At 71.5% G+C, this 56,746-nt stretch carries 52 protein-coding genes and 2 pseudogenes (1 of these 54 cut by a window edge); 34 read left to right on the top strand and 20 right to left on the bottom strand.

Annotated features, from left to right (window positions below; all coding sequences use genetic code 11):
• Together KUM32_RS08635 and KUM32_RS08630 are read right to left on the bottom strand one after the other, a co-directional pair.
• Positions 1-536 carry the 5' portion of a hypothetical protein gene (locus KUM32_RS08635; protein WP_217141210.1) on the bottom strand. It extends 301 nt beyond the left edge of the window, so the window shows 536 of its 837 coding nt (coding positions 1-536); the start codon lies at positions 534-536; its stop codon lies off the left edge, out of view.
• Between the two features lie 29 nt (positions 537-565).
• A complete protein-coding gene (locus tag KUM32_RS08630) occupies positions 566-853 on the bottom strand; it encodes a hypothetical protein (protein ID WP_217141209.1) in 288 nt (95 codons plus the stop codon).
• A gap of 335 nt (positions 854-1,188) precedes the next feature.
• Between KUM32_RS08630 and KUM32_RS08625 the strand changes: the two genes are divergently transcribed.
• From KUM32_RS08625 to KUM32_RS08570, 12 genes are all read left to right on the top strand, one after another.
• Positions 1,189-3,459, top strand: coding sequence for an ABC transporter family substrate-binding protein (locus KUM32_RS08625; protein WP_217141208.1), 2,271 nt, complete (start codon positions 1,189-1,191; stop codon positions 3,457-3,459).
• 156 nt (positions 3,460-3,615) lie between these two features.
• Positions 3,616-5,532 carry a translational GTPase TypA gene (gene typA, locus KUM32_RS08620; RefSeq protein WP_217141207.1) on the top strand — a complete coding sequence of 639 codons (1,917 nt, stop codon included), beginning with the start codon at positions 3,616-3,618 and terminating at the stop codon, positions 5,530-5,532.
• A gap of 869 nt (positions 5,533-6,401) precedes the next feature.
• Positions 6,402-7,433, top strand: coding sequence for an ABC transporter permease (locus tag KUM32_RS08615; protein ID WP_217141206.1), 1,032 nt, complete (start codon positions 6,402-6,404; stop codon positions 7,431-7,433).
• Positions 7,434-7,545: 112 nt separating this feature from the next.
• The gene (locus KUM32_RS08610) at positions 7,546-9,342 is read left to right on the top strand and encodes an ABC transporter substrate-binding protein (RefSeq protein WP_217141205.1); all 1,797 of its coding nucleotides are present in this window, start codon (positions 7,546-7,548) and stop codon (positions 9,340-9,342) included.
• 113 nt (positions 9,343-9,455) lie between these two features.
• On the top strand, positions 9,456-10,433 hold the full coding sequence (locus KUM32_RS08605; RefSeq protein WP_217141204.1) for an ABC transporter permease: 978 nt from the start codon (positions 9,456-9,458) through the stop codon (positions 10,431-10,433).
• Positions 10,434-10,443: 10 nt separating this feature from the next.
• Complete coding sequence (locus tag KUM32_RS08600) at positions 10,444-11,505, top strand: ABC transporter ATP-binding protein (RefSeq protein WP_217141203.1); 1,062 nt, start codon at positions 10,444-10,446, stop codon at positions 11,503-11,505.
• A 26-nt stretch (positions 11,506-11,531) separates the two neighbouring features.
• On the top strand, positions 11,532-12,677 hold the full coding sequence (locus tag KUM32_RS08595; protein WP_217141202.1) for an ABC transporter ATP-binding protein: 1,146 nt from the start codon (positions 11,532-11,534) through the stop codon (positions 12,675-12,677).
• 289 nt (positions 12,678-12,966) lie between these two features.
• A complete protein-coding gene (locus tag KUM32_RS08590; protein WP_217141201.1) occupies positions 12,967-14,592 on the top strand; it encodes an ABC transporter substrate-binding protein in 1,626 nt (541 codons plus the stop codon).
• 10 nt (positions 14,593-14,602) lie between these two features.
• Positions 14,603-15,526 (top strand): ABC transporter permease, encoded by a 924-nt coding sequence (locus KUM32_RS08585; RefSeq protein WP_217141200.1) that lies wholly within the window; start codon positions 14,603-14,605, stop codon positions 15,524-15,526.
• Entirely contained in the window at positions 15,519-16,529 is a 1,011-nt protein-coding gene (locus KUM32_RS08580) for an ABC transporter permease (RefSeq protein ID WP_217141199.1), read from the top strand. The genes KUM32_RS08585 and KUM32_RS08580 overlap by 8 nt, the downstream gene beginning before the upstream one ends.
• 9 nt (positions 16,530-16,538) lie before the next feature.
• Positions 16,539-17,522 carry an ABC transporter ATP-binding protein gene (locus KUM32_RS08575; RefSeq protein ID WP_217141198.1) on the top strand — a complete coding sequence of 328 codons (984 nt, stop codon included), beginning with the start codon at positions 16,539-16,541 and terminating at the stop codon, positions 17,520-17,522.
• The gene (locus KUM32_RS08570) at positions 17,515-18,633 is read left to right on the top strand and encodes an ABC transporter ATP-binding protein (RefSeq protein WP_217141197.1); all 1,119 of its coding nucleotides are present in this window, start codon (positions 17,515-17,517) and stop codon (positions 18,631-18,633) included. Before KUM32_RS08575 ends, KUM32_RS08570 begins: the two co-directional genes overlap by 8 nt.
• A 99-nt stretch (positions 18,634-18,732) precedes the next feature.
• On the opposite strand, the gene KUM32_RS08565 is transcribed toward KUM32_RS08570, so the two are convergent.
• Entirely contained in the window at positions 18,733-20,883 is a 2,151-nt protein-coding gene (locus KUM32_RS08565) for a S9 family peptidase (RefSeq protein WP_217141196.1), read from the bottom strand.
• A gap of 197 nt (positions 20,884-21,080) precedes the next feature.
• Between KUM32_RS08565 and KUM32_RS08560 the strand changes: the two genes are divergently transcribed.
• A complete protein-coding gene (locus tag KUM32_RS08560; RefSeq protein ID WP_189190144.1) occupies positions 21,081-21,275 on the top strand; it encodes a hypothetical protein in 195 nt (64 codons plus the stop codon).
• A 159-nt stretch (positions 21,276-21,434) separates the two neighbouring features.
• Here KUM32_RS08560 and KUM32_RS08555 read toward each other — a convergent pair whose 3' ends face one another.
• Both KUM32_RS08555 and KUM32_RS08550 read right to left on the bottom strand, forming a co-directional pair.
• Positions 21,435-21,629, bottom strand: a complete 195-nt coding sequence (locus KUM32_RS08555) for a DUF397 domain-containing protein (RefSeq protein ID WP_217141195.1) — start codon at positions 21,627-21,629, stop codon at positions 21,435-21,437.
• Positions 21,626-22,489: pseudogene (locus KUM32_RS08550) on the bottom strand (helix-turn-helix domain-containing protein). The gene KUM32_RS08555 and the pseudogene KUM32_RS08550 overlap by 4 nt, the downstream one beginning before the upstream one ends.
• Before the next feature lie 201 nt (positions 22,490-22,690).
• On the opposite strand from KUM32_RS08550, the gene mshB reads away from it, so the two are divergent.
• The 3 genes from mshB (at position 22,691) to KUM32_RS08535 (ending at position 26,493) form a co-directional block, all read left to right on the top strand.
• Positions 22,691-23,590, top strand: coding sequence for an N-acetyl-1-D-myo-inositol-2-amino-2-deoxy-alpha-D-glucopyranoside deacetylase (mshB, locus tag KUM32_RS08545; RefSeq protein WP_217141194.1), 900 nt, complete (start codon positions 22,691-22,693; stop codon positions 23,588-23,590).
• Entirely contained in the window at positions 23,587-24,006 is a 420-nt protein-coding gene (locus tag KUM32_RS08540; protein ID WP_217141193.1) for a DUF6113 family protein, read from the top strand. Before mshB ends, KUM32_RS08540 begins: the two co-directional genes overlap by 4 nt.
• 156 nt (positions 24,007-24,162) lie before the next feature.
• The gene (locus KUM32_RS08535) at positions 24,163-26,493 is read left to right on the top strand and encodes a hypothetical protein (RefSeq protein ID WP_217141192.1); all 2,331 of its coding nucleotides are present in this window, start codon (positions 24,163-24,165) and stop codon (positions 26,491-26,493) included.
• A 64-nt stretch (positions 26,494-26,557) separates the two neighbouring features.
• Here KUM32_RS08535 and KUM32_RS08530 read toward each other — a convergent pair whose 3' ends face one another.
• Positions 26,558-27,412, bottom strand: coding sequence for a transglutaminase-like domain-containing protein (locus tag KUM32_RS08530; RefSeq protein WP_217141191.1), 855 nt, complete (start codon positions 27,410-27,412; stop codon positions 26,558-26,560).
• Positions 27,413-27,442: 30 nt separating this feature from the next.
• Positions 27,443-28,462: a GNAT family N-acetyltransferase gene (locus KUM32_RS08525; protein WP_217141190.1), complete on the bottom strand. Its 1,020-nt coding sequence runs from the start codon at positions 28,460-28,462 to the stop codon at positions 27,443-27,445.
• A 140-nt stretch (positions 28,463-28,602) separates the two neighbouring features.
• Between KUM32_RS08525 and fdxA the strand changes: the two genes are divergently transcribed.
• Together fdxA and KUM32_RS08515 are read left to right on the top strand one after the other, a co-directional pair.
• On the top strand, positions 28,603-28,923 hold the full coding sequence (gene fdxA, locus KUM32_RS08520) for a ferredoxin (RefSeq protein ID WP_217141189.1): 321 nt from the start codon (positions 28,603-28,605) through the stop codon (positions 28,921-28,923).
• A 123-nt stretch (positions 28,924-29,046) separates the two neighbouring features.
• Positions 29,047-30,144, top strand: a complete 1,098-nt coding sequence (locus KUM32_RS08515; RefSeq protein ID WP_217141188.1) for a bifunctional succinyldiaminopimelate transaminase/glutamate-prephenate aminotransferase — start codon at positions 29,047-29,049, stop codon at positions 30,142-30,144.
• Positions 30,145-30,353: 209 nt separating this feature from the next.
• On the opposite strand, the gene KUM32_RS08510 is transcribed toward KUM32_RS08515, so the two are convergent.
• The gene (locus tag KUM32_RS08510; RefSeq protein WP_217141187.1) at positions 30,354-30,770 is read right to left on the bottom strand and encodes an ATP-binding protein; all 417 of its coding nucleotides are present in this window, start codon (positions 30,768-30,770) and stop codon (positions 30,354-30,356) included.
• Positions 30,771-31,110: 340 nt separating this feature from the next.
• Entirely contained in the window at positions 31,111-32,097 is a 987-nt protein-coding gene (locus tag KUM32_RS08505; protein ID WP_217141186.1) for a heavy metal transporter, read from the bottom strand.
• 96 nt (positions 32,098-32,193) lie between these two features.
• Here KUM32_RS08505 and dapE point away from each other — a divergent pair, with 96 nt between their 5' ends.
• Entirely contained in the window at positions 32,194-33,273 is a 1,080-nt protein-coding gene (dapE, locus tag KUM32_RS08500) for a succinyl-diaminopimelate desuccinylase (protein ID WP_217141185.1), read from the top strand.
• 108 nt (positions 33,274-33,381) lie between these two features.
• Positions 33,382-34,140: a TIGR00730 family Rossman fold protein gene (locus KUM32_RS08495; RefSeq protein WP_217141184.1), complete on the top strand. Its 759-nt coding sequence runs from the start codon at positions 33,382-33,384 to the stop codon at positions 34,138-34,140.
• A 298-nt stretch (positions 34,141-34,438) separates the two neighbouring features.
• Here KUM32_RS08495 and folP read toward each other — a convergent pair whose 3' ends face one another.
• Positions 34,439-35,311, bottom strand: coding sequence for a dihydropteroate synthase (gene folP / locus KUM32_RS08490; RefSeq protein WP_217141342.1), 873 nt, complete (start codon positions 35,309-35,311; stop codon positions 34,439-34,441).
• Positions 35,312-35,628: 317 nt separating this feature from the next.
• On the opposite strand from folP, the gene KUM32_RS08485 reads away from it, so the two are divergent.
• Positions 35,629-35,988, top strand: coding sequence for a DivIVA domain-containing protein (locus KUM32_RS08485; protein WP_217141341.1), 360 nt, complete (start codon positions 35,629-35,631; stop codon positions 35,986-35,988).
• Positions 35,985-36,569 (top strand): DNA-3-methyladenine glycosylase I, encoded by a 585-nt coding sequence (locus KUM32_RS08480; RefSeq protein ID WP_217141183.1) that lies wholly within the window; start codon positions 35,985-35,987, stop codon positions 36,567-36,569. Before KUM32_RS08485 ends, KUM32_RS08480 begins: the two co-directional genes overlap by 4 nt.
• Before the next feature lie 39 nt (positions 36,570-36,608).
• Here the strand turns inward: KUM32_RS08480 and KUM32_RS08475 are convergent, their stop codons facing one another.
• Complete coding sequence (locus KUM32_RS08475; protein ID WP_217141182.1) at positions 36,609-37,412, bottom strand: enoyl-CoA hydratase/isomerase family protein; 804 nt, start codon at positions 37,410-37,412, stop codon at positions 36,609-36,611.
• A gap of 379 nt (positions 37,413-37,791) precedes the next feature.
• On the opposite strand from KUM32_RS08475, the gene KUM32_RS08470 reads away from it, so the two are divergent.
• Positions 37,792-37,959 carry a DUF3117 domain-containing protein gene (locus KUM32_RS08470; protein WP_003966491.1) on the top strand — a complete coding sequence of 56 codons (168 nt, stop codon included), beginning with the start codon at positions 37,792-37,794 and terminating at the stop codon, positions 37,957-37,959.
• A 159-nt stretch (positions 37,960-38,118) separates the two neighbouring features.
• On the opposite strand, the gene KUM32_RS08465 is transcribed toward KUM32_RS08470, so the two are convergent.
• Positions 38,119-38,817 (bottom strand): O-methyltransferase, encoded by a 699-nt coding sequence (locus tag KUM32_RS08465; RefSeq protein ID WP_308408622.1) that lies wholly within the window; start codon positions 38,815-38,817, stop codon positions 38,119-38,121.
• Between the two features lie 287 nt (positions 38,818-39,104).
• Between KUM32_RS08465 and sigE the strand changes: the two genes are divergently transcribed.
• From sigE to KUM32_RS08440, 5 genes are all read left to right on the top strand, one after another.
• Entirely contained in the window at positions 39,105-39,776 is a 672-nt protein-coding gene (sigE, locus tag KUM32_RS08460; RefSeq protein WP_217141181.1) for an RNA polymerase sigma factor SigE, read from the top strand.
• Positions 39,777-39,844: 68 nt separating this feature from the next.
• On the top strand, positions 39,845-40,768 hold the full coding sequence (locus tag KUM32_RS08455) for an anti-sigma factor (RefSeq protein ID WP_374227491.1): 924 nt from the start codon (positions 39,845-39,847) through the stop codon (positions 40,766-40,768).
• A gap of 94 nt (positions 40,769-40,862) precedes the next feature.
• Complete coding sequence (locus KUM32_RS08450; protein WP_217141179.1) at positions 40,863-42,728, top strand: trypsin-like peptidase domain-containing protein; 1,866 nt, start codon at positions 40,863-40,865, stop codon at positions 42,726-42,728.
• A gap of 148 nt (positions 42,729-42,876) precedes the next feature.
• Positions 42,877-43,359, top strand: a complete 483-nt coding sequence (locus KUM32_RS08445; protein WP_217141178.1) for a sec-independent translocase — start codon at positions 42,877-42,879, stop codon at positions 43,357-43,359.
• Positions 43,360-43,631: 272 nt separating this feature from the next.
• Complete coding sequence (locus tag KUM32_RS08440) at positions 43,632-44,300, top strand: hypothetical protein (protein ID WP_217141177.1); 669 nt, start codon at positions 43,632-43,634, stop codon at positions 44,298-44,300.
• Positions 44,301-44,364: 64 nt separating this feature from the next.
• Here KUM32_RS08440 and KUM32_RS08435 read toward each other — a convergent pair whose 3' ends face one another.
• From KUM32_RS08435 to KUM32_RS08425, 3 genes are read right to left on the bottom strand one after another with little or no spacing between them, the layout of a single operon-like run.
• Positions 44,365-45,498 carry an Mrp/NBP35 family ATP-binding protein gene (locus KUM32_RS08435; RefSeq protein WP_217141176.1) on the bottom strand — a complete coding sequence of 378 codons (1,134 nt, stop codon included), beginning with the start codon at positions 45,496-45,498 and terminating at the stop codon, positions 44,365-44,367.
• A gap of 44 nt (positions 45,499-45,542) precedes the next feature.
• Positions 45,543-46,145 (bottom strand): DUF1003 domain-containing protein, encoded by a 603-nt coding sequence (locus KUM32_RS08430; RefSeq protein ID WP_217141175.1) that lies wholly within the window; start codon positions 46,143-46,145, stop codon positions 45,543-45,545.
• A complete protein-coding gene (locus KUM32_RS08425) occupies positions 46,135-47,427 on the bottom strand; it encodes a magnesium transporter MgtE N-terminal domain-containing protein (RefSeq protein WP_217141174.1) in 1,293 nt (430 codons plus the stop codon). The genes KUM32_RS08430 and KUM32_RS08425 overlap by 11 nt, the downstream gene beginning before the upstream one ends.
• Positions 47,428-47,738: 311 nt before the next feature.
• Between KUM32_RS08425 and KUM32_RS08420 the strand changes: the two genes are divergently transcribed.
• Positions 47,739-48,434, top strand: a complete 696-nt coding sequence (locus KUM32_RS08420; protein ID WP_254405222.1) for a hypothetical protein — start codon at positions 47,739-47,741, stop codon at positions 48,432-48,434.
• A gap of 37 nt (positions 48,435-48,471) precedes the next feature.
• Here the strand turns inward: KUM32_RS08420 and KUM32_RS08415 are convergent, their stop codons facing one another.
• Together KUM32_RS08415 and KUM32_RS08410 are read right to left on the bottom strand one after the other, a co-directional pair.
• Positions 48,472-48,984 carry a hypothetical protein gene (locus KUM32_RS08415; RefSeq protein WP_217141172.1) on the bottom strand — a complete coding sequence of 171 codons (513 nt, stop codon included), beginning with the start codon at positions 48,982-48,984 and terminating at the stop codon, positions 48,472-48,474.
• Between the two features lie 33 nt (positions 48,985-49,017).
• Positions 49,018-50,133, bottom strand: coding sequence for a magnesium and cobalt transport protein CorA (locus tag KUM32_RS08410; protein ID WP_217141171.1), 1,116 nt, complete (start codon positions 50,131-50,133; stop codon positions 49,018-49,020).
• Positions 50,134-50,647: 514 nt separating this feature from the next.
• Between KUM32_RS08410 and KUM32_RS08405 the strand changes: the two genes are divergently transcribed.
• From KUM32_RS08405 to KUM32_RS08390, 4 genes are all read left to right on the top strand, one after another.
• Positions 50,648-51,244, top strand: coding sequence for a suppressor of fused domain protein (locus KUM32_RS08405; protein WP_217141170.1), 597 nt, complete (start codon positions 50,648-50,650; stop codon positions 51,242-51,244).
• A gap of 404 nt (positions 51,245-51,648) precedes the next feature.
• Positions 51,649-52,290 (top strand): DUF6758 family protein, encoded by a 642-nt coding sequence (locus KUM32_RS08400; RefSeq protein WP_217141169.1) that lies wholly within the window; start codon positions 51,649-51,651, stop codon positions 52,288-52,290.
• Between the two features lie 147 nt (positions 52,291-52,437).
• Positions 52,438-53,295 (top strand): PHP domain-containing protein, encoded by an 858-nt coding sequence (locus KUM32_RS08395; RefSeq protein WP_217141168.1) that lies wholly within the window; start codon positions 52,438-52,440, stop codon positions 53,293-53,295.
• 55 nt (positions 53,296-53,350) lie between these two features.
• Positions 53,351-53,956 carry a MarC family protein gene (locus KUM32_RS08390; RefSeq protein WP_217141167.1) on the top strand — a complete coding sequence of 202 codons (606 nt, stop codon included), beginning with the start codon at positions 53,351-53,353 and terminating at the stop codon, positions 53,954-53,956.
• 68 nt (positions 53,957-54,024) lie between these two features.
• On the opposite strand, the gene KUM32_RS08385 is transcribed toward KUM32_RS08390, so the two are convergent.
• Complete coding sequence (locus tag KUM32_RS08385; protein ID WP_007444413.1) at positions 54,025-54,177, bottom strand: hypothetical protein; 153 nt, start codon at positions 54,175-54,177, stop codon at positions 54,025-54,027.
• A 273-nt stretch (positions 54,178-54,450) separates the two neighbouring features.
• Here KUM32_RS08385 and KUM32_RS08380 point away from each other — a divergent pair, with 273 nt between their 5' ends.
• A complete protein-coding gene (locus tag KUM32_RS08380) occupies positions 54,451-55,356 on the top strand; it encodes an NYN domain-containing protein (RefSeq protein ID WP_217141339.1) in 906 nt (301 codons plus the stop codon).
• A 17-nt stretch (positions 55,357-55,373) separates the two neighbouring features.
• On the opposite strand, the gene KUM32_RS08375 is transcribed toward KUM32_RS08380, so the two are convergent.
• Together KUM32_RS08375 and KUM32_RS08370 are read right to left on the bottom strand one after the other, a co-directional pair.
• On the bottom strand, positions 55,374-56,261 hold the full coding sequence (locus tag KUM32_RS08375; RefSeq protein WP_217141166.1) for an alpha/beta fold hydrolase: 888 nt from the start codon (positions 56,259-56,261) through the stop codon (positions 55,374-55,376).
• A gap of 107 nt (positions 56,262-56,368) precedes the next feature.
• Positions 56,369-56,746, bottom strand: a pseudogene (locus KUM32_RS08370) (ATP-dependent helicase); the annotation flags it as partial.

Raw genomic sequence — 56,746 nt, 5'->3', positions numbered from 1 at the left:
AGCGCGGTGTCGTAGGTGAGGATGCCCGCGACGGGGAGCGCCGCGTAGAAGAAGTACCGGTGGACGTTCTGCAGGAGGAGCGGGAAGCGGGTCTCGCCGGTGTACTTCCGGTGCGGCTCGGCGACCGCGCAGGCCGGCGGGGACGCCCAGAAACCCCGGTAGTAGGCCTTGCGGTAGTAGTAGCAGGTCAGGCGGAAGCCGAGTGGGAAGATCAGGATGATGATCGCCGGGGAGACGCCCCACCACGTGCCGAACAGATCCCAGTTCGGCCCGCCGCGCATCGGCTCGCAGTTCTCCGCCAGGCAGGGCGAGTAGAACGGCGAGACGTAGGGGGCCGCGTAGTAGTCGGCGTTCGCGAAGGCCCGCCAGGTGGAGTAGACGACGAAGGCGAGCAGTCCCGCGGCGGTGGCGGCCGGGGCGAGCCACCAGCGGTCGGTGCGCAGGTGCGGGGCCCGGATGGCGGCGCGCGTCGGGGAGTGGACGCCGCCGCCCCGGGGCCGGGGTTCGGCGGCTGGAGGCTGCGTTCCAGTGGCCACTGGGCGACTCCGGTCGGTCGGGTCGGGGTTCAGGGGGCGCGGCGGTCGCGGGCGCCGAGGCCCTCGTCGTCCGAGTCCGTCCACAGGGAGCCGTCGTACGGCGTGTCGGGGATCGGGACGAGGTCCGGACGGCTGGGCGCGTCCGGTGCGGCCGCCGCCCGCAGCAGCGCGAGGCTCTCGCGCAGGTGGTCGGCGTCGGTGCGGACCCGCCGGACGTCCAGGGCGCCGCTGCCGAGCCGCCGTTCCAGGCGGCCCACCGACCGGGCCAGGTCGTCGAGGCTGCGCTGGATCGCTGTCAGGTCGTCGTGCACGGACATGACGTGACCTCACTTCCGTCGGACACGGCCCGGGGCCGGCCTTGGATGGCGACGTTCATGCGCCTGAGAGTGTCGCGCGTCACACCGGCCGCTGGGAAGGGACGTGCACCGATTGGCCGGGGCGTGTCGGCGCATCGCGGGTGGCGTTGCGCCGCTCGGGTGGGCTTGCGCACCGTCATCGTCGTGTCTCCCTGCGTCGCCGAACCGTTTCCTCTTCAGTGGCCGCATCCCCGTCCGGATACAAATGATCAATGCTACATAGCGCACATGTCGTTATATACCGCGCATACCGTCATATCGATCACCCCGCTCGCGGCCTTCCGGAGGTAGCAGAGATGTCCCACGTCGGCGTCGGACCGCGCGCGGTCATGCGCGCGGTCGCCTTCCTCTCCGCGGGTGTGCTCATGGTCCCCGCGCTGACCGGCTGCACCTCCGAGGACCCGTCCGGCAAGCCGCTCGCCGGGCCGGACATCGCCGCCGCGGACCGCGCCCGCATCGCGGACGGCGGCACCCTGCGCTGGGCCGTGGACTCCGTGCCGGAGACGCTGAACACCTTCCAGTCGGACGCCGACGCCACCACGGCCCGCGTCGCGCAGGCCGTGCTGCCCTCGATGTACCGGATGGACGAGAGGGGCCGTCCGGTGCGCAACCCCGACTACCTGGAGTCGGCGAAGGTCGTCGAGACCGAGCCCAAACAGGTCGTCGTGTACAGGCTCAACCAGCAGGCCGTCTGGAGCGACGGCCGGGAGATCGGCGCCGCGGACTTCGCCGCCCAGTGGCGCGCCCTGTCCGGCAAGGACAGCGCCTACTGGACCGCGCGCAACGCCGGCTACGACCGCATCGAGAAGATCGAGCGCGGCGCCAACGACCTGGAGGTCAAGGTCACCTTCAGCCGGACCTACGCCGACTGGCAGTCGCTGTTCACACCGCTGTACCCCAAGGGCGTCATGGGCACCCCGGACGCCTTCAACGACGGCGCGCGGCGCACGCTGAAGGCCACCGCCGGCCCCTTCACCGTCAAGAAGGTCGACACCAAGGCCGACGAGGTGCTCCTCACCGGCAATCCCCGCTGGTGGGGGGAGCCGGTCAAGCTGGAGCAGATCGTGCTGCGCGCCGTCCCGCGCGACGAGCGGATCTCCGAGCTGGCCGCCGGCCGGCTCGACCTGGCCGAGATCGGCGCGGACACCGCCGAGCAGGTCACCGTGGCCGCCGGCCCCCGGGACGCCGGGACCGGCACCCCGCTCATGGGCCCGGACCGCACCCCGGCCGCGGAGGGCTCGCCGCTCGCGGGCCCGCAGGGCAGGTCCGCCGCTCAGGCGTTGCGCTCCTGGGCGGTCGCCCACGGCTCCGACGAGGAGGCGGCCGAGGAGGAGGTCCTCGCCCGCGAGAAGCGGCGCGAGGACCTGGCGCGGTTCGAACGCCGGCAGAAGGCCCTGAGCGGCTTCGAGGTCCGCAAGTCGCTGGAGCCCGCCTACACCCAGCTCGCCCTCAACGGCGCCGACGGCCCCCTCGCCGACGAGCGCGTCCGCCGGGCCGTGGCCCGCGCCCTGGACCGCGGGAAGCTGGCCGAGGCGGTGCTCGGGCCGCTGGGCCTGCCCGCCGAGCCGGTCGGCAGCCACGTCGCGCTGTCCGGCCAGGCCGCGTACGCCGACGGCAGCGGCGCACTCGGCGACCAGAACGCCAAGGAGGCCCGGGCCCTCCTCGCGGACGCCGGGTGGGTGCCGGGCGGGCCGGTGAAGGAGACCGGGGACGGCGAGAAGGCGGCCGGCGCCGAGAAGGGCGAGGACGGCAAGGCCGAGCGGAGCTCCGGGGGCGACGACGGGACGTACATCGTCGGCGAGGACAACAAGAACGACGACGGCGACGACGGCGACGAGGGCACGAACGGCACGGACGGCGAGGACGGCAAGGCCGACACCGGCCGGGAGAGCGGCGAGAAGCGCGGCGGCGGCAAGAACACCGCGCAGGGCGGCGCACCGGGCGCCTACGCCCCCAAGGGCACCGCCGCCCCGGCCGGCTCGGCGGCGGCCCCGCTGGCCAAGGACGGCAAGGCGCTCACCCTGCGCTTCGTGCTCCCCTCCGGGCCGGGCTCCGAGGGGCTGCGGACCGTGGCCGACCGCATCGCGGGCATGCTGGAGAAGCTGGGCATCGGCACCGACATCACCAAGGTCCCCGACGAGAGCTACTTCAAGGACCACATCGCCTCCGGCGAGTACGACCTGGCGCTCTACTCCTGGCCCACCACCGCCTTCCCCGCCACCGACGCCCGCCCCATCTACGCCAAGCCCGTCCCGGCCGCCGACGGCTCCCTGAACGTCGCGCAGAACTACACCCGGGTCGGCACCGACCAGGTCGACCAGCTCTTCGACCGGGCCATGGCGACCCTGGACCAGGAGGAGGCCCGGGACCTGCTCCGCAAGGCCGACTCGCGGATCTGGGCGGCGGCCGGCTCCCTCCCCCTCTACCAGCGCCCCCAGCTCGTGGCCGCCCGGAAGAACCTCGGCAACGCGGGGGCCTTCGGTTTCCGCACCCCGGTCTACGAGGACATGGGCTTCCTGAAGAAGGGCGCCCAGGGCGCGCCGCCCCCGGCGGCCACGGCACCGTGACCGGGTGTCCTCACCCCGTGCGCGTCCGCCCCGGCAAGCTGCAGCCCCCGGGGCCCCGTACCATGGGGTGAGGCCGTGGCACGTACCGCCCGGCAGGCCCGCGTGACACGGACGTACGCAAGGGCCGTCCTCACATCTCCGGGAGTACGCCTCAATATGGCTGCGTCTACAACGCGTCACGACATCCGCAATGTCGCCATCGTCGCCCACGTCGACCACGGCAAGACCACCATCGTCGACGGAATGCTCAAGCAGGCCGGTGCCTTCGCCGCGCACCAGCTCGACTCCGTCGACGACCGCATGATGGACTCGAACGACCTGGAGCGTGAGAAGGGCATCACGATCCTCGCCAAGAACACCGCGGTGAAGTACCACCCGAAGGACGGCGGGGACCCGATCACGATCAACATCATCGACACCCCCGGCCACGCCGACTTCGGCGGCGAGGTCGAGCGCGGTCTGTCGATGGTCGACGGCGTCGTCCTCCTCGTGGACGCCTCCGAGGGCCCGCTGCCGCAGACCCGCTTCGTGCTGCGCAAGGCGCTCAACCAGCGGCTGCCGATCATCCTCTGCATCAACAAGACGGACCGCCCGGACGCCCGGATCGACGAGGTCGTCAACGAGACCTACGACCTCTTCCTCGACCTGGACGCCGACGAGGAGCAGATCGAGTTCCCGATCGTCTACGCGTGCGGCCGGGACGGCGTCGCCTCCCTCACCAAGCCGGAGGACGGCACGGTCCCGTCCGACTCCACCAGCCTGGAGCCGTTCTTCTCGACGATCCTGGACTACATCCCGGCCCCGACCTACGACGAGGACGCCCCGCTCCAGGCGCACGTGACCAACCTGGACGCCGACAACTTCCTCGGCCGTATCGCCCTGCTGCGCGTCCACCAGGGCGAGCTGAAGAAGGGCCAGACGGTCGCCTGGATGAAGCGCGACGGGTCCGTGCAGAACGTGCGGATCTCCGAGCTGATGATGACCGAGGCGCTCACCCGCAAGCCCGCCGAGAAGGCCGGCCCCGGTGACATCTGCGCCGTCGCCGGTATCCCGGACATCATGATCGGCGAGACCCTGGCCGACCAGGAGAACCCGGTCCCGCTGCCGCTGATCACGGTCGACGAGCCCGCGATCTCCATGACCATCGGCACCAACACCTCCCCGCTGGTCGGCCGTGGCGCCACCGGCAAGGGCGCGGACAACAAGGCGGTCGTCAAGGACCGCAAGGTCACCGCCCGCCAGGTCAAGGACCGCCTGGACCGCGAGCTGATCGGCAACGTGTCGCTGCGGGTCCTGGACACCGAGCGTCCCGACGCCTGGGAGGTGCAGGGCCGCGGTGAGCTGGCGCTGGCCATCCTGGTCGAGCAGATGCGCCGCGAGGGCTTCGAGCTGACCATCGGCAAGCCCCAGGTCGTCACCAAGGAGGTCGACGGCAAGACGTACGAGCCCGTCGAGCGCATGACGATCGACGTGCCCGAGGAGCACATGGGCGCGGTCACGCAGCTGATGGGCGTGCGCAAGGGCCGGATGGACAACATGTCCAACCACGGCTCCGGCTGGGTCCGCATGGAGTTCGTCGTGCCGTCCCGCGGTCTGATCGGCTTCCGCACGGAGTTCCTGACCCAGACCCGCGGCACCGGCATCGCCCACTCCATCCACGAGGGCCACGAGCCCTGGTTCGGCACCCTGACGACCCGTAACAACGGCTCGCTGGTCGCCGACCGCGCCGGTGCCGTCACCGCGTTCGCGATGACCAACCTGCAGGAGCGCGGCGTGCTCTTCACGGAGCCCGGCACCGAGGTCTACGAGGGCATGATCGTCGGCGAGAACTCCCGCGCCGACGACATGGACGTCAACATCACCAAGGAGAAGAAGCTCACCAACATGCGGTCGTCCTCGGCCGATTCGTTCGAGGCGATCGTCCCGCCGCGCAAGCTCTCGCTGGAGCAGTCGCTGGAGTTCTGCCGCGACGACGAGTGCGTCGAGGTGACCCCGGAGGCCGTCCGCATCCGCAAGGTGAACCTGGACGCCCGCGAGCGCGCCCGCGCCGCGAGCCGCGCCAAGCACGGCTGATCCTCCCCCTCCGCAACGGCACCGGCCGCCACGTCCGACGTGGCGGCCGGTGCCGTTGCGCGTACGGCGGCACGGCGACGTGAGGGACCCGCGCAGGGCGTAGGGAAAACCCTCGATTTCCCGTGATGCGCCGTCGAGTGGACCGAACCGCACTAACCTGCGCGGAAGCGTCGCGCCCGGAGCGCGGACGGGCCGAGACACACCTGCTGGGCACCCTGCACCACGGGTACGTTACGCGCAATCACTTTTCGTCACGCGAGCGTCCGTTATACGGACAGTAGTCACCGCTAGATGTGTAACAAGTCCGTTTCGCTGCGATCTCTCACCCAACCCTTTGTCCGGATTTTGAAAGATCTGGCCCCTATCTGTGATCGAACCGAGACCTCGAGAGTGTGGTTCGTTCCCTGGAGGATGGCAGATAGTTAGGCGCGTAGAGCTCGGATGAACGGGTCATGTGCTGACGGCGCGGACTCGCGAGCGCGGGGGCACCTGACGGCCTCCGGTCACCGTCGAGTGGCCGGGAAGCATCGTGTGCTCCTCTTTGCGGTGAACCAGCGGATTCATGAGGAGGAACCCATGCGAGGTGCCACCAGCGCCATATGGGTCGCATCGTCCCCGACGGCAGATGTAGGTCCCGCGGGTGCGTTCGGTGCCATCACGGTGGTCGCGGTAGCGGCGCGACGTCGCGAACTTCCTTGACGTCGCGTTCCGTCGGTCGGTAGGTGCCGACCGCGAGCCAGGGTTCTCCAGGGGTGGTGACGCCCCTCCGTCGTTGTTCCCCTCGCGCGCTGCGCATGACGTACGCCGTGCGAAGGCCGTCGGGCCGCTGTGCACTCCCGACGACCTCCAACCTGTGAAATGGGCCAATCATGACGAGTCCAATCGAGATTGAGGGTGCTGAGGCCTCTTCCGTCTTGGACAAAGAGAGCGCGCCGCAGGGTGACGCCAAGGAGTCGAAGAAGCTGGAAGGGCGCAGCCCCAAGCAGTTGATGTGGGCGCGCTTCAAGCGTGACCGGACCGGCGTGGTCTCCGCCTGCGTGGTCCTGTTCTTCTTCCTGATCGCCGCGTTGGCGCCGCTGATCGCGAAGGTGTACGGCAAGGACCCGTACACGCTCTACGGTCAGGACAACCCGGACCTCCTGGACATGTTCACGATGCCGGCCAAGCCGTACGGCGGTATGGACGGCGAGTTCTGGTTCGGCATCGAACCGGTCCTGGGCCGCGACGTGTTCACCCAGCTGCTGTACGGCATCCGGACCTCGCTCGCCACGGCGCTGGTCGCGACCCTCATCATGACGGTGGTGGGCGTGCTGATCGGTCTGGCCGGCGGCTACTTCGGCGGGAAGGTCGACTACTGGCTCGGCCGGATCACCGACTTCTTCATGGCCCTGCCCAGCCAGCTGTTCTTCGTCGCCGCGATGCCCGTCATCACCACGGTGTTCGTCGCCCCCGACAAGGAGACGCCCACCTATGTGCGCGCCTCCGCGATCATCATCGTGCTGTCCTTCCTGGGCTGGATGAGCATGTCCCGGATCGTCCGCGGTGCCACGCTGTCCCTGCGCGACCGGGAGTTCATCGAGGCGGCGCGCATCTCCGGCGCCTCCCCCTGGCGCATCATCCGCAAGGAACTGCTGCCCAACATCGTCACTCCGACACTGGTACAGGCGACGCTCACGCTGCCGAGCACCATCCTCAGCATCGCGTTCCTGTCCTACGTGGGCGTCGGGTACGTCGAACCCACGCCGGACTGGGGACGGATGTTCGCCATCGGCGCCGGCACCATCGAGCAGGATCCGTACTACATGCTCTTCCCCGGAGTGGCCATGGTGATCTTCGTCGTGGCCTTCAACCTCCTCGGTGACTCGGTGCGGGACGCCTTCGACCCCAAGACGGGACGCTGAGCCCCCAGGGGAATCCCCCCACACTCTCGCCCGGCCGGTTCGGTGCCGCTCATCCCGGCCCCGGCCACGTACCAGCAGTGCTCACTACTCACAGGCAGGTGGATTCGTCCCTATGCGCATCTTCCGTAACCGCACCGCCACGGCCGCGATAGTCGCGGTCGCAGCCGGCGCTCTCACCCTCACCGCCTGCGGCGGCGACAGCGGCAGCTCGTCCAAGGACGACAGCAAGAAGAAAGAGGATGCCAAGTCGCAGTCGAAGCCGGTGCAGATCGGTGACGCCCAGGCGTCGACCGGTCCGGCCCCCGACGTCCCCGGCGCCAAGCCTGGCGGCACCATGACGGTGTACCAGGAGGACGACTTCTCCCACCTGGACCCGGGCCAGATCTACGTGTCGGACGGCAAGCTGCTCAGCCGCCTCATCTTCCGCGGACTGACCCAGTACGCCGAGGACGACAAGGGCAACCTGACCGTCGTGGGCGACCTCGCCACCGACGCGGGCAAGTCGTCGAACGGCGGCAAGACCTGGACGTACACCCTGAAGGACAACCTGAAGGACGCGAACGGGAACCCGATCAACTCGGCGGACATCCGCAACACGGTCGAGCGCCTGTACTCCTCGTACATCACCGACGGTCCCACGTACCTGCAGCAGTGGCTGTCGGGCGCCGGCACCACCTACCGCGACGCCTACGCGGGTCCGGACAAGGGCAAGCACCTGCCGGACAACGTCCTGGCGACGCCGGACGACAAGACGATCGTCTTCAACTTCAAGGACGCGCAGCCCGACCTGCCGCAGATGCTGACGATGCCGGGTTACAGCGTCGTCCCGGTGGAGACGGACACCAAGGCGAAGTACGACACGGCCCCGGTCGCGGTCGGCCCGTACAAGATCGCGGACTTCAAGCCGGGCAAGTCCATGAAGCTGGTCAAGAACACCCACTGGGACCCGAAGTCCGACTCGGTGCGCCACCAGTACGTGGACGGCTTCGACATCTCGATCAACCACGATGACGAGGACCAGACCAAGACCCTGCTCGCCGACCAGGGCGAGGCCAAGAACGCGATGATGTTCACGGGTCAGGTCGCCACCACGCAGCTGCAGAAGGTCGTGGGCAACGAGGCGGCCATGAAGCGCACGATCCAGGGCTACGCGCCCTACGTGTGGCAGCTCAACTTCAACATGGACCGCGTCAAGGACAAGAAGCTCCGTGACGCCATCACCCTGGCGCTGCCCTCGGCCTCGGTCTTCAAGGCCGACGGCGGGGCCTACGGCGGTGAGGTCGCCAACTCGCTGACCTCGCCCACGACGCCCGGCTACAGCGACAAGTTCGACCCGTTCAACCGCCTCAAGAAGCCCAACGGCGACATCGAGGCCGCCAAGAAGCTGATCAAGGAAGGCGGCTTCGAGGGCAAGAGCCTCGTCTACGCCTACGCCAACACGCCGGTCCGTCAGCAGCAGGCCGTGCTGATCACCACCGCGCTGGAGAAGATCGGTCTCGACATCCAGAAGAAGGAGATCGACAGCGCGACCTGGTACGAGCAGGTCGGCAAGGTCAAGAACGGCCTGGACCTGTACATGACGGGCTGGGGCCAGGACTGGCCGTCCGCGTCCACCGTCATCCCGCCGGTGTACGACGGCACGCAGATCCAGGACGGTGCGTCGAACTACTCGCACATCAACGACGACCACGTCAACTCGGAGATCAAGCGGATCTCGAAGATCACCGACACCGCCGAGGCCACCAAGGCGTGGGCCGCGCTGAGCGAGTACATCTCCAAGGAGGTCAACCCGGCCGCCCCGATGTACTACACCAAGGTCTTCCAGATCTTCGGTTCGAACGTCGGCGGCATCCGCTACAGCTCGGACTCGAGCTACGTGGACGTCACCCGGGTCTTCCTCAAGAAGTAACCGCCAGGTCGGGACTCCGGTGGTGGGCGCGCGGCGGAGCGCCCACCACCGGGGCCCGGACACCTCCCAGACCTCCCCTCCGATTGCCGCCGTCCTGAGAGCAGCTGCCTGCCATGCTTCAATTCCTCATTCGCCGGACGTTCGGCGCGGCGCTGATTCTGCTGTTGATCAGTGCGTTCACGTTCTTCATGTTCTTCGCGATCCCGCAGGACCCGGCCTTGCTGGCCTGTGGCAAGAACTGCACTCCGGACGCGCTGGAGATCATCCACAAGAACCTGGGCCTCGACAAGCCGGTCACCACCCAGTACTGGGACTTCCTGGTCGGCATCTTCGCCGGCCGTGACTTCGCCGTCGGCCACTGCAGCGCCCCCTGCTTCGGTGTCTCCTTCGCCAACGACCAGAACGTCTGGGACACGATCGTCGACCGCTTCCCGCTGACCCTGTCGCTGACCGCGGGCAGCCTGATCGTCTTCCTCGTCGCCGGCCTCGGCGCCGGCCTGCTGGCCGCGAAGTACCGTGGTACCTGGGTGGACAAGACGTTCAGCTCCGGCTCGCTGGTCATCAGCTCCATGCAGATCTACTTCCTCGGTCCGCTGGTCCTCCTCGCCTTCGTCTACAGCACCGGCTGGCTGGACAAGCCGAAGTACGTGCCGTTCTCCGAGGACATCGGCGGCTGGTTCATGGGCCTGCTGATCCCCTGGCTCGTCATGGCGACCATCTTCACCGCCAACTACACCCGCATGAGCCGTTCCTCGATGATCGAACAGCTGCAGGAAGAGCATGTGAAGGCGGCCCGCGCCAAGGGCATGGCGGGCAACTACGTCTTCTTCCGCTACGCCTGGCGCGGCTCCCTCATCCCCATCATCACCATCCTCGGCATCGACCTCTCCGCGCTCCTGTCGGGAGGCATGGTGACCGAGCTGACGTTCGGTCTGGCCGGGCTCGGCCGGCTCGCACTGGACTCCGTCACCAACAAGGACCTGCCGATGCTGATGGGCGTCATGCTGATCAGCGCCGCGCTCATCGTCCTCTTCAACCTGATCGTGGACGCCTTGTACGCCGTCATCGACCCGCGCGTGCGTCTGTCCTAGGAGAACCACCGTGACCACTCAGACCAAGCCCGAAGAGGCCGCTTCCGCCGCCGCGGGAGAAGCCTTTCTCTCGGTGCGCGACCTCAAGGTCCACTTCTCCAGCGAGGACGGCGTCGTCAAGGCGGTGGACGGGCTCTCCTTCGACCTGGAGCGCGGCAAGACCCTCGGTATCGTGGGCGAGTCCGGCTCCGGCAAGTCGGTGACCAACCTGGCCGTCCTCGGCCTGCACAACCGCAAGAAGACCGCCATCGACGGCTCGATCCGGCTGGACGGCCAGGAGCTGACCGACGCCGGCGAGAAGCAGCTGGAGAAGCTGCGCGGCAAGAAGATGGCGATGATCTTCCAGGACGCGCTGACCGCGCTGTCGCCGTACTACACGGTCGGCCGGCAGATCGGCGAGCCGTTCATGAAGCACACCGGCGCCTCCAAGAAGGACGCCCGGGTGCGCGCCATCGACCTGCTGCAGAAGGTCGGCATCCCGCACCCGCAGAAGCGGGTCGACGACTACCCGCACCAGTTCTCCGGCGGCATGCGGCAGCGCGCCATGATCGCGATGGCGCTCGCCTGCGACCCGGACCTGCTCATCGCCGACGAGCCGACCACGGCGCTCGACGTGACGGTGCAGGCGCAGATCCTCGACCTGCTCAAGGACCTGCAGCAGGAGTTCGGCTCCGCGATCATCATGATCACCCACGACCTCGGCGTGGTCGCCAACATGGCCGACGACATCCTGGTGATGTACGCGGGCCGTGCCGTGGAGCGCGGATCCGTGCGTGAGGTGCTCAAGTCGCCCCAGCACCCGTACACCTGGGGCCTGCTGGGCTCGATGCCGAGGCTCTCCTCCGACGTCGACGAGCCGCTGGTGCCGATCCCGGGATCGCCGCCCTCCCTGCTGAACCCGCCCCCGGGATGCGCCTTCCACCCGCGGTGCGGCTTCACCGACAAGGTCGCGGGAGGCCTCTGCCCGGTCGAGCGCCCGACGCTCCCCGAGGGCCGGGCCGCCGCCTGCCACCTGTCGGTGGAGCAGCGGCAGCAGGTGTTCATCGAGACGATTCAGCCCCGGCTGGGCTGAGCGAAACCGGCGACTGGGGCATCACCATGAGCGACAAGAGCAAGACGACCACGGCGGTCGCCGACACGGTCCCGCAGCAGCGGGACGGCGACAGCGCGCCGCTCCTCAAGGTCACTGGACTGAAGAAGCACTTCCCGATCAAGGGCGGCTTCCCGATCAAGCGCACCGTCGGTCACGTCAAGGCCGTCGACGGCGTCGACCTGGAGGTCTTCCCGGGCGAGAGCCTCGGCCTCGTCGGCGAGTCGGGCTGCGGCAAGTCGACGACCGGGCGGCTGCTGACCCGGCTGTACGAGCCCACCGAGGGCACCATCGAGTACCGCGGGCAGGACATCAGCCGCGCCAACCGCAAGCAGCTGGCGCCGGTCAGGTCCGAGATCCAGATGATCTTCCAGGACCCGTACACGGCGCTGAACCCGCGGCAGACGGTGGGCACGATCATCTCGGGCCCGATGGAGATCAACGGGATCAACCCGCCCGGCGGCCGGGAGAAGCGAGTCCGGGAACTCCTGGAGATCGTCGGCCTCAACCCCGAGCACTACAACCGCTTCCCGCACGAGTTCTCCGGCGGTCAGCGCCAGCGCATCGGCGTCGCGCGCGCCATCGCCCTGGAGCCGAAGCTGATCGTCGCCGACGAGCCGGTCTCGGCGCTCGACGTGTCGATCCAGGCCCAGGTGGTGAACCTGCTGCAGGAGGTGCAGCGGGAGATGGGGATCGCGTTCGTCTTCATCGCCCACGACCTGGCCATCGTGCGGCACTTCTCGCAGCGCATCGCCGTCATGTACCTCGGCAAGGTCGTGGAGATCGCGGACCGCGACTCGCTCTACAACCGGCCCCGTCACCCGTACACGCACGCGCTGCTGTCCGCGGTGCCGGACGCCGACATCGACGCGGAGAAGAGGGAGCGGATCCGCCTCCAGGGCGACGTCCCCTCGCCGATCTCCCCGCCGTCCGGCTGCCGGTTCCGTACGCGGTGCTGGAAGGCGCAGGACAAGTGCGCGACCGAGGAGCCGCCGCTGGTCCGCATCGAGGGCAACCGGTCGGGGCACCTGACCGCGTGCCACTTCCCGGAGGAGCCCACCATCGAGGCCAGGGCCGAGGACGTGGTGATGGACCCGGCGCTGAAGGCCCTGGAGAAGGGCGCCGACGGCGGCGCCACGGCTTCCAAGAGCTGACCCGGCGGCACGGCGGGGGCGGGAGGAACACTCCCGCCCCCGCCGTGCGCGTGCCCGGGAGGGAGCCACTCCCGCCCCGCGTGCCCGGGAACGCCCGTGCCACCGAGGACCGGACGGCCGGTCGGCGGTGCCGCGCCGGGGCGGTGAGGTTCCCCCGCCCGGCTCCCGTCCGTACCCGTCCGGCGGACCCCCGCGACCCGTACGGACCGGACGAGTGTGCGCCGACGGACGCACCCCCTGAAGCTGGCCGGTAAGGCATCACACGAGCCAGGGCACAGGGAGGCACTCCATGCGCGCAGCCACGCACGCCAGACGGGCCGCATGCGCGGCGGCGGTAGCCCTCGCGGCGAGTGCCTGCGGGGGCGGGGGCGGCGGTGACGACACCGGCGCCGTGCTCAGCTCCTCCTGGGGTGACCCGCAGAACCCGCTGGAGCCGGCCAACACCAACGAGGTACAGGGCGGCAAGGTCCTCGACATGATCTTCCGGGGGCTGAAGAGGTACGACCCCGAGACCGGCGAGGCGCGGAACATGCTCGCCGAGAAGATCGAGACGTCCGACTCGCGGCACTACACCGTCACCGTCAAGGACGGCTGGACCTTCAGCAATGGTGAGAAGGTGACCGCCCAGTCCTTCGTGGACGCCTGGAACTACGGCGCGAGCCTGAGGAACAACCAGCGCAACGCCTACTTCTTCAGCTACATCGACGGCTACGACACGGTGCACCCGGAGGACGGGAGCAAGCAGAGCGCCGACACGCTGACCGGGCTGAAGGTCACCGGCCCCCGCACCTTCACCGTCACGCTCAGCCAGAAGTTCTCGACGTTCCCCGACACCCTCGGCTACCCGGCCTTCGCACCCCTGCCCAGGGCGTTCTTCGACGACCACGACGCCTGGCTGAAGAAGCCGGTCGGCAACGGCCCGTACCGGGTGGACCACTACACCCGGGGCTCCCAGATGTCGCTGCGCACCTGGGACGGGTACCCCGGCGCGGACAAGGCGCGCAACGGCGGCGTCGACCTGAAGGTCTACACCGACAACAACACGGCCTACACCGACCTGATGGCGGGCAACCTCGACCTCGCCGACGACGTCCCCGCCGCCCAGCTCAAGAACGTCAAGAGCGACCTCGGCGACCGGTACATCAACACCCCGGCCGGCATCCTCCAGACCCTCGCCTTCCCGTACTACGACAAGGACTGGAACAAGCCCGGCGCCGAGAAGGTCCGCAAGGGCCTGTCCATGGCGATCGACCGCGAGCAGATCACCGACACGATCTTCCAGCGGACCCGCACCCCGGCCACCGACTGGACCTCACCCGTCCTCGGCAAGGACGGCGGTTACCGGGCGGGCCTGTGCGGCGAGGCCTGCGAGTACCGGCCCGACGAGGCGAAGAAGCTGGTCAGGGACGGCGGGGGCCTGCCCGGCGGCCAGCTCAGGATCACCTACAACGCGGACACCGGCTCCCACAAACAGTGGGTCGACGCGGTCTGCAACTCCATCAACAACGCCCTGGACAACGACCGCGCCTGCGTCGCCGGCCCGGTCGGCACCTTCGCCGACTTCCGCAACCAGATCACCGGCAGGAAGATGAGCGGCCCCTTCCGCGCCGGCTGGCAGATGGACTACCCCCTCATCCAGAACTTCCTCCAGCCGCTCTACTACACCAACGCCTCCTCCAACGACGGCAAGTGGTCCGACAAGGAGTTCGACGACCTCGTCGACCGGGCCAACGCCGAGACGGACACCGCCAAGGCCATCGGCCTCTTCCAGCAGGCCGAGGAGGTCGTCCGGGACAACATGGCCGCCATCCCGCTCTGGTACCAGAACGGCAGCGCCGGCTACTCCCAGCGGCTGTCCAACGTGAAGCTCAACCCGTTCAGCGTCCCGGTCTACAACGAGATCCAGGTCGGCTGAGGAGGGCGCCATGGGACGGTACGTCGTCCGGCGGCTGCTCCAGATGATCCCGGTCTTCGTCGGGGCCACGCTGCTGATCTTCCTGATGGTCAACGTGATGGGCGACCCCATCGCCGGCCTGTGCGGCGAGCGGGAGTGCGACCCGGCCACCGCCGCCCAGCTGCGGCACGAGTTCGGTCTCGACCAGCCCGTGTGGCAGCAGTACCTCACCTACATGGGCAACGTCTTCGCCGGCGACTTCGGCACCGCCTTCAACGGCCAGCCCGTCACCGAGCTGATGGGCACCGCCTTCCCGGTCACCGTCCGGCTGACCGTCGTCGCCGTCCTCTTCGAGGTCGTCGTCGGCATCGTCCTCGGCGTCGTCACCGGCCTGCGCCGCGGCCGACCCGTCGACACCGGGGTCCTGCTGCTCACCCTCGTCGTCATCTCCGTCCCCACCTTCGTCACGGGCCTGCTGCTCCAGCTCCTGCTCGGCGTCAAGTGGGGCTGGATCGACCCGGCCGTCTCCACCGAGGCCGCCTTCGGCGAGCTGATCGTCCCCGGCCTGGTCCTCGCCTCGGTCTCCCTGGCGTACGTCACCCGGCTGACCCGCACCTCCATCGCGGAGAACCGGCGCTCCGACTACGTCCGCACCGCCATCGCCAAGGGCCTGCCCCGCCACCGGGTCGTCACCCGGCACCTGCTGCGCAACTCCCTGATCCCCGTCGTCACCTTCATCGGCACCGACATCGGCGCCCTGATGGGCGGCGCCATCGTCACCGAGCGGATCTTCAACATCCACGGCGTCGGCTACCAGCTCTACCAGGGCATCCTGCGCCAGAACACCCAGACCGTGGTCGGCTTCGTCACCGTCCTGGTCCTGGTCTTCCTCGTCGCCAACCTCCTCGTCGACCTCCTGTACGCCGTACTCGACCCGAGGATCCGCTATGCCTGACCAGCAGCCCTACGAACCGGAGCGCGCCATCGCCGGCACCGGCATGGGCGGGACGATGGACCTCGGCGCGAGCGAGGCGGTGACGCTGGAGAAGCCCCCGGGAGCACCGGGCGGCCCGGGGGGCACGGACGGCGCGGAGGGCACCGGCCCCCAGGACAAGCCCCGCAGCCTGTGGTCCGACGCCTGGCACGACCTGCGTCGCAACCCGGTCTTCATCGTCTCCGCCCTGGTGATCTGCTTCCTGGTCGTCATCTCCGTCTGGCCGTCACTGATCGCCTCCGGCAGCCCCCTCGAGTGCGACCTGGCCAAGGCCCAGGAGGGCTCCCGGTCCGGCCATCCCTTCGGCTTCAACGGCCAGGGCTGCGACGTCTACACCCGCACGGTGTACGGCGCTCGTACGTCGGTGGCGGTGGGGGTGCTGGCGACGCTCGGGGTGGCGGTGCTGGGCAGTGTGCTCGGCGGGCTCGCCGGGTTCTTCGGCGGGACCGGGGAAGCGGTCCTCTCCCGGATCACCGACGTCTTCTTCGCGATCCCGGTGGTGCTGGGCGGCCTGGTGCTGCTGTCCGTCATCACCAGCGACACGCTCTGGCCGGTCATCGGCTTCATCGTGCTGCTGGGCTGGCCGCAGATCTCCCGCATCGCCCGCGGCTCGGTCATCACCGTCAAACAGAACGACTACGTCCAGGCCGCCCGGGCGCTGGGCGCCTCCAACTCCCGCCTCCTGCTGCGGCACATCGCGCCCAACGCCGTCGCCCCCGTCATCGTCGTGGCGACGATCGCGCTGGGCACCTACATCTCCCTGGAGGCGACCCTGTCCTTCCTCGGTGTCGGCCTCAAACCGCCCAGCGTCTCCTGGGGCATCGACATCTCCGCCGCCGCGCCCTACGTGCGCAACGCCCCGCACGCGCTGCTGTGGCCCTCGGGAGCGCTGGCCATCACCGTCCTGGCGTTCATCATGCTCGGCGACGCGGTGCGCGACGCCCTCGACCCGAAGCTGAGGTGAGCCGCCGCCATGCTGCTCGAAGTGCGCGACCTGCACGTGGAGTTCCGTACCCGCGACGGGATCGCCAAAGCGGTCAACGGGGTCTCCTACAGCGTGGACGCGGGCGAGACCCTGGCCGTCCTCGGCGAGTCCGGCTCCGGCAAGTCGGTGACCGCGCAGGCGGTGATGGGCATCCTGGACTCCCCGCCGGGCCGGATCACCGGGGGAGAGGTCCTCTTCGAGGGCCGGGACCTGCTGAAGCTGAAGGAGGAGGAGCGCCGCAAGGTCCGCGGCGCCGAGATGGCGATGATCTTCCAGGACGCGCTGTCGTCGTTGAACCCCGTCCTGACCGTCGGCGACCAGCTCGGCGAGATGTTCACCGTGCACCGCGGGATGTCCCGCAAGGACGCCCGCGCCAGGGCCGTGGAGCTGATGGACCGCGTCCGCATCCCGGCCGCGAAGGAGCGGGTGCGGCAGTACCCGCACCAGTTCTCCGGCGGCATGCGCCAGCGCATCATGATCGCGATGGCGATGGCCCTGGAACCGAAGCTGATCATCGCCGACGAACCGACCACCGCCCTCGACGTCACCGTCCAGGCCCAGGTCATGGACCTCCTCGCGGAACTCCGGCGCGAACTGGGCATGGGCCTGATCCTCATCACCCACGACCTCGGCGTGGTCGCCGACGTCGCCGACAAGATCGCCGTCATGTACGCGGGCCGCATCGTGGAAACCGCGCCCGTCCACGACCTCTACAAGGGCCCTGCTCACCCCTACACACGCGGCCTGCTGGAGTCGATCCCCCGCCTGGACCAGAAGGGCCGGGAGCTCTACGCCATCAAGGGCCTTCCGCCCAGCCTCACCCGCATCCCGCCCGGCTGCGCCTTCCACCCCCGCTGCCCGATGGCCCGGGACGTCTGCCGTACCGACGTACCACCCCTCTACGACGTGACGGAATCCGACGCGGAGCGGGGCAGCGCCTGCCACTTCTGGAGGGAGTGCCTGCATGGCTGAGCCGATCCTCGAGGTCAGCGGGCTGGTCAAGCACTACCCGCTGGCCTCCGGCATCCTCTTCAAGAAGCAGGTCGGCGCGGTGAAGGCCGTCGACGGCGTCGACTTCGAGCTGGCCCGCGGCGAGACCCTGGGCATCGTCGGGGAGTCCGGCTGCGGCAAGTCCACGGTCGCCAGGATGCTGGTCAGCCTGGAGAAGCCGACGGCCGGCGAGATCCGCTACAAGGGCGAGGACATCAGCAGGCTCTCGGGCCGGGCCCTCAAAGCCGTGCGCCGCAACATCCAAATGGTCTTCCAGGACCCCTACACCTCCCTCAACCCCCGGATGACCGTGGGCGACATCATCGGGGAGGCGTACGACATCCACCCGGAGGTGGCACCGAAGGGCGACCGGCGCAGACGGGTCCAGGAACTCATCGACGTCGTGGGCCTCAACCCGGAGTACATCAACCGCTATCCCCACCAGTTCTCCGGCGGCCAGCGCCAGCGCATCGGCATCGCCCGTGGACTCGCCCTGCGCCCCGAGATCATCGTCGCCGACGAACCGGTCTCCGCCCTCGACGTCTCCGTCCAGGCCCAGGTGATCAACCTGATGGGCCGCCTCCAGGACGAGTTCGACCTCTCCTACGTCTTCATCGCCCACGACCTGTCGATCGTCCGGCACATCTCGGACCGGGTCGGCGTGATGTACCTCGGCCGCATCGTCGAGACCGGCCGTGACGCCGAGATCTACGACCACCCGACCCACCCCTACACCCAGGCACTGCTGTCCGCCGTCCCCGACCCCGAGGCCCGGGAGCACCGCGAACGCATCATCCTCACCGGTGACGTCCCCTCCCCGGCCGACATCCCCTCCGGCTGCCGCTTCCGCACCCGCTGCTGGAAGGCCCGGGAGCGCTGCGCCCTGGAGGTCCCGGCGCTCGCCGTCCCCGCCGAGTTCCGGGACAGCACCGGCCCCGTCGCCCACGACTCGGCGTGCCACTTCGCGGAGGCCCTCCCCCTCCGGCACTCCGCGCCGGGGCAGGTGGTGCCGCCCGAGACGGACGGGGGCGGCGAGGGGAACGGGGGCGTCGCGGGGCGGGGCGTCGGGAGGAACGGCAGCGGGCCGGGGTGAATGGCACTCCCCGGCCCGCTCACGGCACCCGCACGGCCGTACGCCGTACAGCGTCCCGCGTCCGTATATCGGTACCGCTTCGGTGGAGTTGCCGCCTTGTTAAGGCGCTTGGCGCGTACGGGTGTCGCTGCGGCGTTGTCCGAGCGACCGCTTCAGGAAGTCCACCTGGAGCAGCAGCAGGTTCTCGGCGACCGACTCCTGCGGGGTCATGTGCGTGACGCCGGACAGCGGAAGCACCTCGTGCGGGCGGCCGGCCGCCAGCAGGGCCGAGGACAGGCGCAGGGAGTGGGCGACCACCACGTTGTCGTCCGCCAGCCCGTGGACGACCATCATGGGGCGGTGCGGCTCGGCGGCGTCCACCAGTCCCGCGTCGTCGATCACCGAGTTGCGCCGGTAGACCTCCGGCTGCTCGTCCGGGTGGCCGACGTAGCGCTCCTGGTAGTGGGTGTCGTACAGCCGCAGATCGGTCACCGGGGCGCCGACGACGGCCGCGTGGAAGACGTCCGGCCGGCGCAGCGCGGCCAGCGCCGCCAGGTAGCCGCCGAAGGACCAGCCCCGGATGGCGACGCGGTCCAGGTCGAGCGGGAAGTCGTCGGCGAGCGCGTGCAGGGCGTCCACCTGGTCCTGGAGGACGACGGCGGCGACGTCGTCCTTGATGGCCTTCTCCCAGGCGGGGGACCGCCCCGGAGTGCCCCGCCCGTCGGCGACGACCACCGCGAACCCCTGGTCGGCGAACCACTGCGAGGTGAGGTGGGCGTTGTGCGCGGCCACCACACGCTGGCCGTGCGGGCCACCGTACGGGTCCAGGAGGACGGGGAGGGGGGTGTCACCGTGGTAGTCCGTTGGCATAAGCACGGCGCACGGGACACGGCGTGCGCCCCCCTGAGTGAGGGTCACGCGCGGGGACAAACCCGGGTGTTCCGCGTAGGACGCGACGGTCGCCGTCACCTTCCCGTCCCGCAGGACACGCACCCGGGCCCCCGGCCGGTCGAGCGTCGCCGAGACGAGAACGGTCACGCCCCCGGCGCGCACCGCCGAGTGCACGCCGGGCTCCTGCGAAACGCGCTCCACGCCGAGTTCGTTCACCCGGTACACGTGCACCTCGCCGATCTCCGGGTCGGTCGCCTCCTCGCCCGCCGACGCGGAGACCAGCACGTCGTCGGCGGAGACGTCCAGCACCGCCCGCAGGTGCAACTGGGCTCCGGTGAGCGGACGTTCACCGACCGCCAGGACGCGCGCCCCGCCCTCGTCGGCGATCCGGACGAGCTGTCCGGAGGGGCTCCAGCAGGGCACGCCGGGGAAGAGTTCCAGCCAACTTGGATCTTCCTCCGCGTGCACCATCCGGGTCGCACCGGACGCGGTGTCCACGGCCAGGAACAACTGGCTGCGCTGGTCGCGCGCCTGTACGAGGAGGAGCGGCGCCCCCGCCGCTGACCAGTGCACTCGCGCCAGATACGGATACCGCGCCCGGTCCCAGAGGACCTCCGTGCGCCCCCCGTCCAGCCCGATCACGAACAGCCGTACGTCCGCGTTGGCGGTGCCCGCCGCCGGATAGGGCACGTGGTGTGGATCACGTCCGGGACGGGCCGGGTCGGAGATCCACCACCGGCTGACCGGCGTGTCGTCCACGCGCGCCACCAGCAGGCGGTCCGATTCCGGACCCCACCAGAAGCCCCGGCTGCGCCCCATCTCCTCGGCGGCGACGAACTCGGCGAGCCCGTAGGTGACGCCCTCCGCGTCCACCTCGGCCAGCGCCCTGTCGTCCTCGCCCTCGGCCCCCACGACCCGCAGGGCACCCTGGGCGACGTAGGCGATGTGCCGTCCGTCGGGGGAGGGGCGCGGGTCGATCACCGGTGCGGGGGTGGGCAGTTCGCGCGCCGTCCCGGCCCGCAGCTCGGCCGCGAAGAGCCGCCCTGACAAGGCGAAAGAGGCCAGCTCGACGGCGGAGTCGGTGGCGTAGCCGACGATGCCGGCGCCGCCCTCGCGGCTGCGCTCGCGCCGTGCCCGTTCCTCGGGCGACAGGTGCTCCTCGGCGCCGCCCAGGAGGGCCCGCGGGTCGGCGGCGACGCGCTCCGTGCCCTCCTCGACATCGAGGATCCACAGTGAATTGGCCCGGTCCGTACCGCTACCGGAGCGCAGGAAGGCGACCCGGGAACCATCGGGTGCCACGGTGAACGAACGCGGCGCGCCGAGCGTGAACCGCTGGGTGCGGGCGTGCCGTTTGGGGAAGGAGTCGGACTCGGTCGTCATGCCATGACCATATTGGCCATGCGCCCCCTTGTGCGGCCGTGCGCCGAGAGATGCGCGCGCACGGATAGTTATGATCACTGGCGCATAGTGGGTATCAACCAGGTGCCCCCTGCGAGGATTTGCATGCCCCAAGGTTCCGACTGCGCTCGACTGTGTCCGACCCCCCATGTCCCTGGGCTTATTGGAGGTGAGCCGCCGTGGCACTCTCGATTTCGGCGGTTGTGCTGCTGGCGATCATCGTCTTCTTGCTGATCAAGAAATCAGGCTTGAAGGGGGGGCACGCGGTGGTGTGCGTGCTCCTCGGTTTCTACCTGGCCTCCTCGACCGTCGCGCCCACGATCAATGAGCTGACGACGAACATCGCGGGGATGATCGGCAGCATCAAGTTCTGACGGCGGGCCAGGCGGGGCGGCGGCCGTTCCTCGGATCAGTCGTGGGCGGTGACAGGACCGCGGCCCCCAGGGAGACCGCCCCGCTGACGGCGGCTGCCGGGAGCATCGTGAGGCCGGTCCCGGCGGCGCCGTAGCCGGGCACCTTCTGGAGGAAGAGCCCTACTCGGGACGAGCGCCGTCCAGGAAGGAGACCCACGCCTTCGGCGACAGGGCGAGCCGGGGCCCGGCACCGGTGTGCTTGGAGTCGCGGACGTGGACGGTGCCGGGTTCGACGGCGACCTCCACGCAGGAATCGCCCTCGCTGCTGCTGCTGTAGCTGCTCTTGAACCACGCCAGATCGGCTTCGCGGATCATGTCTCCCCCAGCAGTCGTTCGATGAACGCGGCCGACTCGCGAGGAGTGAAGGCCTGCGCCCGGATGATGCCCTACCGGAGTTCCAGAATACGTAGCTGCCTCGGGTCCGAGACCGGTCGGCCGTAGGCCACCACGGGAGACCGTCCCACCATCGAGCCGTCCTGGAATTTCAGCACTTCGATGCCGCCCGCGAGCCCGGCATGCTCCTCCCGGTCCATGGGCATCACCTGCAACTCGACGTTCCGCAGCTCTCCGACTTCCAGGAGGTGTGCCAACTGGTCGCGCAGGTTCGCCCCTCCACCCAGTGGACGCCTGAGCGTCCACTCCTCCAGGACGAAGCTCAGTTCGGGCGCCGGGTCCCGCTCGAAGACGGCCTTACGGGCAACGCGTGCGGAGATGAAGCGCTCCACCTCCTCTGTCGAGTAGGCGGGGCGTCGCATCATGAGCAGTCCGCGCGCGTACGCGGGCGTCTGCAGCAGCCCGTGGATGTTCAGCGGGTCATACAGCTGAAGCTCCACCGCCCGCGCCTCCATCTGCGCCAGGTCCCGCACCTTCTTCGGGTACCGGACCTTCTTCACGTCCTCCTGCATCGCCGAGATGAGCCCGCCCGCGTCCAGCACCCGGTCCGCCGCGTCCAGGTAGTCGAGGCGGGGGATCCGCTTCCCGCCCTCGATCTTGTAGACCATGTCCTCGCCGTACCCGACCGCCACCGCGAAGTCGGCGGCCCGCATGCCCGCTGCCTCGCGCCGCAGCCTCAACTGCCGTCCCACCGTGGCGATCACGGCGAGCGCCCAGTCGTCGTTGGGGTCCACCTCCCAGCCCGGCTCGTCCACCTGTTCCGTCCCGACGTCCACCGACATGTCGCCCCCCTCCGTACTCCCGGGCCGCACAGCCGCGCCTTACCTGTGGCAACGCCGCCGACGGCCCGGACGGCACTGGACAAGCCCTGGACAGTCATGCCGGGTCTCCGGACACCCGCGCACGGGTCTCCGGCCGGCCCCCGACCCTCCGCACGGTCTCCCGCGCTACGAGGACGAGGACCGGCCTCATAAGGTGGGGGCATGACGGAACTGCCCGCCCGGCGTCTGCTGCTGGTGCACGCGCACCCGGACGACGAGTCGATCAACAACGGCGTCACCATGGCCAGGTACGCGGCCGAAGGTGCCCACGTGACGCTGGTCACCTGCACCCTCGGTGAGCGGGGCGAGGTCATCCCGCCCGAGTTCGCACACCTGTCCGGAGCCGCACTGGGCGGGCACCGCCGGGGTGAGCTGGCCGCCGCGATGAGCGCACTCGGCGTCGACGACTTCCGGCTCCTCGGTGGGCCGGGCCGGTTCGCCGACTCCGGGATGATGGGTCTGCCCGACAACGACGACCCCGGCTGCCTGTGGCAGGCGGACGTCGACCGGGCCGCCGCACTCCTCGTCGAGGTGATCCGCGAGGTACGGCCCCAGGTCCTCGTCACCTACGACCCCGACGGCGGATACGGCCACCCCGACCACATCCAGGCCCACCGCATCGCCATGCGCGCCGCCGAGCTGGCGGCCGAGGCCGGCTGCCCGATCGCCAAGGTCTACTGGAACCGCGTACCGCGCACCGCCGCCGAGGACGCCTTCGCCCGCCTCCGCGACGACCTGCCCGGCCTGCCCTTCGAGGAGGCGGCCGGTGTCCAGGACGTGCCGGGCGTCGTCGACGACGAGCGGATCACCACGGAGATCCGCGGCGAGGGCACCCCGTACGCCGCCGCCAAGGCCGCCGCCATGCGCGCGCACGCCACGCAGATCACCGTGGCCGAGCCGTACTTCGTCCTCTCCAACGACCTGGCCCAGCCGCTCTTCACCACCGAGTACTACGAGCTGGTGCGCGGCGAGCGGGCCGATGACGGCGAGGGACGCGAGAACGACCTCTTCGCCGGGGTCGCTCCCGCGCCCGCCGGGACCGAGTTCGAGGAGGCGTCATGAGCGGCCGTCCCGAGCCGACCTCGGCCCTGGCCCAGCCCCTGCGGGCGCCGTCCCCCGGGCGCGTCGCCCTCTACCTGGGGCTCTTCGTGTGCGGCGCCGTCGTCGGCGTGGCCGGCGCACTCGTGCAGTCCGCGTGGTTCCCCGGCGGGCTGCTGCTCGCGCTGGCCGCCGAGGCGGGGCTGTGCGTCGGCGCGGGCCGGGCCGTGGGCCGTCGCGGCGGGGCCGTCGCGCCCGCCGTCGGCTGGGGGCTCGCCGTCATCCTGCTCACCACCAGCCGCCCGGAGGGTGACTTCCTCTTCGCCGCCGGAAGCGGTTCCTACATCTTCCTGTTCGGCGGCATCGCCGTGGCTGTGATGTGTGCCACCCTCGCGCCGGTGCGGCAACCGGACGGCGGCGCCGACCGACTTCGCAAGTGACGTACTACTTCGCCGTCGCGCGGACGTGCGAGTCCGGTGTGGGTTTCCCCGGCGGTCACGGGATACGCGTGAGAAGCGGCCAGTATGGTGGTGCGCGCCGCCGAGCCGCCCGCTTTCTGGTGTGACGGGCGGCGGAGCCAACCGGGAGAACCTGCCTTGAGTCGTGAAACTGACAGTTCGTCCTCCGGGCCCCACGGGCGCGGCGGAGCCGCATATCCCTCGGGCACCCCGCCCTACGGGACACCCGTGGCTTCCGACGCCGGTGCGGACGCGGGCCGTTCGGCCTCGCGGCCGGAGGACCGCAAGACCGAGACGACGCTGACGACCCGCGTCCGGATCAACATCCCCGGGTCGCGGCCCATTCCGCCGGTCGTCGTGCGCAAGCCCGTCGGGGAGGCCGAGAGCGACGCCGTCGACGCGGAGCCGGGCGAGCGGCCCGCGCCGAGCGCCCCCGCGCCCGCGAGTGCGGCCCCCGAGGCTCCCGCCGAGCCCGCTCAGCCGGCCGAGGAGAAGCCGACCAGCGACTGGTTCGCGCCGCGCAAGTCCGGTGCGGGCAAGGGCGTTCAGGGTGGCGGCTCCACCAACGGCGCCGGTCTGTCCGGTGGTTCCGGAGCGCCGGCCGGTGGCACGGGCGTGCCGGGCGCCGGTTCCGGTGCTTCCGGTGCGCGTTCCGGTGCGCGGCCGGGCGGCGGGAGTGGCCGCCCCGGTGGCGTCGTCGGCTCCATGAACCTGCCGGGCGGCTCCCGGTCCGGCTCCACCAACGGCGCCGGGATCTCCGGGGCGACCGGCGGGCCCGTGGCGCCCGGACACGGTGGCGGCACCGGCTCCTTCGACGTGACCGAGGCACTGACGGCCGGACCGCTGGGCAACGGCAACGGCAACGGCGCCCGCCCGGGCACCGACGACGGCACCGAGCACCGCCGCGACGACCTGCCGCACTTCCCGGGGGGCGGGCAGGGCGGCCCGGGCCCCGGCGCCGGGAACGAGCACGGCGACCCGGACCGCGTGGGCGGGCCCAACGGCGCGTCCCCGTACGGCGGCACTCGCAGCCCCGTCGGCCCGACCAGCGGCCCGGTCACCGGTGAGGGCCGGCTGGCGCCCCCTCCGGCCGGCAGGCCCGGCGACCTCGGCGGAGCCGGTACGCCCGGCGGCCCCGGCACGCAGCGCGGACCCGCGCCCAACGGCCTGCGCGGTCCGGCGGGCGGACCGGCGGGCCCGGCTGGTCCGGCCGCGCCGGGCAGGCCCCAGGCCTCCGGCACCGGCCCCGTCCGCCAAGCCGCCCGCCCCGGCCCCGGCGGTGGGCTCAGCGACGACACCGCGATCCTCACCCCGCAGAAGCCGGCCCCCGAGCCGGCCGCCCCCGGCTACGGCAACCCGGACAACGTCTCCGGGAACACCGTCACCAGCGGCATCCCCGCCGTGCCGAGCGACCGGACCACGCCGTTCCGGGGGGCGTCCACCGACGGACCGCTGCCGCACACGCCGCCCAAGCTGCCCGAACCGGTCTCCGAGCCCCCGGCGGGCTCCGCCAAGCCGGCCAAGAAGAAGGGGCGGAAGAAGCTTCCGCTGCTCGTCGGTGGCCTGGTCTTCGTCGCCGGTGTCGTCTACGGCGCCGGTCTGCTCATGAACCGCTCCGACGTGCCCAAGGGCACCACCGTGCTCGGCGTCGACATCGGCGGCCGCACGCGGGACGACGCCGTCGAGAAGCTGGACGACGTCCTCGGCGCCCGCGCGGGCAAGCCGCTCAAGCTGTCGGTGGACGGCGAGACCGTCTCCCTGAAGCCGGACCAGGCGGGACTCCAGCTCGACGCGCAGGCCACGGCCAGCGCGGCGGCGAAGAGCGACTACAACCCGGTCTCCGTGATCGGCTCGCTCTTCGGTCAGCAGCGCGTCGTGGACCCCGTCATGCCGGTCGACGAGGAGAAGCTCCACGCCGCCCTGAAGAACGCCGCCGGCGGCGCCGGATCGGTGACCGAGGGCACGATCAGGTTCGAGTCCGGCAAGGCCGTCCCCGTGTACGGCGAGGCGGGCAAGGGCATAGACGTGGCCAAGTCGACCGAGGCCGTGCAGGCGGCGTACCGCGCCCAGGTGGAGACCGGTACCGCCACCCCGGTGAACGTCCCGACGACCGCCCAGCAGCCCACGGTCTCCAAGTCCGAGGTCGACCGGATGATGGCGGAGTTCGCCGAGCCGGCGATGTCGGCCAGGGTGACCGTGCAGACCGACGCCGCGCACTCCGTCCCGATGAGCCCGGAGAAGTCGCTGTGGAAGTTCCTCAGGGTCACGGCCGTCAACGGCAAGCTCGTCGACAAGCCCGACCTGAACGCCCTCGAGGAGCTCTACGGCCAGGCGTTCGACGGCGTGCTCATCACCCGCGCCAACGGTGAGAAGACGCCCGTCACCCCCGAGGACGTCTACGGCGCCCTGCGCCAGGCCCTGAAGAGCAAGACCGACCGCGTGGCGGTCATCGAGACCGACCCCAGCTAGACGCCAGTCCGGAAGGGGCGCCCGGCACTCGTCGGGCGCCCCTTGCCGCGGCACCGGCAGTCGGTCAGTTCAGCAGCGCCCTGGCCGCCCGGGCCTCCGCCCGCACCTGCTCCGCAGCCGCCTCGTCCACCGCCGCCACGACCTCCGCGTACGCGTCCAGCTCCCCGGCCCCCGCCGAGAACTCCCCCCGCTGCACCAGCAGCCGCGCCCGCTCGTAGCGCAGCCGCGCCGGGTGCGCGGGCAGCAGCAGCGCCAGCTCGATCGCCCACAGCCCGACGTCCGACCGCTCCGGCCGGGCCGCCGCCCACGCCCGGACGTTGTTCAGGACACGCGCCACCACGTCCAAGGGCGCCGCGGGCACGAGCATCGACGGAGACAACCCCGCCCCCGTGGCCCCGGCGACCAGTACCTCCGCGTCGTTCCCGCTGAGCACCCGCCCCCCGTCGAACGGATCGGCGAGCACCTGCCCGTCCTCCGGCCCGAACCCGACGACGAAGTGCCCCGGCAACGCGACCCCGTACACCGGGGCCCCCGCCCGCCGGGCCACCTCCAGCCACACCACGGACAGCAGGATCGGCAGCCCGCGCCGGCGCCGCAGCACCTCGTGGAGCAGCGACGACTCCAGCCGCCGGTAGTCCGACGCGCTGCCGTGGAACCCGTACCGCTCGCCGAGCAGGTCCCGCAGCGCCGCCGCCCAGGCCTCCGGCGAACCCGGCCGGAACGGCAGCTGCCCGGCGAGCCGGTCGAGCTCCATCTGCGCGGCGTCCAGCCCCGCCTCGTCCAGTGCCCCGTCCGCCTGCGCGCCCACCAGCAGGCACAGCGTCGACAGGTCGGGCCGCTCGGACCGCGCCTCTTCGGCGAACCGCCGCCGCACCTCGGCGGAGCGCTCGGGCGACGGGGGACGGGGGAGGTGACGCATACCTGGCTCGTGCCCTCTCACGGCGATCGGTTACCGGTCCGTACCGGCGCCCTCGGGCGCGCGGTAGTGGTGGTACGCGTGATGCGCCGCGAAGCCCATCCCCGCGTACAGCGCCCGCGCCCCCGCGTTGTCCGCCTCCACCTGGAGCCATGCCGCCGACGCGCCCTCGTCGAGGGCCCGCCGGGCCAGCGCGGCCATCACGGCGGTCGCCAGCCCCCGCCGCCGCTGTGCGGGGTCGACCTCGACGGCAGCGAAGGAGGCCCACCGCCCGTCCACGACGCACCGCCCGATCGCGGCCGGGGCGTCGGTGCCCGTGTCCGTGCCGGGCACCGACGCGAACCACACCGACGGCCCGGCGCCCAGGACCCGCAGGGCCACCTCGCTGACGCCCTTGCGCTGGTACCGCGCCAGCCACGCCTCGTCCGCCTCCCGGGACAGGACCACCCCGGTGCCCTCCGCCAGGTCGGCGACCGGCGCCAGGGCGCCGGTCCACAGCTCGGCCGTCACCTCCCGCACCCAGCCCCGCCGCTCCAGCTCCGCGCACAGCAGCTCCTGCGTGCCCTCGGCCCCGGTGGCGGTCTGGACGTACGCGGGCAGGCCGCGCTCGCCGTACCAGCGTCGTACGGCGGTCAGTGCCTCGTCGAGCGGCAGGCCCGGATCGCCGAGCGGCAGTACGGAGTTGGCCCGCCGGGTGAACCCGGACGCCGCCCGCAGCTCCCACCCGCCGAGCCGCTCGCTCTCCACCGGCCGCCAGGCCCGGGAGGCGACGCGCGCCAGCTCCTCGTAGGAGGCCGCGGGACCGCGCCGACGCGCCGGAGCGGACGGCACCACCTTCCCCGCGACCAGCGCGGCTTCCGGGATGCGCACGGTCTCGCCACTCTTCCGTGTGACCAGCAGCACACCGTCGTTCCATGATGTGAGAACACCGACCGTGTCGGTGAACCTCTCATCCGCGACACCAGGTTCGCTCAAGCGTCGCACTGAGACCCGTTTGCCCACGTCAGCAGTGGTGATACGGACCTCAAGACGCCCAGCGGCAGAGATTTCCACGGGTCGGTCCACCCCTCCTGTTCGGATCATGCCCCAGAACGGAGATACTAGGGGCGGGCATCGACGACGCCGCGCTCCCGCGCGCCAGGCGGCGGAGCCTGAGGAGGCCCGCCAGCGCCCTATCGAGGAGGAACGACAGCGTGACCTACGTCATCGCGCAGCCTTGTGTCGACGTGAAGGACAAGGCGTGCATCGAGGAGTGCCCGGTCGACTGCATCTACGAGGGCCAGCGGTCCTTGTACATCCACCCGGACGAATGCGTCGACTGTGGTGCCTGTGAGCCGGTCTGCCCGGTCGAGGCGATCTTCTACGAGGACGACACTCCGGAGGAGTGGAAGGACTACTACAAGGCGAACGTCGAGTTCTTCGACGAGCTCGGCTCGCCCGGCGGTGCCAGCAAGCTGGGTCTGATCGAGCGCGACCACCCCTTCATCACCGCGCTGCCGCCGCAGAACCAGTAGCAGCGGCCCGCGCCGCGCCGCGCCGCCTCGGTCCCGTACGGCCTGATCGCCTCCGATCGGCGCCGCACGGGACCGAGGCGTTTGCCGGGCCTCTGCCGTACCGACGAAAGTGAGCCAGTAACCGTGTCCGCAGTCTCCGACCGCCTGCCCACCTTCCCCTGGGACAAGCTGGAGCCGTACAAGAAGACGGCCGCCGCGCACCCCGACGGCATCGTCGACCTCTCCGTCGGCACCCCGGTCGACCCGGTCCCCGAGCTGATCCAGAAGGCCCTGGTCGACGCGGCGGACTCCCCGGGCTACCCGACCGTCTGGGGCACCCCGGCACTGCGCGACGCGATCACCGGCTGGGTCGAGCGCCGCCTCGGCGCCCGGGACGTCACCCACCGCCACGTCCTGCCGATCGTCGGCTCCAAGGAGCTGGTCGCCTGGCTCCCCACCCAGCTGGGCCTCGGCCCCGGCGACCGGGTGGCCTTCCCCCGCCTGGCCTACCCGACGTACGAGGTCGGCGCGCGCCTGGCCCGCGCGGAGTACGAGGCGTACGACGACGCGACCGAGCTGGACCCGACGGGCCTGAAGCTCCTCTGGCTCAATTCCCCGTCCAACCCCACCGGACGGGTCCTGTCCAAGGCCGACCTGACCCGGATCGTCGCCTGGGCCCGCGAGCACGGAGTCCTCGTCGTCTCCGACGAGTGCTACCTGGAGCTGGGCTGGGAGGCCGACCCGGTCTCCGTCCTGCACCCGGACGTCAACGGCGGCTCGTACGACGGCCTGGTCGCCGTCCACTCCCTCTCCAAGCGTTCCAACCTGGCGGGCTACCGCGCGGCCTTCCTGGCGGGCGACCCGGCCGTCCTCGGCCCGCTCCTGGAGATCCGCAAGCACGGCGGCATGATGACGTCGGCTCCGACGCAGGCCGCCGTGGTGGCGGCCCTCGGCGACGACGAGCACGTCCGCGTCCAGCGCGAGCGCTACGCGGCCCGCCGCACCGCCCTGCGCGAGGCCCTCCTCGGCCACGGCTTCCGCATCGAGCACAGCGAGGCCAGCCTCTACCTCTGGGCCACGCGTGACGAGTCCTGCTGGGACACGGTGGCCCGGCTGGCCGAGCGCGGCATCCTCGTGGCCCCGGGCGACTTCTACGGCCCGGCCGGCGAGACGTTCGTCCGCGTCGCCTTCACCGCGACGGACGAGCGCGTCCGCGCGGCGGTGGAACGCCTGGGGGCCTGACGGCCCGGCCGTGGGCGGTCGCTCCGCACACCGCCACTCCCACCGCACCGACGCGTGCGCGCACCGCCACCGCACCGTCGCAGGCGCACGCCGCCACCGCACCGTCGCGGGCGCACGCCGCCACCGCGCCGGTGCGGGCGCACACGGGCGGCGGGGCCTGGGAACCCCAGACCCCGCCGCCCGCGACCGTCGTCGTACAGGCCAAGTGCTCAGCCGAGCGGCAGTGCCCCCTTGCCCAGCGTGCCCGTCGGCAGTCCGCCCTTCGTGGCGGTCTGCGTGGTGTCACCGACGATGTCCCCGGCGGAGCCCGTCACCTCCCCGGCGCCCTTCTGCGCCGCGGGGGTGGCCTTCTTGACGACCGAGCCACCGGTCTTGCCCGCTGCCGGCACGGCCTTCTTGACGGTCTTGCCGCCGGTGTCGCCCGCGGTCTTGGTGACGTTCTGGGCCGTGGAGCCGGCGGTGTCGCCGACGTTCGCCCCGTCCAGGGCGGTCAGTCCCCCGAGGTTCGGGGTGGCCGGCAGGCCGGGAGCAGCGCTGGCGGAGCCGGCCGCACCGACCCCGGCAGCCGCTCCCGCGGCGACGAGCAGCGCGGCACGGGCGATCCGGCGGGACAGGGGGAGAGACATGATGCTCCTTCGACGGAAGTCAACGTGAGGAAGACGAGGTGCTAGAGGGATCCGACCGCGCCCGGCGAGTGATCGACCGGGCTCGGACGCAGTGACTACCGCTCGAAGGGCCGGAAGGTTGCGGCGGCCCCACGTAAAGAGTTGGTAATGCATCGCATTATCGGGTGCCCATAAAAACGGGCAAAAGGATGGTCGACGGTGCCGCGCGCCGAATCCTTTCCCCACTTGGCTCTCCCGGGCTCCGGCCGCTGGGAGGGGTGCCGGCGTGAGACGCCCGCGCCGCGTCCACCCGGCGCCGGTGCGGACAACTCGCAGGGGTGACGGCTCGTACGGCCGAGCGCTACCGCGCGGACGTGATCCGGACCGGTCCCGGGGCCCGCTCCGCGCTCCCGGCGCCGCTCGTGCCCGCCGGGTACCACTTGCCGTCGGTGTTTCCCGCGGTCCACACCCGGCCGGCGTAGGAGACCCTTTCGACGCGGAGCGAGGAGGCGTTGGCCACCGCCCAGTGCGCCAGCTGCCAGCCGCGCCGCACCGCGCCGTCCCGGGCACCCGAGCCGGTACCGGCGGTCACGGGCAGCGTCACGGTCCGTCCGTCGGAGCCGTCGGAGCCGTCGGCGGCGCTGGTGGCCGGTGCGGGCGTGGGCTTGGAGGAGGCGTCCGCGCCGGCCGGCTGGAGCGCGGCGTCCCCGAAGTCCCGTACGAGCGCCGCCCGTACCGCGTCCGGCCCCTTCGTCCGCGTCGCACCGGGGCGTCCGTCACAGGTCAGTGTCGCCGCGGACCGTCCGGTCAGCGCGGCGGCGAGCAGCGCGGCGTCCGGTTCGTGCTTGGCGTACGCCTCGGGGAAGCCGCTGCGCTGCACGCGCTGGGCGGCGACGGTCAGCGGGAGGTCCGTGTAACCGGGCACCTCGACCAGACGGTCGTAGAACCTGCCCGCCGAGTACGCCGGGTCCATGATCTTCTCCGGGCTGCCCCAGCCCTGCGAGGGCCGCTGCTGGAACAGGCCGAGCGAGTCCCGGTCGCCGTGGTCGAGGTTGCGCAGCGCCGACTCCTGCAGCGCGGTCGCCAGCGCGATCGTCACCGCCCGCTCCGGCAGGTCGCGCGCGGTGCCCACCGCGGTGATCGTCGCCGCGTTCACCGCCTGCTCCGGCGTGAACTCGTAGGCCGCCCCGCCGTCCTCCGCCGAGACCACCTTGCACCCCGGCGCGCCCGCGCCCCCGGTGACGTACTGCACCGCGACGTATCCGGCGACCGCGAGCAGGGCGACGGAGGCCGCCCCGGCACGGAGAAGGCGGCCATGACGCTTGCGGGGTGGTGACGGCTGAAGCACGCGTACAAGGTACTTGAGGGTAACGATGGGTGTACGCCAGGTGTGCGCGGTGCCCGAAAGGGCAGTGCGAAAGGGCGGGGCGCTAGGGTCGGGGCCATGGCCGATACCCCGCTTGACCTCACGCTGGACGCCGCGGAGCTCACCGCGCGGCTCGTCGACTTCCCCTCCGAGAGCGGCACCGAGGAGCCGTTGGCCGACGCCGTCGAGAGCGCCCTGCGCGCCCTGCCGCACCTGTCGGTCGAGCGGTACGGCAACAACGTCGTCGCCCGTACGAACCTCGGCAGGCCGGAGCGCGTGATCCTGGCCGGCCACATCGACACCGTGCCGATCGCCGGCAACCTCCCCTCCCGGCTGGACGAGGACGGGGTGCTGTGGGGCTGCGGCACCTGCGACATGAAGGCGGGCGTCGCGGTCCAGCTGCGCATCGCGGCGACGGTGCCCGCCCCCAACCGCGACCTGACCTTCGTCTTCTACGACAACGAGGAGGTCGCCGCCGAGCTGAACGGCCTGAGGCACATCGCCGAGGCGCACCCCGAGTGGCTGGAGGGCGACTTCGCGGTGCTCCTCGAACCGTCGGACGGCCAGGTGGAGGGCGGCTGCCAGGGCACGCTGCGGGTGTTGCTGAGGACGACGGGCGAACGGGCCCACTCCGCGCGGAGCTGGATGGGTTCCAACGCGATCCACGCCGCCGCCCCCATCCTCGCGCGCCTGGCCGCCTACGAACCGCGCTACCCGGTGATCGACGGCCTGGAGTACCGCGAGGGCCTCAACGCGGTCGGTATCACGGGCGGCGTGGCGGGCAACGTCATCCCCGACGAGTGCGTGGTCACCGTCAACTTCCGCTACGCCCCCGACCGCAGCCCGGAGGACGCCCTCGCCCACGTCCGCGAGGTCTTCGCGGACTGCGGGGTGGCGGAGTTCGTGGTCGACGACCACAGCGGTGCGGCCCTGCCGGGGCTCTCGCACCCGGCAGCGGCGGCCTTCATCGAGGCGGTGGGCGGCACCCCGCAGCCCAAGTACGGCTGGACCGACGTGTCACGCTTCTCGGCGCTCGGCATCCCGGCGGTCAACTACGGCCCCGGCAACCCGCACTTGGCGCACAAGCGGGACGAACGGGTCGAGGTGGCGAAGATCCTCGCGGGGGAGGAGCGCCTGCGGTCCTGGCTGACCGCGTGACCCGAGGGTGGTTTACGCCGCAGCGTTCCGGACATGCTGAGGTCCCCCGTACGTAACCCGCGTAGATCTACGCTGAGGTGGAGAAACCCGCAAACGGAGGGAGCGCGCATGGCCACCGGCAACCCCGAGGGCAAGAAGCGGCCACCGGAGGAGCAGCGCCTGGGCCCTGTCCTCCGGCGGCGGGGCCAGGTCCAGAAGAGCACCACGGACCAGCGTCTGCTGGACGAGCGTGCTCCGACGGACTGGGTCCACACCGACCCCTGGCGAGTCCTGCGTATCCAGTCGGAGTTCATCGAGGGCTTCGGCACGCTCGCCGAACTCCCGCCCGCGATCAGCGTCTTCGGCTCCGCCCGTACGGCGGTGGACTCACCGGAGTACGAGGCGGGCGTGCGGCTGGGCCGCGGCCTGGTGGAGGCGGGCTTCGCGGTCATCACCGGCGGTGGGCCCGGGGCCATGGAGGCGGCCAACAAGGGCGCCCTGGAGGCGAACGGCACGTCGGTCGGTCTCGGCATCGAGCTGCCCTTCGAGCAGGGGCTCAACCCGTACGTCGACATCGGCCTGAACTTCCGCTACTTCTTCGTCCGCAAGATGATGTTCGTCAAGTACGCGCAGGGCTTCGTGGTCCTGCCCGGCGGCCTCGGCACCCTCGACGAACTCTTCGAGGCCCTCACCCTGGTCCAGACCCAGAAGGTGACCCGCTTCCCGATCGTCCTGTTCGGCTCCGAGTACTGGGGCGGCCTGGTGAACTGGCTCCGCGACACCCTGGTGGCCCAGGGCAAGGCCGCGGAGAAGGACCTCCTGCTCTTCCACGTCACGGACGACGTGGAGGAGGCGGTGGCCCTCGTCTCCAAGGAAGCGGGACGCTAGCGTCTTCCGCGCCGGAGGGCTCCCGGGCGGTTCCGGCCGGGGCTCAAGGCGCCGACACGCCCGGCCGGCGCCCGACTCGGCCCCCCGCGCCGACCGGGACCGCCCCCGGGCGCCCACGCTGCCCACCGCCGGCCCCGGGCCGCCACCTCGGGCGTGCCGTCGCCGACCGGGAGCGGCCCCAGGCGTGCCGTCGCCGACCGGGAGAGCGGCCTCGGGCGTGCCGTCGCCGACCCTGGGCCACGCCGGTTCCCCCCACCGCTCACACCACCGAGACGGATCACGCCCAGACCGACCCCACCTACGCCAACCCCCGCCGGGCCACCGCAGGCGCCCGGTGGCCCGCGATCGTGGCCACCATGTCCAAAACCTGCCGCGTCTCCGCCACCTCGTGCACCCGGTACACCCGCGCCCCCAGCCACGCCGACACCGCCGTCGTGGCCAGCGTCCCGAGCAGCCGCTCCTTCACGGGCCGGTCCAGCGTCTCCCCGACGAAGTCCTTGTTGGACAGGGACACCAGCACCGGCCACCCCGTCTCCACCATCTCCCCGAGCCGCCGCGTCGCCTCCAGACTGTGCCGCGTGTTCTTCCCGAAGTCGTGCCCGGGATCGATCAGCACGGCCTCCCGCGGCACCCCCAGCGCCACCGCCCGCTCGGCCAGCCCCAGCGTCACCCGCAGGATGTCGGCCATGACATCGTCGTACGCCACCCGGTGCGGCCGCGTCCGCGGCTGAGCGCCGCCGGCGTGCGTGCACACCAGCCCCACCCCGTACCGTGCGGCGACCTCCGCGAGCTTGGGGTCGACGCCGCCCCACGCGTCGTTCAACAGGTCCGCCCCCGCCTCGCAGACGGCCTCGCCGACCTCGTGCCGCCAGGTGTCCACGCTGATCACGACGTCCGGGAAACGCCGCCGCACCTCCGCGACGAACCCCACCGTCCGTCGCGCCTCCTCCTCCGCCGACACCTCGTCCCCGGGCCCGGCCTTCACCCCGCCGACGTCGATGATGGCGGCCCCGTCGGCCACCGCCTGCTCCACGCGTGCGAGGGCGGGCTCGTCGCGGAAGGTCGCCCCCCGGTCGTAGAAGGAGTCCGGGGTCCGGTTCACGATCGCCATGATCACCGGCTCGTGCGCCGCGAACTCGCGCCTGCCCAGCCTGAGCGTCCCCTGCGGCATCTCCTCGCCCATTCCGTCCTCACGTCCCGCTCTCGCCTTGGAAACCGTCCTGCGCATCCGTCCCCCGCGGATCCGTCCCACGAATCCGGCCCGCGGGTCCGGCACGTGAACCGGGACCACGCCCCCGCCCACCGGCCGGCCCACGAATCCCCGAAGCGGCCTTGGACCGCCTGTGACCCGGAGTGTCAGACTCGCATGGCACGATCGGACCCGACACAACCGACTCCGAGTCCGACTCCGTCTCCGATCCAACCAGCCACGCGATCCGCGGATCCAACGCGATCGCCATGCCAGACCCGACCATGGGGGCCCCAGCGATGGTCATGTTCCTGTTCCTCGTCATCGCGCTGGCCGTCGTGGTCACCGCGGTCACGCTCGCCGTGGTGAGTGGCGGCGACAGCGGGCCGTTGCCCGAGGCCGCCCCGGAGCGGCTGCGGGATCCCCTGCCCCCGGACCGCCCGGTGGGCCGCGCGGACGTGGAGCGGCTCCGTTTCCCGCTCGTCGTCCGCGGCTACCGCATGGCGGACGTCGACGACGCCCTCGGCCGCCTCGGCGCCGAACTGGCCGAGCGTGACGCCCGCATCGCCGACCTGGAGTCCGCGCTGGCCGGCGCCCGGGCCGCCGCCGCCCACCGGCACGTCTCCATGGAGAAGCCGGCCCAGGAGGAGCAGCAGTGAGCACCGGAGAGGCCGTCGTGGGACCGGACGGCGCGCCGCGCTGCCCCTGGGCCCTGTCCACCGCGGACTACGTGGCCTACCACGACGAGGAGTGGGGCCGCCCGGTCCACGGCGACGACGCCCTGTACGAACGGCTCAGCCTGGAGGCCTTCCAGTCCGGCCTGTCCTGGATCACCATCCTGCGCCGCCGCCCCGGCTTCCGTACCGCCTTCGCGGACTTCGAGATCGCCAAGGTGGCGGCCTTCACCGACGAGGACCGCGAGCGCCTGCTCGCCGACGCCGGCATCATCCGCAACCGCGCCAAGATCGACGCGACCCTCGCCAACGCGCGCGTGCTGGCCGACTGGGCCCCGGGTGAGCTGGACGAGCTGATCTGGTCGCACGCCCCGGACCCGGCCGGCCGCCCGGTGCCGAAGACCCTCGCCGACGTCCCCGCCGTCACACCCGAGTCCACGGCGCTGTCCAAGGCCCTGAAGAAGCGGGGCCTGCGTTTCGTCGGCCCGACGACGGCGTACGCGCTGATGCAGGCGTGCGGCCTGGTCGACGACCACCTGGCGGCGTGCGTGGCGCGGCGGGCCTGAGCCGCGCGGCGGCCCGCCCGCCACGCCGTCGGCCGGCGGCTACCGGCCCAGGTACCGGGGCTTCTCCTTGTTGACGAACGCCCGCACCGCGATCGCGTGGTCCTCGGAGGCCCCCGCCCGGGACTGCAGCTCGTCCTCCTTTTCCAGCGTCTCGGAGAGCGAGTGCGTCAGCCCGTACGCCATCGCCTCCTTCAACGCGGCGTACGCCACCGTCGGCCCCTCGGCCAGCGCCCGCGCCGTCCGCTCGGCCTCGGTGCGCAGGTCGGCGGCGGGCACGACCCGGTTGGCGATGCCCAGGTCGTACGCCTCCCGGGCGCCGATGCTGCGCGGGAAGAGCAGCAGGTCGGCGGCGCGCCCCGGACCGACGACGCGCGGCAGCGTCCAGGAGACGCCCGAGTCGGCGGTGAGCGCGACGCCCGCGAACGACGTGTTGAACGTGGCCGTGTCCGCGACGATCCGGTAGTCCGCCGCGAGCGCGAAACCGAGCCCCGCTCCGGCCGCCACGCCGTTCACGGCGGCGACCACCGGCTTGGCGGCCTCGGCCAGCGCCCGCACGATCGGGTTGTAGTGCTCGCGCACCGTGCTCATGGTCTGGCCCGAGCCCGACTCCCGGTCGGAGGCCAGCAGCCCGATGTGCTCCTTGAGGTCCTGGCCGACGCAGAACGCCCGCTCGCCGGCCGCGGTCAGCAGCACCGCCCGTACGGCATCGTCCGCCGCCGCGGAACGCACGGCGTCCCGGAGCGCGACCTTGGTCTCGATGTTCAGCGCGTTCATCGCCTCCGGGCGGTTCAGCGTGATCGTCGCGAGCCCGTCGCTCACCTCGTGGAGCACGGTGTCGGCCATGGATTTTCCCCTCCGCGTCGTGGCGTGTGTCCGGGAGTGCGTCTTGGTGTTCCGGTGTCCGGGAGACAGCATGACGGAGATCACCGGCGACGGACCGGTCCGGCGGTGTGACCTGCGTCAAAGAATTCCGGTCCGTATCCATTCGGTGGAAGTGGGCGAGGGCGCGAAGTATCGCAGGCACGTCCCCGAATTGAGTGGTTTTGCTCGCGCGCGTTGCCCAAGCGATGCCGACCGATGTTGGTCATCGGGTCCTGGGATGCGGGATAATGGCTGGGAAGCAATGTGTTCGATGCCGGTGTCGCGCGTCCAAGCCGGACTGCGCGTGCCCTCACGGGCCGTCGGCGGTGACGGTGAGCTGGTATCAGGAAGGGGAACGAGCATGGCGGCCATGAAGCCGCGGACGGGCGATGGCCCGCTCGAGGTGACCAAGGAGGGGCGGGGCATCGTCATGCGCGTTCCGCTCGAAGGCGGCGGTCGACTCGTCGTCGAGCTGACCCCCGACGAGGCCGACGCGCTCGGCGACGCCCTCAAGAAGGTCGTCGGCTGACGCGCAAGCGACCATACCCGTTCAATTGCCCCGGTGCCGCACATGGTGCCGGGGTGATTGTTTTTTGTGTTTCTCCTCGGCGACCGCTCCTCGGTGACCGCTCCTCGGTGACCGCTCTCGCCGGTCACGTCGGTCACCACTTTCCGTTGGCCCACCGCTTCACCGCTTCACCGCGCACAGCAGCCCGTCGCCCACCGGTAGCAGGGACGGCACCAGCTCCTGGCTCTCCCGGACCGTGCGCAGGAGTTCCCTCAGCCGCAGCACCTCCGTGGGCTGCGGCCCGGAGTCGATCGTCCGGCCGGCGCCGAACACGCCCTCGAAGGCGACGAGACCTCCGGGGCGCAGCAGGCGCAATGCCTCGGCGAGGTAGTCCTGGTACTCCAGGCGGTCGCCGTCGCAGAAGACGAGGTCGTAGCCGGCGTCCGCGAGCCGGGGCAGGACGTCCAGGGCGCGGCCCGGGATGAAGCGGGCCCGGTTGCTGGCGAAGCCCGCCGCCCGGAAGGCCTGGCGGGCGAACTGCTGGTGCTCCGGCTCCGGGTCGACCGTGGTCAGCACCCCGTCCGGCCGCATGCCGTACAGCAGGTGGATCCCGGAGACACCGCAGCCGGTCCCGATCTCCGCGACCGCCTTGGCGTCCACGGCGGCGGCGAGCAACCCCAGGGCGGCGCCCGTGCCGGGGGTCACCGAGCGCAGGCCCGCCTCACGGGCCCGGTCGCGCGCCCAGCGCAGCGCGTCGTCCTCGGCGACATAGGCGTCGGAGAACGCCCAGCTCGTCTGCCGGTTGCCGGTAATGACCCTCTCCTGTCCCCGTCGTTGCCTCGGCGTGACTGTATCCGTTGGTGTCGGGAACCCGCAGATGGGACCGGTCGTTTAAGGGGAGAGCAAAGAGACGACCGAGCGGCCGGGACTGCGACGGGGGCGGCGAATTGGGCCAGGGTGCCGAGCAAGTGCTGACGCAGCCGTACGAGCCGTGTCAGCCCAGATCAAATTCTCGTAAAACCGCTTATCCGGAGCTAACGGGCGAGGTGGCTATGGTAGGGGCTCCACTGGACACCACCAGAGCCGACAGGGGAGGTGCGGCCGCACCCGCGGATCGGGGAGGAGTGCTGCGGCGCTTCCTCGGATCGGCAGGCAGGCCGAAATCCGTGAACAACACCGCTGCTGACCACAGCCACGCCGACGGTCCCGCCACGGGACCCGCCCAGACCGCGACCTTCTCCAGCGACGCGGACGGGCAGGCGTGGACTCCGCCCACATGGGAGGAGATCGTCAGCACCCACAGCGGCCGGGTCTACCGCCTCGCCTACCGCCTCACCGGTAACCAGCACGACGCCGAGGACCTCACCCAGGAGGTCTTCGTCCGCGTCTTCCGGTCCTTGTCGACCTACACGCCGGGCACCTTCGAGGGCTGGCTGCACCGCATCACCACCAACCTCTTCCTGGACATGGTCCGCCGCAAGCAGCGCATCCGCTTCGACGCGCTCGGCGACGACGCGGCCGAGCGGCTGCCCAGCAAGGAGCCCACCCCGCAGCAGCTCTTCCACGACGCTCACTTCGACGCGGACGTCCAGCAGGCCCTGGACACCCTGGCGCCCGAGTTCCGGGCCGCCGTCGTCCTGTGCGACATCGAGGGGCTGTCGTACGAGGAGATCGCCGCGACCCTCGGCGTGAAGCTCGGCACGGTGCGCTCCCGTATCCACCGTGGCCGCTCCCAGCTGCGCAAGGCCCTCGCGCACCGTTCTCCCAAGGCGCGTGCCGAGCGTCGCTCGTTCGCGGCCCGTGTTCCCGCACTGGGAGGAGGGGGCACGAGCGCGTGAGTGGGTCACGGCCGAAATCCGAGGGACACCTCGCAGAACAGCATCTGGGAGACCGACTCTCCGCCCTGGTGGACGGAGAGCTCGGTCATGACGCGCGTGAGCGCGTGCTGGCGCACGTGGCCACCTGCGCGAAGTGCAAGGCGGAGGTCGACGCGCAGCGCCGGTTGAAGAACGTCTTCGCGGAAGCGGCCCCGCCGGCCCCCTCCGAGAGCTTCCTCGCCCGCCTTCAGGGGCTTCCCGGGGGAGGTGCGACGGACGGTGGCGGCTCGTCGTCGGGTGGTGGAGGGTTCTCCGACGGTCTGGCCGGCCTGTCCGGAAGGTTCGGGGCGACCGGGGTCTTCGGCACGAAGCGGGGCGAGCGGTTCGAGTTCGACTACGTTCCCGCCCGGACGCACGCCTCGGTGCTCCCGGGAACCCCGCAGGGACGGGGCTTGCGGATCCACGACGTGAGCCGGCACGAATCCGAGCGGACGGCCTCGCGCGGCCTGCGGTTCGCCTGTGCCGCCGCCGGCGCGGTGTCGCTGGCCGCGATCGCGCTGGGCGGCGTCACCGTCGGCATGCCGGACACCACGACGGAGGCGCGGGGCTCGGGAAGCGGAAGCAACGTGACGCCGACGCGCACACAGGGCACGGCAGCGGCCGCGAGCCCCGACAGCCAGCGCCGCCGCTCGGGGACGCCGCTGCTCGGACACGTCCAGGAACCTCGGACGCTCGGCGACACCCCCGTCGCACCCACCGCGGTGTCCGCACCGCTGCTGCCAGGACCGCCGGCCCCCGCGAGCGGCGATCCACGGCAGCAGTCCGTGCGCGCACTGACCACTCCGGTGGCGGGTGCCGCTGCGGTGTCCCCGTTGATACGTCCGCTCGATGCGGTTCCGCCGCTCGCCCTGCCGGCCCTGACGTCACTGGCGACGACTGCCGACGGCGGGCCACCCGGCCTGCTCACCGCACCCGTCCCCGGCCCCGCCCCGTCCCGCTACCCGGCTCCCTGACCGGAATCTGCGCGCCGGCCCGCGAACCTGATTGAATCCGGGATGGCATCAGAGCCCTTGGAGCCGACGGTCTGCGGCAAGCTGCGGGGAGAACATGAACGAGGGGAAGCCCACGAAGGCGAAGTGGTGGAGTCGTCCCCGCTCGTCCGGAGACGCGACCGACGGCGACTTCGAGTTGGAACGCCCGCGGACGACCCCCACCACCGGCACCGGCGGCGACGGGTCCGACGGAGGCGACTTCGAGCTGGAACGCCCCTCGCCGCCCCGGCCGACCGCCGAGGGCGACTACGAACTGGACCGCCCGGCACCGACGGGCGGAAGCGACGACGCCGCCCCGTCCGCGGGTGCGGGGACCGGCGCCGACGGCGGCACCGTGACCGTCGCCGAGCGCCCGAAGCCGTTGCACGATCCCGACCCGTACAGCACCCCGCCGTACGGTGAGCCGGGCCCCTGGGCCCCCGCCCCGCCGGTGCAGCATCCGTCGGCGTCGGCCCTGACCCCGCCTCCGGGAGCGGCACCGGATCCGTCCCTGGCGGACGCACCGCCTCCCGTCCCGCCGGCCCATGGCACGGGGGCGTCGGCGCTGCCTCCCCCGCCCGGCGGGCCCACGGGTCCCGCGTCGTCCCCGCTCTCGGGCGCCGCGGCTCCCGACCCCGCCGCCGGGGCGGGCACCACGCCGGCCCACGGCACGCCGGCGGCGGCGACGCCTCCCGTGTCCGCCCCACCGGCGGAGCCGTCGGCGTTCCCGGTCCCCGATCCCTGGCGGCGCTACGACCCCTGGGCGGCCTCGGCCGCCGCCGCGCCTCTCCAGCACAGCGGTGCGGTCACCCGGACGCCCGAACAGCGGCGCAGGCGGGCCGTAGGGGCGCTCGTCGCCGGTTGTCTGCTGATCGCCCTGGTCTCCGGCGGCATCGGCGGCGCCATAGGGGCGTACCTGGAGCGGAACGGCGGCGTGGGCACGGTGGAGTTGCCACAGGCCCGCAAGGAACCGGCCGAGCGGTCGCCGGACAGCGTGGCCGGGATCGCCGCCCGCGCCCTGCCCGGCGTGGTGACGCTGCACGCGAGCGGCGGCGAGGCGGCGGGCACCGGGACCGGCTTCGTACTCGACGGCAACGGCCACATCCTGACCAACAACCACGTCGTGGAGCCCGCCGGATCCGGCGGCGAGATAACCGTCACCTTCAACAGCGGCGACACCGCCGAGGCCACGGTCGTCGGCCGCGACAGCGGATACGACCTCGCCGTGGTGAAGGTGCGCGGCGTGCGAGGCCTCACCCCCATGCCCCTCGGCAACTCCGAGAACGTCCACGTGGGTGACCCCGTCGTCGCCATCGGCGCGCCCTTCGACCTGGCGGGCACGGTCACCTCCGGCATCATCAGCGCCAAGGAGCGGCCCATCACCGCGGGCGGCGAGGAGGGCGACGGCAGCGACGTGTCGTACGTCGACGCCCTGCAGACCGACGCGCCCATCAACCCGGGCAACTCCGGAGGCCCCCTGCTGGACTCCCAGGGCCGGGTCATCGGCATCAACTCCGCCATCCGGTCCGCCGGCGGCGGCGCCGAGCCGGACGGCGGCCAGGCGGGCTCCATAGGGCTCGGTTTCGCCATCCCCATCAACCAGGGCAAGCGCGTCGCCGAGGAACTGATCAACACCGGCAAGGCGACCCACCCGGTCATCGGCATCACCCTCGACATGAACTACACGGGCGACGGCGCCCGCGTCGGCACCAAGGGCGGCGACGGCGGACCCCCGGTCACCGCGGGCGGCCCCGGCGCCGCCGCCGGCCTCAGGGCCGGGGACGTGATCACCGAGGTCGACGGCCGGCGTGTGCACTCCGGTGAGGAACTCATCGTCAAGACCCGCGCCCACCGCCCCGGCGACCGCCTGGAGCTGACGCTGGAGCGCGACGGCAAGGAGACGAAGGTCTCACTCGTGCTCGGCTCCTCCGACGGGGACTGAACCACCGCACAGGTCCTGACAAGGGGCCAGGAAGGCAAACAATTCGGAAAACGCTCGCATATACCCGCTCGGGGGCGACGGGACGGTACCGGTCGGCCGGGGTCGGCGGGTACCGTTGTGGCGGCCCGGACATCCCAAGGAGCTTCAGGTGTTCAATGACATAGGACCACTCGAGCTGGTCACGCTCGTCGTCCTCGCCGTGCTCGTCTTCGGTCCGGACAAGCTTCCCAAGGTCATCCAGGACGTGACGCGCACCATCCGGAAGATCCGGGAGTTCTCGGACAGCGCCAAGCAGGACATCCGGCAGGAGCTGGGCCCCGAGTTCAAGGACTTCGAGTTCGAGGACCTCAACCCCAAGACGTTCATCCGCAAGCAGATGGAGAACGACGAACTGGGGCTCAAGGAGATCCGCAACGGCTTCGACCTGAAGAAGGAGATGGCCGAGGTCACCGACGCGGTCCACGGCCGTGAGTCCGACGCGTCGTCCGCCTCCTCCTCCGCCTCCGGCGCGTCGTCCGCGTCGTCCGTGTCGTCTGGGTCTGGTTCCACCGGCGGTCGCGTCGACATGTCGAAGAAGCCCGAGACCCCCGCCCGCGACGACCGTCCGCCCTTCGACGCGGACGCCACCTGATCGACGCGGACGCCACCCGGCCCCGAGCGCCGGGCCGCCGTACAGCACGGGTTCACTCACTCGCCGCATGTGACGCGCCTCATATTCCGGACGGGTTCCGTAGGGCGCACCGGCCCTGAGGGCGCCGCCCGCGCGACCCACGCGCCGGTCGGTTTCCCGGCTGCCGCCGATGGGTGTGGTTATGCTGCCGAGTTGTTGTGCGGACCGGACGAGTGCGCCCGAAGGGGGGCGGGCCGTTCCGGTCCGACGAGAGCGAGGAGGCGTCCGGGCACATGGAGACGACGAGTGGGGCGGTCGCGCAGGCGCCGGCCGCGGAGGACGGACCACAGGTCTCCTCCGCCCGGCGTTCGATCGACGGATACCTGCGCGCGCCCTTTCCTTGGTACGGCCTGGACGAGGCCTTCACGGGACGGCGCTGGCTGATGCAGGTCGGTACGGCGGCCGACGGGGCCGTGGAGCACGGTTCGATCGGCCACGGCGACGAACCGTCGGTGCGCAACGAGTACGTGGCGGGCGACGGACAGGACGCCAGGGGGAAGTTCACGGTCGTCGTGACCGTCGCGGCCAACCCCGACCGGCGCAGCGCCGACGGCACGGGCCTGCTGGAGGCCACGTCGGTGTCCTCGGCCGCCTGGCTCGCCGGTGTGGGGCTGCTGTCCTGCACCTGGCCCCAGATGGACCACTCGCTGCGCGACGACTGGCTGGAGCAGCAGACCGAGACCGCGTGGGTCCTCGCCGACGACCTCGCCGGAGAGGACTGGTCGACCCTGTCCCTCCCCGTGGACGGCGTGCCGACGTCGTTCCACTACCGGGAGTCCGAGTTCGGCTGGGTCCTTGCCGGTTCCACCGAACAGGGCGTCCACCTCGGGGCGTACGGCAGGGGCATGAGCGCCTACGGGCTGGCCTTCTCCGTGGTCCAGGACATCGCCGCGTACGCCTAGCCGTCCGCCGGCACGACGAGGGGCGCCGTCACGGCGGACAGCGCCCCCGGTGCCGTACGGAACGTCAGAACTTGTTCTTCGGGGTGATCCCCAGCGACAGCCCCGACAGGCCCCGCTGACGCCCGCCCAGCTTCCCCGCGATCGAGCGCAGTGCCGCGCCCGCGGGGGAGTCCGGGTCGGACAGGACGACGGGCCGGCCCTCGTCGCCGCCCTCCCGCAGGCGGACGTCGATCGGGATGGAGCCGAGGACCGGGACCGAGGCGCCGGTCGTGCGGGTCAGGCCGTCGGCGACCAGCTGGCCGCCACCCGTGCCGAACACGTCGACCATCTCGCCGCAGTGCGGGCATGGCAGCCCGGACATGTTCTCGACCACGCCGACGATCTTCTGGTGGGTCTGGACGGCGATGGCGCCGGCCCGCTCCGCCACCTCGGCCGCGGCCTGCTGAGGGGTCGTCACGACCAGGATCTCGGCGTTCGGGACGAGCTGCGCGACGGAGATCGCGATGTCGCCGGTGCCGGGCGGCAGGTCGAGCAGCAGGACGTCCAGGTCGCCCCAGTAGACGTCCGCCAGGAACTGCTGGAGCGCGCGGTGCAGCATCGGGCCGCGCCAGACGACGGGGGCGTTGCCCGGGGTGAACATGCCGATGGAGATGACCTTCACGCCGTTGGCCGAGGGCGGCATGATCATGTTCTCGACCTGGGTGGGCCGCCCGTCGGCGCCCAGCATGCGGGGCACGGAGTGGCCGTAGATGTCGGCGTCGACGACGCCGACCTTCAGACCGTCCGCCGCCATCGACGCCGCCAGGTTCACCGTCACCGAGGACTTGCCGACGCCGCCCTTGCCGGAGGCGACCGCGTAGACCCGGGTCAGGCTGCCGGGCTTGGCGAAGGGCACCTCGCGCTCGGTCTGGCCGCCGCGCAGGGCGGTGGCCAGCTCACGGCGCTGTTCGTCGCTCATCACGTCGAGCTCGACGTCGACCCGCGTGACGCCCTCGACCCGGGACACCGCGTCCGTCACGCGCTGCGTGATCGTGTCGCGCATGGGACAGCCGGAAACCGTCAGGTACACGGCGACCGCGACCGCTCCGTCCGCGCCGATCGCCACCGACTTGACCATCCCGAGCTCGGTGATGGGCCGGTTGATCTCGGGGTCGTTCACCGTCGCCAGTGCCTCGCGCACCGCGTCTTCCGTAGCCATAAGCACGATGGTACGGCGCCGCCCAGGGGGCACGGAAAGCCCCGTCACCGGTCGTGTGCGTCACGTCCCCCGGACCGTTCCGCCGGGAGCACCCGGGGGTCGCGGTGGTGGCCGTCCTGCCGCTCCTCCAGCTCCTTGAGCGCATCCTGCAGCTCAGAGCGGATCCAGTCCCGCGTGGCGACCTCGCCGAGGCCGATGCGCAGGGCGGCGATCTCGCGGGTCAGGTACTCGGTGTCGGCGATCGACCGCTCGTTCTGCTTGCGGTCCTGCTCCAGATTGACCCGGTCCCGGTCGTCCTGCCGGTTCTGCGCGAGCAGGATCAGAGGGGCCGCATAGGAAGCCTGTAGCGAGAGCATCAGCGTCAGGAAGATGAACGGGTACTCGTCGAAGCGCAGACTGCTGGGCGCGGACACGTTCCACACCACCCAGACGATGATGACGACCGTCATCCAGACGATGAACCGCCCGGTCCCCAGGAAACGCGCGATGCGCTCCGACAGCCGTCCGAAGGCCTCCGGGTCCCACTCGGGAAGCAGGCGGCGGCGCGGCGGCCGGGGCTGGTCCAGGCGGGTGCCGCGGGAACGGGAGGCCGCCGTGGCCCCCGACACCGCGCGTTCACGGGCCGCCGCCTCACGCTCAGGCGCCATCGGCACTCACCTCCGCCGTCGTCTCGTCGAGGTGGTACTCCGTCTCCCGCCAGTCGTCGGGCAGCATGTGGTCCAGTACGTCGTCCACCGTGATGGCGCCCAGCAGCGACCCCGACTCGTCGACGACCGGCGCCGCGACCATGTCGTACGTGGCGAAGAACCCGGCGACCACCGGCAGCGCGGCGTCCGGCTCCAGGGGCTGGAGATCGTCGTCGAGGATCGAGCCGACCAGGGTGTACGGGGGGTCGCGCAGCAGCCGCTGGAAGTGGACCGTGCCCAGGTACTTGCCGGTCGGGGTCTCCTCGGGCGGGCGGCAGACGTAGACCTGGGCCGCGTGTGCCGGGGACAGGTCGGGGTTGCGGATGCGGGCCAGGGCGTCGGCGACGGTGGCGTCGGGCCGCAGCACGATCGGCTCGGTCGTCATCAGACCGCCCGCCGTGTGCTCCTCGTAGGCCATCAGCCTCCGCATGTCGGCCGCGTCGGCGGGCTGCATCAGGCTCAGCAGCCGTTCCTTGTCGTCCTCGGGCAGCTCGCCCAGCAGGTCGGCGGCGTCATCGGGGTCCATCGCCTCCAGTACGTCCGCGGCGCGCTCCTCCTTGAGCTTGCCGAGGATCTCGATCTGGTCGTCCTCCGGCAGCTCCTCCAGCACGTCGGCCAGGCGGTCGTCGTCGAGGGCCGCGGCGACCTCGGCGCGGCGCTTGGCGGACAGGTGGTGCAGGACGTTGGCGAGGTCGGCGGGGCGCAGCTGCTCGAAGGTGGCGAGGAGGGTCTCGGCACCCTGCCCCTGCTCCTCCACGGAGAAGCCGGTGACGCCGGACCACTCGACGGTCAGGGTCTCTCCCTTGTTGCGCCGGAAGGCGCCGCCCTTCTTCCCCTTGCGGACGAAGACCTTGTCGATCTCCCAGTCCCGGCGGGCCGGCAGCTGCTGCACGGCCAGGTCGAGGACGGTGGCCTCCTCGCCGGTCTCGGTGAGCGTGACCCGCCGGTCGAGGAGTTCGCCGAAGACGAGGCGCTCGGTGGGCCGCTGCTCGAACCGCCGGACGTTGACCACGCCGGTGGTGATGACCTGGCCGGACTCGATGCCGGTGACCCGGGTCATCGGCAGGAAGATGCGGCGGCGCGTGGTGAGCTCGACGACCAGACCCAGCACCCGCGGGGGTTTGCGGCCGACGCGGAGCATGACGACCAGATCGCGGACACGTCCCACCTGGTCGCCGGCCGGGTCGAACACGGCGATGCCCGAGAGGTGCGAGACGAAGATCCGGGGGGCGCCCGCTGCCATGGCCGCGGCTCCTTTTCGTAAGCGTGCGTAGGTCTGCGTGAGAGCTGTTCCGTACGGTGTCCCTTTTCCGAATTGCCCGCTCGGACGGGCTTCAGGCTAGCCCGTCCGGAACGGGTCCGCCCGGGTGGCCGGTCCGGACGGACTGGCTCCGCTCGCCCTCCGCGGCCCCGGTACGCTGCCGTACGCCACTCGGACCCTGCCCGGCCCCCTGCCGGCCTGCCGGTCCCGTGTCCGCCCGTGTCCGCCCGTGTCAGAAAGGCAGTCCCCCTGTGTCTGTGACTCCCCGGCGCCGAATCCGCAGGGCCGCTCTGATGGGCGCGGTGTGCGCCCTGGCGGTGACGGGAGCGGGGCTGACGGGATGCAGCGGCGAGGACCCGGACGCGGGGACCAACGGCGTCGGGAAGCTCCCGGCCGACAAGATCCACGCCAAGACCCGTACGGCCGCCGAGACCGCGGAAGCGGTGCGTCTGCACGGGACGGTGGCCGCGGGCGGGAGCACGTACACCCTCGACATGCGGCTGAAGCCCGGCGGAGGCACCGGGTCGGTCGCCGCCGAGGGGACGACGTTCGGGCTGCTGCGCGTCGGCGAGCAGCTCTTCCTCAAGGCCGACGCCGGCTTCTGGAGTCACGACGGGGGCGACGCCGCGGCCGCCGGCAAGCTGGCCGGCAAGTACGTGAAGGTGCCGCAGGGCGATCCCGCGTACAAGAAGTTCAGTGGCTTCACGGACAAGGACGTCCTCCTCGGCGATCTGCTGACCCTGCACGGCACGGTGGAGACGGACGGCCGGCACGAGCAGGCGGGCGTGCGCACCATCCGCATCACCGGCGACGAGGGCTCCGGCGGCTCGCTCGACGTCTCCCTGGAGGGCACGCCGTATCCGCTGCGCCTGGTGCGGGCGGGCAGCGCGGGCACGATCGGCTTCTCGGACTGGAACAAGCCCTTCGCGCTCGAGGAACCGGCGAAGGACGACACCCTGGACTACGGCAGGCAACTGCCGATGTCCTAGCTTCCTGGCCGGGGCCGTCCGGCAGGCCCCGGTCCGGCTACCGGTGGCGGCGCCGCTTCGTCAGCAGACGCGGCAGTCCCGCCGGGACCGGTTCGCGCGTCGTCGCCGGGGTCGGCAGTGGTGCCTCGGCCAGCGACCCGTCGGGCAGAGGCGCGACGGCGCCCGTCGGCTCCAGGCGCAGCACCCGGCACTCGCGGGCCCAGCGCTCGGTCATCGCCTCGCCGTCCGGCGCGTTCAGGCGTTTGCCCTTGAGGTCGGCGACCGCCGCCCGCCACGCCTCGGAACCGGTCGGCAGCTCCACGACCCGCGCCGCCCAGGAGACCAGGCGGCCCCCCTTGTCCTTGCTGCGCACCGTCACCTCGGCCGCCGCCCCGTCGGCCAGTCCCGGCAGCGGCTGCTCGCCGGGACCGTCGCCGACGACGCACGCCGCCCCCTCGTGCCAGACGTGCCACAGCGCCCGGGCGGGCACCCCGGGCCCCTTGACCCAGACGAGGCCGGACTTCTTCGTGGCCTCCTCGACGAGGGCCCGGTCGAGCAGCTCACGTGTCATGCGGTCAGCCTATCCAGCCGGGTGCGGCCCCGCTCAGAGCCAGCCGTTGCGCTTGAGCGTGCGGTGGATGCCCAGACAGATGCCGACCGTGATCGACAGGACCATCGGGTAGCCGAACTTCCAGTGGGTCTCCGGCATGTGGTCGAAGTTCATGCCGTACACCCCGCACACCATCGTCGGTACGGCGATGATCGCGGCCCACGAGGTGATCTTGCGCATGTCCTCGTTCTGCGCGACGGACGCCTGGGCGAGGTTGGCCTGGAGGATGGAGTTCAGAAGCTCGTCGAAGCCGATGACCTGCTCCTGCACCCGCGCCACGTGGTCGGCGACGTCCCGGAAGTACTTCTGGATCTCCGGGTCGATCAGCCGCATCGGCCGCTCGCTGAGCAGCTGCATGGGCCGCAGCAGCGGCGACACCGCCCGCTTGAACTCCAGCACCTCGCGCTTGAGTTGGTAGATCCGGCCGGCGTCCGTGCCGCGCGGCGAGCCCTTGCGGCCCGGTGAGAACACCTCCGTCTCGACCTCGTCGATGTCGTCCTGCACCGCGTCGGCGACCGCGATGTAGCCGTCGACGACGTGGTCGGCGATGGCGTGCAGCACCGCGGAGGGACCCTTGAGCAGCAGTTCCGGGTCGTCCTGGAGCCGGCAGCGCAGTGCGCGCAGCGAACCCTGCCCGCCGTGCCGGACGGTGATGAAGAAGTCCCGTCCGGTGAAGCACATGACCTCGCCGGTCTCGACGACCTCGCTGTTGGCGGTGAGTTCGTCGTGGTCGACGTAGTGGATGGTCTTGAAGACCGTGAACAGGGAGTCGTCGTAACGCTCCAGCTTGGGGCGCTGGTGGGCCTGGACGGCGTCCTCCACGGCCAGCGGGTGCAGCCCGAACTCCCGGGCGATACCGGCGAATTCGTCCTCGGTGGGCTCGTGCAGGCCGATCCACACGAAGCCGCCGTCGCGGCGTACCTGGCGCATCGCCTGGTGCGGGCTGAGCGGCGCGGACGTCTCGACGCGCACGCCGTCGCGGTAGACGGCGCAGTCGACGACGGCGGAGGCGGTCGCCGGGTCGCGGGTGGTGTCGTAGGCGCCGGTTTCCTTGCGCGGGGTGACGCGGGACGGGCGGACCGCGGCGCGCAGGTCACGGATCATGGACATGGCAGGCTCCTTCGCGACGGGCAGCGAGCGGGGCCGGTGCCGGGTGGAACCACCCGGAATGAGGACGTCCTGATCACGCGTGCTCGGCGCGTCCACAAAGCGGGGGGCACCGCACCGTTGCGGTGGCCGGCTTCGCTGCTGGTTCAGCTGCTGATCCGAACCGGTGGACCGGACCAGGCACAACGAGACGAAGTGCTCTTCCGAGTGAAGGCGCGCGGATGAGGGGAAGCGGCAGAGGCGGAGAGCCGGAGCAGCTGCGTCAGCGGCCGGAAGAGCGGGTGGTACTGCACGGTCGACTTCGGTCCATGCCAGCCCCACCTCCTCCGGCCGGTCCCTCGTGAGGGACGATCCATTCCCCTTGTTTGGAGGGGTTCCCCGTAGGGGAGTCTTCATAGCGTCGGGAGCTTGATCGCGACGCACTGCGTGCTGTCCCGAACCGCTGCCCCAGAGTACCAGTCGCCCGGCGTGTCAAGGCGCCGCTTTGCCGCTTCCCTACGAGTTCTATGCTCGCCGCATGGCTGATGTTCTTCCTCTGGTCGAGGCCCGGTTGCGCAGCGCACTGGGCGAGCCGGACGCGCGCGCGGCGGTCACCTTCCTCGGCACCGACCGCATCGAGGTGCTGCGCTTCCCCGGCGGCGGCCAGGAGGGCGACATCGTGCGCTACGCGACCCTGGGCATGTCCGCGCAGCCCATGGCGGACCCCACGGCAGTGCTCGCCGACCCGGTCAAGGGCCCTCGCGCCGAGTTGGTCCTCTCTGTCCGCGCGGGCCGCGCCGACACGGACAAGGTGCTCCGGCCGCTCGCCGTGCTGGCCGCGTCCCCGCAGGTCGAAGGCGTCGTCGTGGCTCCCGGCGCCTCGCTGGACATCGGCGAACCCCTGTGGCCCGGCGCCCCGTTCACCTCGGTCCTGGTCGCCGAGCCGGGCGGCCTGGTGGAGGACCTGGATCTGGACGCCCCGCTGGACCCCGTGCGGTTCCTGCCGCTGCTGCCGATGACGCCGAACGAGGCCGCCTGGAAGCGCGTGCACGGCGCCCCGGCGCTCCAGGAACGCTGGCTGACGCACGGTACGGACCTGCGGGATCCGTCCCGCGGGTCCGTACCGCTGGAGTGACCGACCTCACCCGGTGCCCGACGGGCAGCGCCCGGTGGGCGGAGGCCGTGCCCGAGCGGAGCCGACAGCGGGGGAGGGCGGGCGCCCGGCGCCGTACGAGGCCCGCCGGCGTGCCCGGCACCACGGTGACCGGGGGCATCGCGAACGGGTGCGGATGCCGGAGCACGGAGGACCGTGAGCGGCACGGGCGTGCCGAACCGCACCGGCGTGCCGAGCGGCACCGGCGTGCCGAGCGGGCACCGGCGTGCGCGGCACCACCGGACCGAGAAGGCGGCGAGCGGGACGTCCCGCGCGAGGAACGCCCGGTCGATGCAGTGTGCATCTGGTTCCCGTCGGCCGGTCGTTCCGCCCGGATGGGTGATCGTCCTTGACGTGGGCGTGTGAGGGTAGGACCGTGGGGCTCTATGAGGGGCGAACCCAGTTGCCCGAAGTGTGGTGGCCGGGTCAGGGCTCCCGGTCTCTTCGCCGAGTCCTGGCAGTGCGACGTGCACGGCGTCGTACACCCGCTCCAGCCCGTGCTCCCGCCCAGCGTCGAGGCGCTCGGCGTCGTGGTGCACCGTACGCAGGTGCCGGTGTGGATGCCGTGGCCGCTGCCGGTCGGCTGGCTGTTCACCGGCGTGACCTGCGCGGGTGACGACCGCAGCGGCGGCCGGGCGACCGCGGTGGCCTGCTCCGGCCCCGGCCCGCTCGGTGGTATCGGTGAGCTGATCCTGGTCGCCGAGGAGCTCGGCGTCGGCCTCGGTGCGCGGTACGCGGGCATCGACGCCCCGGACCCGGGCCCGTACATGAACGTCGAGAAGCCGCCCCAGGCCAAGGTTCTGGCGGCCGGCCGCCCGACCCCCCTGTGGCACGTCTCCGGTGCACCCGTCGACCGCGCCGTCTTCGCCGGGGAGGCCCTCGGGATGTGGCTGTGGGCCGTCGTCTGGCCCGAGCGGTCGGGACTGCTGATGTACGAGGAACTGGTGCTGACCGACCTGCGGGACGCGGGCGCCGAGGTGGACCTGGTGCCGTGCGGGGCGCTGTCGCCGCGGCTGATCCAGCCGTAGCGCCGGGAGGCCGGGCGTGCGGCGGGGTTCCCGTGCGTAGGGGGTACGTAGGGGGCGCAGGGTCCCTGCGGGTGTGACATCGGTGGGCGAAGTTCCGGTTATCCTGGAGCCTCCCCTTCCGTCCCGTCATCGCCTGGAGTCAGCGTCGTGCGCATCGATCTGCACACCCACTCCACCGCGTCCGACGGCACGGACACCCCGGCCCAGTTGGTGCGCAACGCCGCCGCGGCCGGACTGGACGTCGTCGCGCTGACCGACCACGACACCACCCGCGGGCACGCCGAGGCGCTCGCCGCGCTGCCCAAGGGGCTCACGCTGGTCACCGGCGCCGAACTCTCCTGCCGTATCGACGGCGTCAGCATGCACATGCTCGCCTACCTCTTCGACCCCGAGGAGCCCGCCCTGCTCGCCGAGCGCGAGCTGGTCCGGGACGACCGGGTGCCGCGGGCCCGGGGAATGGTCGCCAAGCTCAACGCGCTGGGCGTCCCGGTCACCTGGGAGCAGGTCGCGCGGATCGCCGGCGACGGCTCGGTCGGGCGGCCCCACGTGGCCTCGGCGCTCGTGGAACTCGGCGTGGTGCCGACCGTGGGCGACGCCTTCACCCCGGACTGGCTGGCCGACGGCGGCCGGGCCTTCGTGGAGAAGCACGAGACCGACCCCTTCGAGGCGCTCCGGCTGATCAAGGGCGCGGGCGGGGTCGCCGTGTTCGCGCACCCGGCCGCCGCCAAGCGCGGACGTACGGTGCCGGAGGCCACGATCGCCGAGCTGGCCGCCGCCGGACTCGACGGCATAGAGGTCGACCACATGGACCACGACGCGGAAACGCGGGCGCGGCTGCGCGGCACGGCGAAGGAGCTGGGGCTCCTGGTCACCGGCTCCAGCGACTACCACGGCAGCCGGAAGGCCTGCGTGCTCGGCGAGTACACGACCGACCCCGAGGTGTACGGGGAGATCACGCGGCGGGCGTTCGGGGCGTTCCCCGTGCCGGGGGCCGGCGGGGCCTGAGCCTCACCGCCCGCACACCCACCTTTCACTCCTCCGCAAGGCCAGTAGCTCACCCATGCTCGACGTCGCCGTCTTCGGCTCTCTCTTCCTGACCCTTTTTGTCATCATGGATCCCCCTGGGATCACCCCGATCTTCCTCGCGCTGACCTCCGGTCGTCCCGCGAAGGTGCAGAAGCGGATGGCCTTCCAGGCCGTGTGCGTCGCCGGTGGTGTGATCACCGTGTTCGGTCTGCTGGGGCACCAGATCCTGGACTACCTGCACGTGTCCGTGCCCGCGCTGATGATCGCCGGCGGACTGCTCCTCCTGCTCATCGCGCTCGACCTGCTCACCGGCAAGACGGACGAGCCGAAACAGACCAAGGACGTCAACGTCGCGCTCGTCCCCCTCGGCATGCCGCTGCTCGCCGGACCCGGGGCGATCGTGTCGGTCATCCTGGCCGTGCAGAAGGCCGACAGCGTGACCACGCAGGTGTCGGTGTGGGGGGCGATCCTCGCGATCCATGTCGTGCTGTGGCTGGTGATGCGCTACTCGCTGCTGATCATCCGGGTCATCAAGGACGGCGGCGTGGTCCTGGTGACCCGTCTCGCCGGCATGATGCTCTCCGCGATCGCCGTGCAGCAGATCATCAACGGCGTCACGCAGGTGATCAAGGGGGCGTGATCCGGGTACGCGTCGGGGCCCCCGCACGGCGTTCCGTGCGGGGGCCCCGAAGGTGTGCGGGCGGTCCGCTACAAGGCCGAGGTGTCGGCGGGGCGGATCCACAGGCGCTGCCCTATGGCGGCGGCCTGTTGAACGATGCGGTTCACGGAGGCGGCGTCCACGACGGTCGTGTCCACGGGGGTTCCGTCGACGTCGTCGAGTCGCATGACTTCAAAGCGCATGGCCTCTCCCTTGATCTGGTCATCCTCCTGAGGAGAACTACTGTCGGGGCTCCCGGGTCGTCGGTGCCCGTGGTGCCGTCATAGTCAACGGGCTGCGTGGTACAAACATTCCCTACGCTAAAGAAATTTTTCGAACGTCTAACTACCGACCGGTAGATCACCGGTCCGTGTGCGCGTCGGCTGTCCGTACGCGTGCCGGCCGTCCGGCGGTGTGACGGGACCCCGGCAAGACTGACCGGGACCGGTTGTGTTCGAAGCGTGACCGCCGGGACAATGGAGGCGATGAACGACGACCTCGCGTCCCTGAACGCCCGCATCGACCGCACCAACGAGCTGCTGCAGCGCATGCTCGCCGAGGTGGCGAAGACGCCCTCGACCCATGCGATCTTCGTGGACGCCGGGTACCTCTACGCGGCGGCCGGACGACTGGTGGCCGGGACCGAGGACCGCCGGGCCTTCGACCTGGACGCCGAGGGGCTGATCGACGCGCTCATCGACAAGGCGCGCACGATCTTCGCGGACAGCCGCCTGCTGAGGGTCTACTGGTACGACGGCGCCCGGCGCCGCATCCACACCGCCGAGCAGCAGTCGATCGCCGAGCTGCCGGACGTGAAGGTCCGCCTGGGCAACCTGAACGCCAACAACCAGCAGAAGGGCGTCGACTCCCTCATCCGCTCCGACCTGGAGTCCCTCGCCCGCTACCGCGCCATCAGCGACGCCGCACTGCTCGGCGGCGACGAGGACCTGGTGTCGGCGGTCGAGGCCGCCCAGGGCTACGGCGCCCGCGTCCACCTGTGGGGCATCGAGGCTCCCGAGGGGCGCAACCAGGCCGACCCGCTGCTCTGGGAGGTCGACAGCCAGCGCACCTTCGACCTGGACTTCTTCAAGCCGTACGTCTCCCGGCGCACCGCCCACGCCTTCGAAGCGGCGGGTGTGGCCCGGCCGGCCCGCGAGGACGTCCGCTTCGTGGGCGCGCAGATCGCGGCGAAGTGGCTGGCCGCACGAGGCCGCGAGTCACTGGTGGAACTCCTCCCCGGCCACCCCTACCTCCCCGGCTCGGTGGACCAGGACCTGCTGGTCGAGGCCGAGGGGCTCCTCCAGTACTCGCTGCGCGGCCAGGCCGATCTGCGACGGGCGCTGCGGGACGGCTTCTGGGAGCACCTGCAGGCGCAGTACTGAAGGCTTCCACCCCGTTCTCAGGAGCGCGTCGGCCGCTGTGCGGACGTGTCGTCCCAGAAGTCGGCGAGGGCACGGGCGGTCGGCAGGGGCCGGTCGGTGTTGGGGGAGTGCTCGGCACCGGGGACGACGGTCCGGCGCGCGTCGAGCCGTCGCGCCATCTCGTCCAGGAGGGGGACGGGCCAGGTGTCGTCGTAGGCACCCGACAGTACGTGGCACGGCAACGGCACGTCGGCGAGTTCGGCGACGCGGTCCGGCTCGCTGCACAACTGGCGCCCGGTGGCGAGGAGTTGGGCGGGCCTGGTGCCCAGCCAGCGGTCGCGCAGCCGTTCCGGGTCGCCCGGGCCGACGGCGGGCCCGCCGACCTCCTCGGGCGGCCCCATGGCCTGGATCACCTCCCAGACCTCCGCCATCGTCATGGTCTCGAGCGCTTCCCGCAGGAGCTTCACCCGCTGCTGCTGGGACGGGGAGATCCGTGCCGGGCCCGAGGACATCAGCGTCACGGACACGAAGGGGGAGTGGTCGAGCAGGACGGCGGCGCGCGCGACCTGGCCACCGAGGGAGTGCCCGACGAGATGGACGCGCGTCCCGAGGGCGGCGACCTGCGCGAGCACGTCACGAGCCAACTCGGTCTGAGCGTAGGCCGCTTCGTCGTGTTCGGGCCCGGCGGACTCGTACTGGCCCCGTCCGTCGACGGCGACCGTGCGGTACCCGCGTGCCCCCAGCGGCTCGTGCAGCAGCGTGAAGTCCTCCTTGCTCCCCGTGAAACCGGGCAGCATCAGCACCGTCCCCTGGGGCTCGACACCGTCGGCCGCGGGCGAGTCGACGACGGCGAACTCGCCCCGCGCGGTACGCAGCCGGTACGCGCGGGCGTCGGGGGGCGGGGTGAAGACGGCGTTCCTGCTCACGGGCAGAGGCTATCGGTCGGTGGGTGGCACGGTGCGGCCGGGAACGACGTCGGCCCGGGCCCGCGTGGAAGGCGGGACCGGGCCGACGGCCGGGTGAGCGGTGCGGATCAGCTCTCGCTGGACTCCGAGGGCTGGGAGGCAGCCGTGGCCGCCTTCCGGGTGCGGCGAGCCTTCGGCTTCGCCTCGGCCGTGTCGGCCGCCGTCTCGGTGGCCGTGGCCGTGGCCGTGGCCTTACGGGTCCGGCGCTTCGGTGCGGTCTCCGCCTCGTGGGAGGCCTGAGCCGGGATCTCGGCGGCGGTCGCGACGGCCTCGGCCGTCTTGCGGGTGCGGCGGCGGGGCTTGGTTTCCGTGGCTTCGGTGGTGTCGGCGGCGGTTTCTGCTGTGGTGGCCGTCTTGCGGGTGCGTCGGGGCTTGGGCTCGGTGGTTTCCGGTGCCTGTGCCTGTGCTGCTGTCTCGGTCACGGTCTGGGGGGCCTCGGCCGTCTT

It is taken from the genome of Streptomyces sp. AC627_RSS907 (assembly GCF_019049165.1).
The sequence above is the reverse complement of the archived record's forward strand: the minus strand, read 5'-3'. Positions and strand labels throughout refer to the sequence as shown.

Bases quoted from the DNA above. Each gene is read 5' to 3' on its own strand.
- KUM32_RS08630 (WP_217141209.1), bottom strand. From the start codon at position 853: ATGTCCGTGCACGACGACCTGACAGCGATCCAGCGCAGCCTCGACGAC.
- KUM32_RS08625 (WP_217141208.1), top strand. From the start codon at position 1,189: ATGTCCCACGTCGGCGTCGGACCGCGCGCGGTCATGCGCGCGGTCGCC.
- typA (WP_217141207.1), top strand. From the start codon at position 3,616: ATGGCTGCGTCTACAACGCGTCACGACATCCGCAATGTCGCCATCGTC.
- KUM32_RS08615 (WP_217141206.1), top strand. From the start codon at position 6,402: ATGACGAGTCCAATCGAGATTGAGGGTGCTGAGGCCTCTTCCGTCTTG.
- KUM32_RS08610 (WP_217141205.1), top strand. From the start codon at position 7,546: ATGCGCATCTTCCGTAACCGCACCGCCACGGCCGCGATAGTCGCGGTC.
- KUM32_RS08605 (WP_217141204.1), top strand. From the start codon at position 9,456: ATGCTTCAATTCCTCATTCGCCGGACGTTCGGCGCGGCGCTGATTCTG.
- KUM32_RS08595 (WP_217141202.1), top strand. From the start codon at position 11,532: ATGAGCGACAAGAGCAAGACGACCACGGCGGTCGCCGACACGGTCCCG.
- KUM32_RS08590 (WP_217141201.1), top strand. From the start codon at position 12,967: ATGCGCGCAGCCACGCACGCCAGACGGGCCGCATGCGCGGCGGCGGTA.
- KUM32_RS08585 (WP_217141200.1), top strand. From the start codon at position 14,603: ATGGGACGGTACGTCGTCCGGCGGCTGCTCCAGATGATCCCGGTCTTC.
- KUM32_RS08580 (WP_217141199.1), top strand. From the start codon at position 15,519: ATGCCTGACCAGCAGCCCTACGAACCGGAGCGCGCCATCGCCGGCACC.
- KUM32_RS08575 (WP_217141198.1), top strand. From the start codon at position 16,539: ATGCTGCTCGAAGTGCGCGACCTGCACGTGGAGTTCCGTACCCGCGAC.
- KUM32_RS08570 (WP_217141197.1), top strand. From the start codon at position 17,515: ATGGCTGAGCCGATCCTCGAGGTCAGCGGGCTGGTCAAGCACTACCCG.
- KUM32_RS08565 (WP_217141196.1), bottom strand. From the start codon at position 20,883: ATGACGACCGAGTCCGACTCCTTCCCCAAACGGCACGCCCGCACCCAG.
- KUM32_RS08555 (WP_217141195.1), bottom strand. From the start codon at position 21,629: ATGATCCGCGAAGCCGATCTGGCGTGGTTCAAGAGCAGCTACAGCAGC.
- mshB (WP_217141194.1), top strand. From the start codon at position 22,691: ATGACGGAACTGCCCGCCCGGCGTCTGCTGCTGGTGCACGCGCACCCG.
- KUM32_RS08540 (WP_217141193.1), top strand. From the start codon at position 23,587: ATGAGCGGCCGTCCCGAGCCGACCTCGGCCCTGGCCCAGCCCCTGCGG.
- KUM32_RS08530 (WP_217141191.1), bottom strand. From the start codon at position 27,412: ATGCGTCACCTCCCCCGTCCCCCGTCGCCCGAGCGCTCCGCCGAGGTG.
- KUM32_RS08510 (WP_217141187.1), bottom strand. From the start codon at position 30,770: ATGTCTCTCCCCCTGTCCCGCCGGATCGCCCGTGCCGCGCTGCTCGTC.
- dapE (WP_217141185.1), top strand. From the start codon at position 32,194: ATGGCCGATACCCCGCTTGACCTCACGCTGGACGCCGCGGAGCTCACC.
- KUM32_RS08495 (WP_217141184.1), top strand. From the start codon at position 33,382: ATGGCCACCGGCAACCCCGAGGGCAAGAAGCGGCCACCGGAGGAGCAG.
- folP (WP_217141342.1), bottom strand. From the start codon at position 35,311: ATGCCGCAGGGGACGCTCAGGCTGGGCAGGCGCGAGTTCGCGGCGCAC.
- KUM32_RS08485 (WP_217141341.1), top strand. From the start codon at position 35,629: ATGGTCATGTTCCTGTTCCTCGTCATCGCGCTGGCCGTCGTGGTCACC.
- KUM32_RS08475 (WP_217141182.1), bottom strand. From the start codon at position 37,412: ATGGCCGACACCGTGCTCCACGAGGTGAGCGACGGGCTCGCGACGATC.
- KUM32_RS08470 (WP_003966491.1), top strand. From the start codon at position 37,792: ATGGCGGCCATGAAGCCGCGGACGGGCGATGGCCCGCTCGAGGTGACC.
- KUM32_RS08450 (WP_217141179.1), top strand. From the start codon at position 40,863: ATGAACGAGGGGAAGCCCACGAAGGCGAAGTGGTGGAGTCGTCCCCGC.
- KUM32_RS08440 (WP_217141177.1), top strand. From the start codon at position 43,632: ATGGAGACGACGAGTGGGGCGGTCGCGCAGGCGCCGGCCGCGGAGGAC.
- KUM32_RS08435 (WP_217141176.1), bottom strand. From the start codon at position 45,498: ATGGCTACGGAAGACGCGGTGCGCGAGGCACTGGCGACGGTGAACGAC.
- KUM32_RS08430 (WP_217141175.1), bottom strand. From the start codon at position 46,145: ATGGCGCCTGAGCGTGAGGCGGCGGCCCGTGAACGCGCGGTGTCGGGG.
- KUM32_RS08425 (WP_217141174.1), bottom strand. From the start codon at position 47,427: ATGGCAGCGGGCGCCCCCCGGATCTTCGTCTCGCACCTCTCGGGCATC.
- KUM32_RS08420 (WP_254405222.1), top strand. From the start codon at position 47,739: ATGGGCGCGGTGTGCGCCCTGGCGGTGACGGGAGCGGGGCTGACGGGA.
- KUM32_RS08415 (WP_217141172.1), bottom strand. From the start codon at position 48,984: ATGACACGTGAGCTGCTCGACCGGGCCCTCGTCGAGGAGGCCACGAAG.
- KUM32_RS08410 (WP_217141171.1), bottom strand. From the start codon at position 50,133: ATGTCCATGATCCGTGACCTGCGCGCCGCGGTCCGCCCGTCCCGCGTC.
- KUM32_RS08405 (WP_217141170.1), top strand. From the start codon at position 50,648: ATGGCTGATGTTCTTCCTCTGGTCGAGGCCCGGTTGCGCAGCGCACTG.
- KUM32_RS08400 (WP_217141169.1), top strand. From the start codon at position 51,649: ATGAGGGGCGAACCCAGTTGCCCGAAGTGTGGTGGCCGGGTCAGGGCT.
- KUM32_RS08390 (WP_217141167.1), top strand. From the start codon at position 53,351: ATGCTCGACGTCGCCGTCTTCGGCTCTCTCTTCCTGACCCTTTTTGTC.
- KUM32_RS08385 (WP_007444413.1), bottom strand. From the start codon at position 54,177: ATGCGCTTTGAAGTCATGCGACTCGACGACGTCGACGGAACCCCCGTG.
- KUM32_RS08380 (WP_217141339.1), top strand. From the start codon at position 54,451: ATGGAGGCGATGAACGACGACCTCGCGTCCCTGAACGCCCGCATCGAC.